Source organism: Lutimonas halocynthiae, assembly GCF_030409835.1.
Taxonomy (GTDB): domain Bacteria; phylum Bacteroidota; class Bacteroidia; order Flavobacteriales; family Flavobacteriaceae; genus Lutimonas; species Lutimonas halocynthiae.
The window spans coordinates 57,672-115,342 of sequence record NZ_JAUFQO010000002.1; the positions used below are offsets into that span (position 1 = coordinate 57,672).

51 protein-coding genes and 1 pseudogene (2 of these 52 cut by a window edge) are annotated in these 57,671 nt (G+C 35.9%); 36 read left to right on the forward strand and 16 right to left on the reverse strand.

The annotated features are described in order from the left end of the window. From QWY87_RS03205 to QWY87_RS03230, 6 genes are all read left to right on the forward strand, one after another. A protein-coding gene (locus QWY87_RS03205; RefSeq protein ID WP_290288118.1) for a cytochrome c oxidase subunit 3 crosses the window boundary here: on the forward strand, window positions 1-370 show its 3' portion. Its footprint begins 191 nt before the window's first position; the window shows 370 of its 561 coding nt (coding positions 192-561); its start codon lies off the left edge, out of view; the stop codon is at window positions 368-370. 123 nt (window positions 371-493) lie between these two features. Continuing rightward, window positions 494-1,471, forward strand: a complete 978-nt coding sequence (locus tag QWY87_RS03210; protein WP_290288119.1) for a cytochrome c oxidase subunit 3 — start codon at window positions 494-496, stop codon at window positions 1,469-1,471. Between the two features lie 16 nt (window positions 1,472-1,487). After that, window positions 1,488-1,835: a cytochrome C oxidase subunit IV family protein gene (locus QWY87_RS03215; protein WP_290288121.1), complete on the forward strand. Its 348-nt coding sequence runs from the start codon at window positions 1,488-1,490 to the stop codon at window positions 1,833-1,835. A gap of 66 nt (window positions 1,836-1,901) precedes the next feature. Then, window positions 1,902-2,558, forward strand: coding sequence for a thioredoxin domain-containing protein (locus tag QWY87_RS03220; RefSeq protein WP_290288122.1), 657 nt, complete (start codon window positions 1,902-1,904; stop codon window positions 2,556-2,558). Window positions 2,559-2,582: 24 nt separating this feature from the next. Further along, on the forward strand, window positions 2,583-3,221 hold the full coding sequence (locus tag QWY87_RS03225) for an SCO family protein (RefSeq protein ID WP_290288123.1): 639 nt from the start codon (window positions 2,583-2,585) through the stop codon (window positions 3,219-3,221). Between the two features lie 7 nt (window positions 3,222-3,228). Next, window positions 3,229-3,747 carry a DUF420 domain-containing protein gene (locus tag QWY87_RS03230; protein WP_290288125.1) on the forward strand — a complete coding sequence of 173 codons (519 nt, stop codon included), beginning with the start codon at window positions 3,229-3,231 and terminating at the stop codon, window positions 3,745-3,747. 37 nt (window positions 3,748-3,784) lie between these two features. Here the strand turns inward: QWY87_RS03230 and QWY87_RS03235 are convergent, their stop codons facing one another. Then, window positions 3,785-4,573, reverse strand: a complete 789-nt coding sequence (locus tag QWY87_RS03235) for a hypothetical protein (RefSeq protein ID WP_290288127.1) — start codon at window positions 4,571-4,573, stop codon at window positions 3,785-3,787. A gap of 160 nt (window positions 4,574-4,733) precedes the next feature. Between QWY87_RS03235 and QWY87_RS03240 the strand changes: the two genes are divergently transcribed. The 4 genes from QWY87_RS03240 (at window position 4,734) to tsaB (ending at window position 8,999) form a co-directional block, all read left to right on the forward strand. After that, the gene (locus QWY87_RS03240; RefSeq protein WP_290288129.1) at window positions 4,734-6,431 is read left to right on the forward strand and encodes a tetratricopeptide repeat protein; all 1,698 of its coding nucleotides are present in this window, start codon (window positions 4,734-4,736) and stop codon (window positions 6,429-6,431) included. A 127-nt stretch (window positions 6,432-6,558) separates the two neighbouring features. Next, the gene (locus tag QWY87_RS03245; RefSeq protein ID WP_290288131.1) at window positions 6,559-6,765 is read left to right on the forward strand and encodes a hypothetical protein; all 207 of its coding nucleotides are present in this window, start codon (window positions 6,559-6,561) and stop codon (window positions 6,763-6,765) included. Window positions 6,766-6,850: 85 nt separating this feature from the next. Further along, the gene (locus tag QWY87_RS03250) at window positions 6,851-8,299 is read left to right on the forward strand and encodes a TolC family protein (RefSeq protein ID WP_290288134.1); all 1,449 of its coding nucleotides are present in this window, start codon (window positions 6,851-6,853) and stop codon (window positions 8,297-8,299) included. 16 nt (window positions 8,300-8,315) lie between these two features. Continuing rightward, window positions 8,316-8,999, forward strand: a complete 684-nt coding sequence (tsaB, locus tag QWY87_RS03255; protein ID WP_290288137.1) for a tRNA (adenosine(37)-N6)-threonylcarbamoyltransferase complex dimerization subunit type 1 TsaB — start codon at window positions 8,316-8,318, stop codon at window positions 8,997-8,999. On the opposite strand, the gene QWY87_RS03260 is transcribed toward tsaB, so the two are convergent. Together QWY87_RS03260 and QWY87_RS03265 are read right to left on the reverse strand one after the other, a co-directional pair. Further along, a complete protein-coding gene (locus QWY87_RS03260; protein WP_290288142.1) occupies window positions 8,980-9,345 on the reverse strand; it encodes a DUF1304 domain-containing protein in 366 nt (121 codons plus the stop codon). The two genes, tsaB and QWY87_RS03260, sit on opposite strands and share 20 nt — an antisense overlap. Window positions 9,346-9,356: 11 nt before the next feature. Beyond that, the gene (locus QWY87_RS03265; protein ID WP_290288144.1) at window positions 9,357-11,405 is read right to left on the reverse strand and encodes a thioredoxin domain-containing protein; all 2,049 of its coding nucleotides are present in this window, start codon (window positions 11,403-11,405) and stop codon (window positions 9,357-9,359) included. Window positions 11,406-11,749: 344 nt separating this feature from the next. Between QWY87_RS03265 and QWY87_RS03270 the strand changes: the two genes are divergently transcribed. Continuing rightward, window positions 11,750-14,014 (forward strand): inorganic phosphate transporter, encoded by a 2,265-nt coding sequence (locus QWY87_RS03270; protein ID WP_290288146.1) that lies wholly within the window; start codon window positions 11,750-11,752, stop codon window positions 14,012-14,014. 223 nt (window positions 14,015-14,237) lie between these two features. After that, on the forward strand, window positions 14,238-14,597 hold the full coding sequence (trxA, locus tag QWY87_RS03275; RefSeq protein ID WP_290288149.1) for a thioredoxin: 360 nt from the start codon (window positions 14,238-14,240) through the stop codon (window positions 14,595-14,597). A gap of 70 nt (window positions 14,598-14,667) precedes the next feature. Here the strand turns inward: trxA and QWY87_RS03280 are convergent, their stop codons facing one another. Next, window positions 14,668-15,657, reverse strand: a complete 990-nt coding sequence (locus QWY87_RS03280; RefSeq protein ID WP_290288151.1) for an aspartate-semialdehyde dehydrogenase — start codon at window positions 15,655-15,657, stop codon at window positions 14,668-14,670. Between the two features lie 199 nt (window positions 15,658-15,856). On the opposite strand from QWY87_RS03280, the gene QWY87_RS03285 reads away from it, so the two are divergent. From QWY87_RS03285 to QWY87_RS03295, 3 genes are all read left to right on the forward strand, one after another. Next, on the forward strand, window positions 15,857-17,125 hold the full coding sequence (locus QWY87_RS03285; RefSeq protein WP_290288155.1) for a peptidase U32 family protein: 1,269 nt from the start codon (window positions 15,857-15,859) through the stop codon (window positions 17,123-17,125). A gap of 253 nt (window positions 17,126-17,378) precedes the next feature. Beyond that, window positions 17,379-18,101, forward strand: a complete 723-nt coding sequence (locus QWY87_RS03290; RefSeq protein ID WP_290288158.1) for an SDR family NAD(P)-dependent oxidoreductase — start codon at window positions 17,379-17,381, stop codon at window positions 18,099-18,101. 9 nt (window positions 18,102-18,110) lie between these two features. Then, on the forward strand, window positions 18,111-18,512 hold the full coding sequence (locus tag QWY87_RS03295; protein WP_290288162.1) for a pyrophosphohydrolase domain-containing protein: 402 nt from the start codon (window positions 18,111-18,113) through the stop codon (window positions 18,510-18,512). Between the two features lie 14 nt (window positions 18,513-18,526). Here the strand turns inward: QWY87_RS03295 and QWY87_RS03300 are convergent, their stop codons facing one another. Beyond that, window positions 18,527-19,597, reverse strand: coding sequence for a branched-chain amino acid aminotransferase (locus QWY87_RS03300; RefSeq protein WP_290288165.1), 1,071 nt, complete (start codon window positions 19,595-19,597; stop codon window positions 18,527-18,529). Between the two features lie 216 nt (window positions 19,598-19,813). On the opposite strand from QWY87_RS03300, the gene mnmC2 reads away from it, so the two are divergent. Together mnmC2 and QWY87_RS03310 are read left to right on the forward strand one after the other, a co-directional pair. Then, window positions 19,814-20,485: a tRNA (5-methylaminomethyl-2-thiouridine)(34)-methyltransferase MnmC2 gene (gene mnmC2 / locus QWY87_RS03305; RefSeq protein ID WP_290288167.1), complete on the forward strand. Its 672-nt coding sequence runs from the start codon at window positions 19,814-19,816 to the stop codon at window positions 20,483-20,485. Between the two features lie 175 nt (window positions 20,486-20,660). After that, the gene (locus QWY87_RS03310; RefSeq protein WP_290288170.1) at window positions 20,661-20,801 is read left to right on the forward strand and encodes a hypothetical protein; all 141 of its coding nucleotides are present in this window, start codon (window positions 20,661-20,663) and stop codon (window positions 20,799-20,801) included. A 68-nt stretch (window positions 20,802-20,869) separates the two neighbouring features. Here QWY87_RS03310 and obgE read toward each other — a convergent pair whose 3' ends face one another. The 3 genes and pseudogenes from obgE to secDF form a co-directional block, all read right to left on the reverse strand. After that, a complete protein-coding gene (obgE, locus tag QWY87_RS03315) occupies window positions 20,870-21,871 on the reverse strand; it encodes a GTPase ObgE (protein ID WP_290288172.1) in 1,002 nt (333 codons plus the stop codon). 42 nt (window positions 21,872-21,913) lie between these two features. Continuing rightward, a pseudogene (locus QWY87_RS03320) lies at window positions 21,914-23,067 on the reverse strand (adenylate kinase). A 151-nt stretch (window positions 23,068-23,218) separates the two neighbouring features. Next, complete coding sequence (gene secDF / locus QWY87_RS03325; protein ID WP_290288174.1) at window positions 23,219-26,191, reverse strand: protein translocase subunit SecDF; 2,973 nt, start codon at window positions 26,189-26,191, stop codon at window positions 23,219-23,221. 160 nt (window positions 26,192-26,351) lie between these two features. Here secDF and QWY87_RS03330 point away from each other — a divergent pair, with 160 nt between their 5' ends. After that, window positions 26,352-28,025 (forward strand): formate--tetrahydrofolate ligase, encoded by a 1,674-nt coding sequence (locus tag QWY87_RS03330; protein ID WP_290288176.1) that lies wholly within the window; start codon window positions 26,352-26,354, stop codon window positions 28,023-28,025. A gap of 92 nt (window positions 28,026-28,117) precedes the next feature. After that, a complete protein-coding gene (locus tag QWY87_RS03335) occupies window positions 28,118-30,001 on the forward strand; it encodes a M61 family metallopeptidase (protein WP_290288179.1) in 1,884 nt (627 codons plus the stop codon). Window positions 30,002-30,078: 77 nt separating this feature from the next. Here QWY87_RS03335 and QWY87_RS03340 read toward each other — a convergent pair whose 3' ends face one another. The 4 genes from QWY87_RS03340 to QWY87_RS03355 all read right to left on the reverse strand — a co-directional run bounded on the left by QWY87_RS03340 (window position 30,079) and on the right by QWY87_RS03355 (window position 35,763). Further along, the gene (locus QWY87_RS03340; RefSeq protein ID WP_290288181.1) at window positions 30,079-31,014 is read right to left on the reverse strand and encodes a malate dehydrogenase; all 936 of its coding nucleotides are present in this window, start codon (window positions 31,012-31,014) and stop codon (window positions 30,079-30,081) included. Between the two features lie 88 nt (window positions 31,015-31,102). Beyond that, window positions 31,103-33,040 (reverse strand): DNA topoisomerase (ATP-hydrolyzing) subunit B, encoded by a 1,938-nt coding sequence (gyrB, locus tag QWY87_RS03345; protein WP_290288183.1) that lies wholly within the window; start codon window positions 33,038-33,040, stop codon window positions 31,103-31,105. A gap of 728 nt (window positions 33,041-33,768) precedes the next feature. Then, window positions 33,769-35,016, reverse strand: coding sequence for a sensor histidine kinase (porY, locus tag QWY87_RS03350; RefSeq protein ID WP_290288185.1), 1,248 nt, complete (start codon window positions 35,014-35,016; stop codon window positions 33,769-33,771). A gap of 72 nt (window positions 35,017-35,088) precedes the next feature. Next, entirely contained in the window at window positions 35,089-35,763 is a 675-nt protein-coding gene (locus QWY87_RS03355) for a response regulator transcription factor (protein WP_290288188.1), read from the reverse strand. A gap of 209 nt (window positions 35,764-35,972) precedes the next feature. Here QWY87_RS03355 and QWY87_RS03360 point away from each other — a divergent pair, with 209 nt between their 5' ends. Together QWY87_RS03360 and QWY87_RS03365 are read left to right on the forward strand one after the other, a co-directional pair. Next, window positions 35,973-36,533, forward strand: a complete 561-nt coding sequence (locus QWY87_RS03360) for a DUF2911 domain-containing protein (protein ID WP_290288191.1) — start codon at window positions 35,973-35,975, stop codon at window positions 36,531-36,533. 5 nt (window positions 36,534-36,538) lie between these two features. Continuing rightward, complete coding sequence (locus QWY87_RS03365) at window positions 36,539-37,087, forward strand: DUF2911 domain-containing protein (protein WP_290288194.1); 549 nt, start codon at window positions 36,539-36,541, stop codon at window positions 37,085-37,087. Between the two features lies 1 nt (window position 37,088). On the opposite strand, the gene QWY87_RS03370 is transcribed toward QWY87_RS03365, so the two are convergent. After that, complete coding sequence (locus QWY87_RS03370) at window positions 37,089-38,711, reverse strand: amidohydrolase (protein WP_290288197.1); 1,623 nt, start codon at window positions 38,709-38,711, stop codon at window positions 37,089-37,091. Between the two features lie 232 nt (window positions 38,712-38,943). On the opposite strand from QWY87_RS03370, the gene leuS reads away from it, so the two are divergent. From leuS to QWY87_RS03445, 15 genes are all read left to right on the forward strand, one after another. Further along, window positions 38,944-41,760 carry a leucine--tRNA ligase gene (gene leuS / locus QWY87_RS03375; RefSeq protein ID WP_290288200.1) on the forward strand — a complete coding sequence of 939 codons (2,817 nt, stop codon included), beginning with the start codon at window positions 38,944-38,946 and terminating at the stop codon, window positions 41,758-41,760. Continuing rightward, window positions 41,760-42,029, forward strand: a complete 270-nt coding sequence (locus QWY87_RS03380; RefSeq protein ID WP_290288202.1) for a SemiSWEET family sugar transporter — start codon at window positions 41,760-41,762, stop codon at window positions 42,027-42,029. The genes leuS and QWY87_RS03380 overlap by 1 nt, the downstream gene beginning before the upstream one ends. Window positions 42,030-42,093: 64 nt before the next feature. Further along, the gene (locus tag QWY87_RS03385; RefSeq protein WP_290288205.1) at window positions 42,094-43,047 is read left to right on the forward strand and encodes a T9SS type A sorting domain-containing protein; all 954 of its coding nucleotides are present in this window, start codon (window positions 42,094-42,096) and stop codon (window positions 43,045-43,047) included. A 13-nt stretch (window positions 43,048-43,060) separates the two neighbouring features. After that, window positions 43,061-44,149 (forward strand): phage tail-like protein, encoded by a 1,089-nt coding sequence (locus tag QWY87_RS03390; RefSeq protein WP_290288208.1) that lies wholly within the window; start codon window positions 43,061-43,063, stop codon window positions 44,147-44,149. A gap of 332 nt (window positions 44,150-44,481) precedes the next feature. Beyond that, window positions 44,482-45,570 carry an alanine dehydrogenase gene (gene ald, locus QWY87_RS03395; RefSeq protein ID WP_290288211.1) on the forward strand — a complete coding sequence of 363 codons (1,089 nt, stop codon included), beginning with the start codon at window positions 44,482-44,484 and terminating at the stop codon, window positions 45,568-45,570. Window positions 45,571-45,830: 260 nt separating this feature from the next. Next, a complete protein-coding gene (locus tag QWY87_RS03400; protein WP_290288215.1) occupies window positions 45,831-47,228 on the forward strand; it encodes an anthranilate synthase component I family protein in 1,398 nt (465 codons plus the stop codon). Between the two features lie 3 nt (window positions 47,229-47,231). Then, a complete protein-coding gene (locus tag QWY87_RS03405; RefSeq protein ID WP_290288217.1) occupies window positions 47,232-47,798 on the forward strand; it encodes an anthranilate synthase component II in 567 nt (188 codons plus the stop codon). 24 nt (window positions 47,799-47,822) lie between these two features. Continuing rightward, entirely contained in the window at window positions 47,823-48,815 is a 993-nt protein-coding gene (trpD, locus tag QWY87_RS03410) for an anthranilate phosphoribosyltransferase (RefSeq protein WP_290288221.1), read from the forward strand. Between the two features lie 12 nt (window positions 48,816-48,827). Then, window positions 48,828-49,616, forward strand: a complete 789-nt coding sequence (trpC, locus tag QWY87_RS03415) for an indole-3-glycerol phosphate synthase TrpC (RefSeq protein WP_290288223.1) — start codon at window positions 48,828-48,830, stop codon at window positions 49,614-49,616. Further along, the gene (locus QWY87_RS03420) at window positions 49,606-50,241 is read left to right on the forward strand and encodes a phosphoribosylanthranilate isomerase (protein ID WP_290288225.1); all 636 of its coding nucleotides are present in this window, start codon (window positions 49,606-49,608) and stop codon (window positions 50,239-50,241) included. The genes trpC and QWY87_RS03420 overlap by 11 nt, the downstream gene beginning before the upstream one ends. Further along, a complete protein-coding gene (gene trpB, locus QWY87_RS03425) occupies window positions 50,242-51,429 on the forward strand; it encodes a tryptophan synthase subunit beta (protein WP_290288228.1) in 1,188 nt (395 codons plus the stop codon). It begins immediately after the preceding gene. 16 nt (window positions 51,430-51,445) lie between these two features. Next, a complete protein-coding gene (gene trpA, locus QWY87_RS03430) occupies window positions 51,446-52,231 on the forward strand; it encodes a tryptophan synthase subunit alpha (protein WP_290288231.1) in 786 nt (261 codons plus the stop codon). 111 nt (window positions 52,232-52,342) lie between these two features. Further along, window positions 52,343-54,115 carry a sensor histidine kinase gene (phoR, locus tag QWY87_RS03435; protein WP_290288233.1) on the forward strand — a complete coding sequence of 591 codons (1,773 nt, stop codon included), beginning with the start codon at window positions 52,343-52,345 and terminating at the stop codon, window positions 54,113-54,115. Between the two features lie 53 nt (window positions 54,116-54,168). Then, complete coding sequence (locus QWY87_RS03440) at window positions 54,169-55,629, forward strand: sensor histidine kinase (RefSeq protein ID WP_290288235.1); 1,461 nt, start codon at window positions 54,169-54,171, stop codon at window positions 55,627-55,629. A 19-nt stretch (window positions 55,630-55,648) separates the two neighbouring features. Next, window positions 55,649-56,422 carry an enoyl-CoA hydratase/isomerase family protein gene (locus QWY87_RS03445; protein ID WP_290288237.1) on the forward strand — a complete coding sequence of 258 codons (774 nt, stop codon included), beginning with the start codon at window positions 55,649-55,651 and terminating at the stop codon, window positions 56,420-56,422. Here QWY87_RS03445 and QWY87_RS03450 read toward each other — a convergent pair whose 3' ends face one another. From QWY87_RS03450 to QWY87_RS03460, 3 genes are all read right to left on the reverse strand, one after another. Then, window positions 56,423-57,085: an HD domain-containing protein gene (locus QWY87_RS03450; protein ID WP_290288240.1), complete on the reverse strand. Its 663-nt coding sequence runs from the start codon at window positions 57,083-57,085 to the stop codon at window positions 56,423-56,425. A gap of 64 nt (window positions 57,086-57,149) precedes the next feature. Beyond that, a complete protein-coding gene (locus tag QWY87_RS03455) occupies window positions 57,150-57,530 on the reverse strand; it encodes a hypothetical protein (RefSeq protein WP_290288242.1) in 381 nt (126 codons plus the stop codon). A gap of 9 nt (window positions 57,531-57,539) precedes the next feature. Continuing rightward, on the reverse strand, window positions 57,540-57,671 hold the 3' end of the coding sequence (locus QWY87_RS03460) for a BrxA/BrxB family bacilliredoxin (protein ID WP_290288244.1). Its footprint extends 279 nt past the window's final position; 132 of the gene's 411 nt are visible here — the last part of the coding sequence; the start codon falls outside the window, past its right edge; the stop codon is at window positions 57,540-57,542.

Here is a 57,671-nt window from a genome sequence, read left to right on the forward strand (position 1 = left end):
TTATATTGCCAAAAGAAACTTATTGGCTGGAGAGCAAACCAAAACAACGCTATGGTTAGTGGTAACATTGATTTTGGGATTGAGCTTTGTTTTTTATCAGTTCAACGGTTTTAACCAACTGATTGAGGCTGGTCTTTATACTACTGGAAAGCAAAGTAATGTAGCTTCATCTTTTCTTTATGTGATAACTGGAGCACACTTACTTCACATATTTGCAGGTATTATAGCTTTGATAACTGTCTTAGTCAGAAATATAACTGGGAAGTATTCAGTAGCAAGTCATTTGGGCTTTTCTTTAGGCTCGATTTTCTGGCATTTTGTTGATGCTTTGTGGATTTATCTTTTTGTCTTTTTCTATTTTATCGGTTAAACCCAACATTTTTGCCTTATTGATTCTATTTATCAATAATTTTTATATTTTTGCTGCTTAGTGTAAAACATGATAAAAGTCAGTTTTATATTATAAAAAAGATCAATTAAATAAACTTTTTATATGGAGGCAACTGTTGCTGATTCCCCAAAGGGAGGCGCTTGGAGCGGAGGAGAGAATAAACCTTTCGATTCGAGTTATGGTAAAATGATGATGTGGTTCTTTATCATGTCTGATGCCCTTACATTTTCAGGATTTTTAGGAGCCTATGGATTTATTCGCTTCAAATATCTTGATTCTTGGCCAATTGCTGATCAGGTATTTACGCATATTCCATTTATACATGGTGATTTTCCAATGTACTATGTGGCATTTATGACCTTTGTTTTGATCTTTTCTTCTGTAACGATGGTATTGGCTGTTGACGCAGGAAAGCATATGCAGAAAGGCAAAGTAATTGTTTATATGGGGCTCACGATTATCGGTGGTTTGATCTTCCTTGGTTCTCAGGCTTGGGAATGGAAGACATTTATCGCTGGTAGCTATGGTGCCGTTCAATTACAAGATGGAAAAATTGTTCAGTTTGTTGATGGTTCTGGCCATCAGATTAGCTTAGGGAGTTTTGCATCAGATACGCCAAGCGATAGAATACAACACAAAAAAGAAAACGGACTCTGGTTTGTTCAAGAATCTTCAATTCCTTCTGTCACGCTTGAACAGGTAAAAGCTGGTTTTGCAGCCAATCCTGACATAAGCATGCGTACAGAATTGATCAATCTTGAAACAAAAGAGAAGACGATAGTTTCCAGAGATGAAGCGAATAAGTTTCTTGAGAAAGCTACTATGGTAGTTGAAGGAGCTAATCTAACAGAAAATGAATACGGTAAAACTTTATTCGCCGATTTCTTTTTCTTTATTACTGGGTTTCACGGATTCCACGTTTTTTCTGGAATTTTGATCAATGTCATTATCTTTTTTAATGTGATCGTTGGTACCTATGAACGTAGAGGTCATTATGAAATGGTTGAAAAGGTTGGTCTTTACTGGCACTTTGTTGACCTTGTTTGGGTATTTGTATTCACATTCTTCTATTTGATATAAAAAATTTATTTATAAAATGTCACACGCTAAATCACACACAGCTTTAATTTGGAAAGTATTCGCTTTCCTTTCTTTGATCACTATTGTTGAAGTATTTCTTGGAATTGTAAAGCCGCCAGCTTTGAATTTGACTCAGGTTCTGGGGACAAGCATTTTAAATTGGATTTTCCTGATTCTTACATTGGTTAAAGCCTATGGGATCGCATGGTATTTCATGCATTTAAAGGATGAGAAAACATGGCTGAGAAGATCAATTGTTTGGCCGGTAGTATTCTTAATCGCTTATTTGGCTTTTTTCTTGCTTTACGAAGGAGATGCTGCTGGAATCATTGATCAGGAATGGACAAGATGGACTTATAACTAATCCACATTAAAACGAATCTATTAAGTGTTTTGAGTTTTCAAAACACTTTTTTTATACCTTTACTTTATGGCAAAACCAGGAAAAAATACAATTGTTCTATCTATCCTGTTTTTCGGGCCTTTATTGTTTTACTTGTTCCTGCTGACGGGTACAAACAATTTTGCAAAATTACCCGTTTTAACACCTAATGTTAGTGAAATTTCACACTTAACGGAAGAAGATTCTATCCAACTGAAGAACAATATAAGTGTCTTGTGTTTTTTGGGCTCAGATCTTTTAAAACATAAAACAAATGCCTTGAATTTAAACGAGAAGATCTACAAGCATTTTTATGGATTTAAAGGCTTTCAATTTATTGTCGTCTTACCTAAAGGGGCAGAGGCCGATGCGATGCAATTAAAAAAAGAACTTGGAGCAACTTACAATGTTGATAAATGGCGTTTTTTGTTTGGTAGTGAAGAGGAAGTCAAAGAAATATTTGGCAGCCTAAAAACTGCATATGAATTAGATGATCACATGTATACGCCTTATGCTTTCATCATTGACAGAGAACTGAATCTGAGAGGCAGAAATGATGAAGAAGCTGCCGAAGAAGGATTGTTATTTGGTTATAATGCTGAATCAGTGGCAACAGTTCATCAAGAAATGGTTGACGATGTAAAAGTCGTCATGGCCGAATACAGGCTTGCATTGAAAAAGAATAACAATAAGAGACAGATCTAAAAGGATCTTCTAAGACTCACTAGCATGAAAAAAAATTCTTACGTTGCAATCGCATTTATAGTTTTGGTTTTTGGTATTTATGCTGTACCTAAAATTGTGGAAAGGGTATTTGGCGGTACAGAATTACTGAAATTTGAAAAAGTACCTCCTTTTGAATTTACAAATCAGGACAATCAAATAGTATCAAATAGTAACTTTGAGAACAAGGTATATGTAGTAGAGTTTTTCTTTACTTCATGCCCTACGATTTGCCCTAAAATGAATGAGAACATGGTCAAGATTCAAAACGAGTTTTATGGAAATCCTGCCTTTGGGATTGTTTCTGTATCTATAGATCCGGAAAGAGATTCACCAGAAGTTTTAAAAGCCTATGCTGCAGAAAAAGGGGCTACCCTAAAGAACTGGCATTTCTTAACTGGAGATAAGGCGGATGTCTATTCATTTTCAAATGATGGTTTCAAATTATATGCCGGAGAAAATAAAGATGTCGAAGGAGGATTCGAGCACTCAGGATTGTTTGCCCTTATTGATAAAAATGGCTATATCAGGTCTCGGACCGTTGTAAACGGAGAGATAGAAAATCCAATTAAATTCTATGACGGGCTTGATGAAAAAGAAATTCAATGGCTGAAACAGGACATCAAACTGCTTTTAAAAGAATAGAAAACTGATGGAAGAATCAAAAAAATATAATCGAATCATTATTGTGTTATCCATTGCTATTCCATTGGTTGTGGCTGTGTTGTTTGGCGTAAAGCTGGATATTGAATTGCCTGTATTTCTGCCACCCATTTACGCAGGTACTAACGCCATCATGGCTGTCTTATTGATCGTTGCTTTATGGGCTGTAAAAATGAAGAATATTACGCTGCATAAACGTGTTATGAAAACAGCCATTATATTTTCTGCACTGTTTCTGATTATGTATGTATTGTATCATATGACATCAGACTCTACCTCCTATGGAGGACAAGGAGTTTTAAAATATGTATATTTTATAATTTTGATATCGCATATTTTACTGTCAATCATCGTTATCCCTTTTGTCTTAATTACCTATGTAAAGGCCATAACAAATGATATAGAAAAGCATAAGAAAATTGCCCGGATTACTTGGCCATTATGGTTTTATGTAACCATTAGTGGGGTAATTGTTTATTTTATGATTTTACCCTATTACCAAATATAAAACTGCCGAATTTAATAAACCCGGCAGTTTGACATTTCTATTTTTTGTGGGTCATGACCAAGGTAGCGAGGTACATAAAACGATGATCTCTAGATGCTATTCCTTCGTTGATCTGTTTCATTTGCGCTTCTGTCGGAGCAGGGTTTTCTGCTACTTCAGGCGGATTGAAAAACTGGTTGTAATCTTTATACATGTCAACCGTGATGTGCGTTGCGTAAGCATCGCTTCCATAAGGAGACATGAACCTTAAAAGACCCCAGCTTTCTCTAACTCCATTATCAACATCTCTCTGATGCATGGGTTTAAAGATTTCTGATTCCATTTTTTCATACTTACTCGCATTACCGGCTGCCACCTTCATCATATTAATGGCAGCAACAGTTCCTACTGGCATAGTGAAATCACCGGTTGTCACATCAATTTCTTCAAGATAAATACGCACTGCCAAGTCTCTTGACTTTGCGGTCATCTCCATTTTTTTATTGAGATCCTCTTCAGACATATCAGGATAGGCTGCTTTTAGAGCGGCATCAAAATCGCCGGCATTAGTCATCATTTTGACCGGATCATTATAAAGATTTACTGTAAGATATTGGAAATGCTGGTCTTCACCACCTGGTTGCAATTTCCAAAGATCCCATCCGATAATATCTCCATTCTTAACTCTTTGTTCATGAATTTTTGCCCAGAACTCTTCGGTTTCTCCATAAGCCGCTTCCTGCTTATTATCTACTTTCATAAACTCGAATACCAGATAAAGTTTTTCCTGTGCAGCCAGTTGAAATGTCATGAGCATTACAACCGCAATCATCAATAATTTTTTCATAATAGTTTGGTTTTAATTAGTACTGTTTTGCTTAAGTTACTAAATAATATTCGCAACCAGATAGAAAATTTTGTATATTTAGCTGATATTCAACGACAAAGGTATTTTTAATTGAAAAACTTCAATAATTTTAAAGGGCCTTTATTCTAATTTTTTACAAATGAAAACCAAACTGAGCCTATTTATTTTTGTATTATCGAGTTGTGTATTACTCGTCTTTTTATTCAAATCCGGAGCCATAAATGAGGTGCAAGCCAAAACAAAGGTGGGGATGAAGCCTATTAAATGTACATCGACTAATTTTCTATTAGATGAGATTGATTCAACAAAACAAGTTTCACCACTCTTTAAAAATCTTGGAGCTCATGAATTTAAAATAAATACAAGTTCATCACAAGCCCAGTTGTTTTTTAATCAAGGCTTAAACCTTGGCTTTGCATTTAACCATGCTGAATCACACCGTTCTTTTTTAGAAGCTTCAAGGCTAGACCCTGGATCGGCCATGACTTATTGGGGGCAGGCTTTGGTTTTAGGTCCTAATATTAATGACCAGACACCAACTATAGAAAGAAGACAAAAGGCCTATGAAGCGGTTCAGGAGGCTATGGATAAGAGCGTTAATACGAGTAAAAAAGAGAAGGCGCTTATCATTGCCTTGTCCTCTAGATATAGTCAAGACACGCTTGCAGATTTGAGTGACTTGAATATGGCCTATATGAATGCCATGAGTTCGGTTGCAGCTGATTTCCCAGAGGATGCAGATGTTTTAACTTTATATGCCGCTTCAATCATGAATACCGTACCATGGGATTATTGGGACGAAGATGGAAATCCTTCTCCAAATATTCCTGAAGCTAAAAAAGCCCTTGAGAAAGCAGTCACATTAAACCCTGAACATCCTGGGGCGCATCATTACTATATTCATATGGTTGAATTACCAAAACCTGATCTGGCCGTTCCAAGCGCCGAAAAATTGATGTACTTAATGCCAGGAGCAGGGCATATGGTTCATATGCCTGGTCATGTGTATATGAGGGTAGGCAGGTATAAAGAGGCAGTCGAGGTAAATCAAGCCGCTATTTTAGTCGATGAGGATTATATTTCACAATGTTATTCTCAGGGCATGTATCCTTTGGGCTATTATCCGCATAATATCCATTTTTTATGGTCAGCGGCAAGTATGCTGGGTAATGAGAAATTATCAATTGATGCTGCAAAAAAAACAGCTGAAAAGGTATCACCGAGTTTGCTCGAAGGTGACAAAGTATTTGAAAATTTGGCTTCCACTCCCTTATTAGCTTATATAAGGTTTGGTAAATGGAACGAAATTCTAACTACTCCAGATCCAGGAGATTCTTATACTTATCTCAAAATGATTTGGAATTATTCCAGAGGAATAGCTTTTATACGTAAAGGAAATTTGAAGGAAGCACAGGAAGAATTAACAGCACTCGAGAATAGAGATAAAGAATTGGGTCATGAAAATATTGCCATAGTGGCTTATGAGTCGCTAGCAGGTGAGTTTAAGGCCGCTTCTGGAGATCTCTCTGCAGGCATCACTCATTTACAAAATGCGGTAAAGTATGAGGATGAATTACCTTATAACGAACCCGCTGAATGGTATATTCCAACCAGGCAGCAATTAGGAGTCTTATTATTGAAAGATGGAAATTTTGTAGAAGCTGAAAAAATCTACAGAGAAGACCTTGACTATTATAGACAAAATGGATGGTCGTTAATGGGTCTTCATGAAAGTCTTATTGGTCAGCAAAAACTTGAGGAAGCTGCTCAGGTCAAGAAAGAGTTTGACATCGCCTGGCAACATGCGGATATTAAGATAAATAGTTCGGTTCTCTAGTCAGCCCATCTGTTTAAAGTTTTACTTAGTATTCATTGGTTAGATTTGGCCAGTTTTAACCTTATGTGTAATTTTGCATGGTCTTTTGAAACGATATTGTTTGGTTCAAAAGCTTTAATAACACTTCATGCAAAGAAAGTTTCTTTTACTAGCTGTTCTATTTATATCACTTGATTCATTCGGGCAATGCGCAATGTGCCGTGCCGTGGTGGAACAAGGCGGTGAAGAGGTGGCAGAAGGTATTAATTCAGGGATAGTATACTTGATGGCCTTCCCTTATTTGTTGATTACTGTGGCCTTGTTTCTATTCTATAGGAGTTGGAAGAAATCTTGAAAGAGATAATTTTTAAAAAATAGTGTAACAAATTTTTTAACACCTCGTCTTATATTCAAAATTCCATTATTGTAATTCCATATTTATGAAAGCACCACTAAGCCTGATTTTGTTATTCAGTTTTATATTTTCTGTTCAGTCTCAGGAAACCAACCCAGAAATAAAAAAATGGACTTTACGCGATTGCGTAGATTATGCCATTGAAAATAATATCAGTGTAAAGCAATCTGAAAATAACATTGCACTGGCAGAGGTTGATAAAAGAGCGGCGATAGGAAATTTTATTCCTAATTTGAATCTTAATAGTTCAGCTGCCTGGAACTCAGGTTTGACAACAGATGTTACAACTGGAGTATTAATCAACCAAACAACACAGACTACAAATGGAGGCATTTCTTCAGGGGTTGCCATTTACCGAGGTTTAAGAAATCAGAATGAGTTGCGAAGAGCTGAACTTAGCATTCTGTCTAGTCAATACCAACTGGATAAGATGAAGGATGATATTTCCTTATTTGTAATCAATGCCTATTTGGAAGTGCTTTTTGGGAAGGAAGCAGTAAATGTTGCTATTCCTCAAGTAGAGATTACCCAAGAACAGTTGGCAAGAACAAAGCAATTAGTAGAGGCAGGGACACTGCCTAGAGGAGATTTACTCGATGTTGAAGCCACTTTAGCCAGTGACGAACAGAATTTGATTCTAACTCAAAACAGGGTGCAATTAGCGTTGATATCCCTTGCTCAGTTATTACAACTAGAGGAATACGATAACTTTGATATCGCGAATGAGGAAATCGAGACATTACCACTTGTCAATTTACCTGAATATTCGGTAGATATGATTTATGAAAAAGCCTTAGAAACAAGAAATGAGATCAAAGTAGCTCAAACGAATATTGAAATTGCAGAAAGCGATGTGAAATTGGCTAAAGGAGCACTGCAGCCTACCTTATCAGGTTTTTTCAATTATAATTCAAGGACTTCAGATAGAAGCACAATTATCGGGTCAGAAATTGATCCAAATGATCCAACACGAGTTATTGGAGTAGTCGAAACAAGCGGGGATAATGTTATTTCGCCAAATTTCGTACCGATTTCTGGTCCAGCTGATAGTTTTTTCGATCAATTAGACCAGAATAAAGGAAGTTCTTTTGGAGTGTCATTGCAAATCCCAGTATTTAATGGGTTTAGCGCCTCAAATAATGTGAGAAGAGCGAAGATCAACTATGAACAGCAGAAATACCAACTAGAACAAGAAGAACTAGATCTTGAAAAAATAATCCATCAGGTATATCAAGATGCTGTTGGGGCTTTAAAATTATATGATGCGACCAAAAGATCGTTAGAAGCTCGTGAGGTTTCCTTTCAATATGCTCAAGAACGTTTTGACGTGGGTGTTTTAAACTCTTTTGATTATAGTCAAATAAAAAACAGATTGGTCACGGCAAATGCCGATTTTTTAACAGCCAAATATGATTTTATTTTTAGAGTAAAATTATTGGAGTACTATTACGGAATCCCTGTTGGTAATTTATAATTTTTAAATCTGAATATTGAGTATTATCCTGAACATTGAGACTGCAACTAAAAACTGCTCCGTAAGCATTAGCGATAAGGGCAATTTATTAGCGATAAGTGAGATAAATGAAGGTAAGTTTTCACACGCTGAAAAGTTGCATACTTTTATTCTCGAAGTCTTAAAAGAGTCTGGAATTGCTATGAAACAGCTGGACGCCATTGCTATCAGTAAAGGCCCTGGATCATATACAGGATTAAGAATAGGTGTCTCAGCGGCAAAAGGTCTTTGTTATGCCCTAGAGAAGCCATTAATTTCTATTTCGACTTTAGAAAGTATAGCAAGACAAGTGTCACTGGAAAAAGGAGCTCTTGTAGTGCCTATGTTAGATGCGCGAAGAATGGAAGTTTACAGTGCTATTTTTGATAATGAATACCAGCAGATCAGAGAGACGAAGGCTGAAATTATTGACGAAAATTCATTTCAGGATTTATTAAGGTCTGGAATCGTATATTTTGCAGGTGATGGAGTCGAAAAATGCAGTAATCTTATCAAACATGATAATGCAAGATTTTTAACTGATATCTATCCTTCTGCCAAAGAAATGGCAATGATGTCTGCACAAAAGTACACGGTATCAGAATTTGAAGACGTTGCCTATTTTGAGCCTTTCTATCTCAAGGATTTTGTAGCTGGAAAACCTAAAAAATATTTCCAGTAAGCCCTATCAATACCAGTGCTATCAGTGCAGGAACAGCCTGAACATAAAATAGTTTTATCTTCTTTGTTGAATAAGCCCCGTATATTCCGGCTATTACAACGCATATCAGAAAAAAAATGATGACATGGTTAAGTTGGGCGACTGCGCCCCAGATCAGACCGGCAGCTAAAAAACCATTATAAAGGCCTTGATTAGCAGCTAAAACTTTTGAACTTTCGGCTTGTTCTAGCTTCATTCCAAAGGCTTTTAATCCTTTAGGTTTTGTCCAGAAGAACATTTCTAAAATCATAAAATAGATGTGTTCAAAGGCAACTAAATAAACTAAAAAAAGGATCAGGTATTTCATAATACTAAAGGCTAATAAGAACTACTCAATTGCTTAAGTGCTTTTTCGGTTTCGGTTACGGGTAATTTACATGCCCCGTCTATACAAACATAGATAGTCGTTTCATTTTCATTGTATTTATAGGCCAATAACGGAAGGCTGCTTTCGGTTGTGCTGCCAACTATTAATTTATTAGGAATATAAATTTTATTTAACTCTTCTAATTTTTGTTTGGCGTCTGGTCCTGCAATGGCAACCTCATAATACTCTCCAAGATAGTTACTATAAAGGTTCAGCCAATTTGAAGCACCTGAGCCATAGCTAATCGCATTTTCTTTTACATTATTCAGCATGGCTTTGGCATTATCAGCATAATGCTTGTTTGAATAGTAATGTCCTAGTTTAAAGAGATTATTCGCCATTATAGAATTGGATGAAGGGATTACATTATCATCCGTTTCTACTTTTCTTGAAATCAGCCCGGTTTGGTTATTTGAAGTAAAAAAGAACATCTTACTCTCTTCATCGTAAAAATGATCAAAAGCATAATCTGTAAATTGTTTTGCATTTTTCAACCATTTTTCATCTAAAGTAACTTCATATAAAGAGATGAATGCATCTGACACGGCGGCATAGTCTTCTAAATAGGCTTCAATATTACTTTTACCATTCTTAAAATTGCGGAATAAGCCACCGTCCTCTTTTGTCATGTTATTCATAATGAACTGCGCATTCTTCAGAGCAACTTCCAGAAACTTTTGATCATTAAAAACGCGGTAGGCATCTACATACCCTTTTAGCATTAATGCGTTCCAGGAGGTGAGGGTCTTATCGTCAAGTCTGGGTCGATCCCTTTTGTTTCTTTCATCGAGTAATAAGGCCTGCCATTTTTCTATTTTTGAGTTCAGGTCTTCCTCAGATACGTTATTTTCTTTGCAGAATTCAGCTTTGGAAACAGATCGAATCAAGTGGTATTTATCTTCCTCCCATTTACCATAACCATTTACATTATAATAGTTGGCAAAAAGTGTAAAGTCATCTCCAATAAGCGCTGACAGTTGTTCTTTATTCCAAACATAATAGGCTCCTTCTTCTAATTCCCCTGCTTCATTTTCACTGTCTGCATCAAGTGAAGAATAAAAAGCACCAATATCTTCATATAGCTCAGCTTCAACAAATTTGATCGTTTCATAAACAACTTCTTTATAAAGTGGGTCTTTTGTCACTAAAAAAGCATTTGAATATAAAGAAACCATTTGGGCATTGTCATATAACATTTTCTCGAAATGAGGTACATGCCAATGGTCGTCAACAGAATATCTGGCAAATCCACCACCCACATGATCAAAAATTCCTCCATAGGCAATTTGAGTTAAGGATGTATTGACATAGTCCATCATTTCTTCGTTCTGACTTTGAACCGCATAACGAAGTAAAAATTGCAGATTTCCTGGCATCGGAAATTTTGGAGCTCCTTTTCTGCCTCCATTTTTAAGATCCATAGTGGGTAGCCACGCATCAAGTGCACTTTGAAGTTCTTCTTTGTCAAAAACTGCTTCGTCTTCGTTCAAGGTAATTAAGCCACTTTGTTGTATTCCTTCAGTAAGTTTAGCAGCATACTCTTCGGCCTTTTCTGGCTCGTTTTTGTAAAGATCAGCTAATTGAGTTAGTGCATTGGTCCAATTGTCTTTAGGGAAGTAGGTTCCTCCCCAAATAGGTCTACCATCAGGTAAAGCTACACAGTTTAATGGCCATCCTCCGCTACCTGTTAGCAGCTGAACGGCATTCATATAAACTTGATCTACGTCTGGTCTTTCTTCTCGGTCAACTTTAACGTTGATGAAATTTTTATTCATTATCGCTGCAACAGCTGAATCTTCAAAGCTTTCATGTTCCATAACATGGCACCAATGACAAGCGGCATATCCCACAGAAATCAAGAGTAGTTTATTTTCTTTTTTTGCAAGCTCTAGGGTCTCATCATTCCAAGCATGCCAATCTACCGGGTTATGCGCATGTTGTAAAAGGTAAGGACTTGTTTCGTTGATAAGCTTATTGGTAAATCGATGTTTATTTTCCATTGATTCGTTTTTATTTTTTTTGCAGCTTGTCAACAGTACTATTACTGATAGCAGCAGAAAGGTAATCCTATACATAGAGCAAATTTTCACAAATATAACACCATTTATGGGATTTCATTTGTTAAAATTAGCCCTGAGCCGTGAAGGAAAGCCGGTAGAATTATCTTTATTGAATTCATTCTTCGTTTAAAGAACGGCAAGAAGTAAACGCTTAAGTAATGCATGCAAAGAGGTAAAATTTAAGTTAAGTAAATGTTACTCAAATTTTAAAAAAGGTAACATTAACTTAACATACAAACCTGATTTGTATTATAGCTTTGCCACAAATTATTAAGCTTTAAATCATGGAGAATATCTATATTTTAATGTTGATTGCATTGGTGGCTTTAGCCGCTATTGACTTGGTTGTTGGCGTGAGTAATGATGCCGTTAACTTTCTTAATTCGGCCATTGGATCTAAGGTGGTTTCTATGCGAACGATAATGATCGTGGCGAGTTTAGGAATTGGAGTAGGAGCCATTTTTTCAAGCGGAATGATGGAGGTTGCAAGAAAAGGAATCTTTAACCCCGGCGAATTCTATTTTAATGAGATCATGATCATTTTTATGGCCGTGATGATTACTGACGTTTTGCTACTTGACTTCTTTAATACTTTAGGGATGCCTACCTCAACTACGGTATCTATTGTATTTGAATTACTTGGAGCTGCCGTAGCAATGGCTTTAATAAAAATTGCAGTGTCTGATACAGAAACAGTTGCTAATTTGTCACAATATATCAATACTGAAAAAGCGGTATTAATTATTTCCGGGATATTTCTCTCGGTCATAGTAGCCTTTTCCATAGGGGCGATAGTCCAGTATTTATCCAGATTATTTTTGACTTTTAATTTTGAGCAAAAACCTACAATATATGGAGCGCTGTTTAGCGGAATTGCTTTGACCTCTATTACCTATTTTATTTTTATGAAGGGTTTGAAAGGAACAGCATATTATAAGGATATAAAGGGCGTGTTAGAAGGGAATGAGTTAATGATTATTGTTATAGCCTTCTTCACCTGGACAGCCTTATCTTTTATCCTTACTAAGTTTTTGAAATTTAACTTATATAAAATTATCATAACCGTTGGTACTTTTGCCTTGGCGCTTGCTTTTGCCGGAAATGATCTGGTTAATTTTATTGGAGTGCCCATGGCTGCTTGGAACTCATATGAAGCATGGAGTGTTTCTGGAGTGCCTGCCGATGAGTTTAGTATGGGTGTCTTGGCAGGAAAAGTGCCAACACCACAAATATTTCTTTTTGTTGCCGGTATGATTATGGTGGTTACGCTTTGGTTCTCATCTAAGGCCAAAAAGGTTGCAGCTACCGAAGTGAATCTGGCAAGACAAAGTGAAGGACATGAAAGGTTTCAACCTAATTCATTATCCAGAGTTGTTGTAAGATCTACTATAGGGATGATTAATGGTATCAATTATGTGTTGCCTAAAAGTATGCAGCAAAGTATTGGCAAAAGGTTCGAAAAGCCGGTCGTAAATCTTCCTAAAAATAAGGTGTATGAATTGCCTGCTTTTGATGCGATAAGAGCCTCTACGAATCTAATGGTAGCCGGTGTTTTAATTTCTATAGCAACGTCGTATAAATTGCCATTATCAACAACCTATGTTACTTTTATGGTAGCCATGGGTACTTCTTTGGCTGATAGAGCCTGGGATAGAGAAAGTGCCGTATATAGAGTAGCAGGTGTTTTAAATGTAATCGGAGGATGGTTCTTCACAGCCTTTATTGCCTTTGTAACAGCTGGTATTTTTACTTATCTAATTCATTTAGGAAGTATTACTGCGGTTAGTTTATTGTTATTACTTGTTCTTTTTCTACTTGTTAGAAATTTTATCAAGCATAAAAAAGAAGAAAAAGAAACAGCTCAGAAAAGGGTAATTAAAAGAGCTGAGTTGATTACAGCTAAAGAAGTTATTGATGAGACTTCAGATCATATTTCTGAAGTAATCACAAGAGTAGATAAATTATATACCAATGTGGTAAATAATCTTTCTGTTCAGGATTTAAGCAAATTGAAAAAGATCGATAAGCATGTAGTGAAGTTAAATGCTGAAGTTGATACTTTAAAGGACGAAGCTTTTTATTTTATAAAATCTCTGGATGATTCTTCGGTAGAGGCCAGTAGATTCTATTTGATGGTTCTTGGGTATTTACAAGATATCTCACAGTCAATTAGCTATATTTCAAAAGCGAGTTATAAGCATGTCAACAATAATCATAAGCACTTAAAGAAAGGGCAAATAAAGGATCTTAAGATTATAGATAACCAATTATCAGGGATGTTAAAGGAAATTGCTGTAATTTTTCACAATAGAAAATTTTCTGATATCTCGAAAATTGTAGACGAAAAGCAAGAGCTGTTTGATCATGTTTCTAAGTCAATTGAAAAGCAAATTACCAGGATAAGATCTGAAGAATCAAGCGCCAAGAATACGACCTTGTATTTTGGAAATTTACTTGAAACAAAAGATTTGATCTCTGCGATAATGAACCTCTTGGAATTGTATCAGGAGTTTCATTTCAACATGAAAAAAGCAAATATTAAGATATAATGTTTTAAAAAAATCCGGTCAAATGATCGGATTTTTTTTATTCGGCAATTGACGAACAGGCCTGACTTTTATTCAAAAGGGCATTGCTATTCATCTTCTAATTTACTGTAACATAAGTAACCGACATAATGTCAAATTATACGTCACTTTGTACCTAGATTTAAATTGGTATATTATTTGCCATTAAATTGAAAAACAAGATATAACGTAAATTTTATTAATTATGACGGAGTTGTTAACCAAAGAAACGTTTTTAAAGAAAGTCTTTAATTTCGCTGATAATAAAGAATGGAAATTTGAAGGGGATAAGCCTTGCATCATTGACTTTTATGCCGATTGGTGTGGGCCTTGTAAAATGGTAGCTCCCATTTTAGAAGAGTTATCTGAAGAGTATAAAGGTAAAATAGATATTTATAAAGTCGATACAGAAGTTGAAACAGAATTAGCTGCAGCTTTTGGGATCAGAAGTATTCCATCTATGCTTTTCTGCCCTGAAGGAGAGCAGCCTCAAATGGCTCAGGGAGCCTTGCCAAAGCACAATCTAGAGGAGGTTATTAAGGATGTATTAAAAGTTGAAAAATAAACCATAAAAGGTCCATAAAAAAAGCTGTTTTCGTAAGAAAACAGCTTTTTTTTATTCTTTAATAAAAGTATTATACCAATTCTTTGGCGATAAGGTACTCAGCGATTTGAATGGTATTGGTAGCCGCCCCTTTTCGAAGGTTATCACTTACTACCCACATATTTAAGCTGTTCTTTTGAGATTCATCTCTTCTGATCCTACCAACAAAAACATCATCTTTTCCTTCAGCATATATTGGCATAGGATAGGTATTGGTTTCTAAATTATCCTTAACCACAACACCATCGGTATCATGAAGTAATTTTCTTAATTCATTTACATCAAAATCATTGTCGAATTCTATATTGATACTTTCAGAATGACCTCCTGCTACGGGGATTCTTACAGCCGTTGCAGTTACAGCGATACTATCATCGTTCAATATTTTTCTAGTTTCATTAACCAATTTCATTTCTTCCTTAGTGTAGCCATTCTCTTCAAATACATCACAATGAGGTAGTGCATTTCTGTGTATAGGATAAGGATAGGCCATTTCACCTTTAATACCTTTGTATTCATTCTCGAGCTGCTGAACGGCTTTTACACCTGTTCCCGAAATTGACTGATAAGTCGAAATGACAAGCCTTTTTATTCCGTATTTTTTATGAAGAGGAGCCAGTGCCACAACCATCTGAATGGTAGAACAGTTTGGATTGGCAATTATTTTATCATCTGTTGTGAGTTCTCCTGCATTGATTTCTGGTACAACAAGTTTTTTTGTTGGATCCATTCTCCAGGCCGATGAATTATCAACAACAGTCGTTCCTGCTGCTGCAAATTTTGGTGCCCATTCTGTTGAGGTTGCACCTCCGGCAGAAAATAAAGCGATATCTGGCTTCTGATCAATCGCGTCTTGAAGCCCTATAACGGTATACTCCGTTCCATTATAAGCAATTTTCTTTCCTACTGATCTTTCAGAGGCAACCAATAATAATTCTGTCACCGGGAAATTTCTTTCCGCAAGTACTTCTAACATGACATTTCCTACCATTCCGGTAGCTCCTACTACTGCAATTTTCATATTATCAAATTTAAATTCTTCATTTTGAAGCTGCAAATATGCTAAATTATTACCTATGTTATGGGCTAGATGTTTAGTAAAATAGCAATTTGTTTAATTTATATCAAATTTAAGGACAAGCACTTAATTTTTAACAGATAATTATTGATTAAATAATAAATCGTAATTTTGCGGCTCTTAAAAATTTAAGATAGACGATATGGTATTGAATGGAAAGAATAAAATTGAGTTGATGGCACCCGCCGGGAATTTTGAATCTCTGCAGGCTGCTTTGGATAATGGAGCGGATTCTGTTTATTTTGGTGTGGAACAATTAAATATGCGGGCGAGAGCTTCCATTAATTTTACGCTTGATGATCTTCCTGAGATTTCGATGAGGTGTAAGGCTATGAATGTAAGAAGCTACCTTACCTTAAATACCATCATTTATGACCATGATCTGACTATTGTTAAGACTTTATTGAAGCAGGCAAAAGCAGCTGATATTACAGCTGTCATTGCTATGGATCAAGCTGTAATTTCTATGGCCAGACAAGCTGATATGGAGGTTCATATCTCAACACAAATCAATATCACTAACATTGAAACGGCTAAATTTTATGCCATGTTCGCTGATACAGTTGTTTTGAGTCGTGAATTAAGTTTACGTCAGGTGAAGAAGATCACTGAACAAATTGAAAAAGAAGAGATCAAAGGTCCTGCCGGAAGACTCCTTGAAGTAGAGATATTTGGTCATGGCGCACTTTGTATGGCCGTATCTGGAAAGTGTTATATGAGTCTGCATTCTCATAATTCTTCGGCGAATAGAGGTGCGTGTAAGCAAAATTGCAGAAAGAAATATACGGTTATTGATCAGGAAACCGGATTCGAGATGGAATTGGATAATGAATATATCATGTCACCAAAAGATCTTTGTACTATAGACTTTTTAGATCAGGTGGCAGATGCCGGAATCAAAGTGCTAAAGATTGAAGGTAGGGGTAGAGCACCTGAATATGTTGCAAGTGTGATCAAATCTTACAGACAGGCTATTGACGCATTGGCAGAAGGTACTTATGATAAGGAAAAGGTTATCGGTTGGATGCTCGAGCTTGAAAAGGTGTATAATAGAGGATTCTGGAACGGTTATTATTTAGGGCAAAAACTTGGCGAATGGAGCAAGGGATCTGGTTCACATGCCACCCAGAAAAAAGTTTATGTAGGAAAAGGCACTCACTTTTTCCCTAAAGCAAATATTGGTGAATTTAAATTAGAGGCATTTGATCTTAAATTAGGTGATAAAATTTTGATCACAGGGCCAACTACTGGAGCTAAAGAGCTCGTTATTAATGAAATGTTCGTCAATGATGAAAAAGGTGAAATTGCCACAAAAGGTGATAGCATTACCTTGCCTTTGGAATTCAGAATTAGACCCAGCGATAAGTTGTACAAAATTGTTGTAGTAGAGAAACCTGTGGAAACAGCCTAGTTCAGTTCTTTATTATAAGGAGTTACAATAATTTAATGTAGCCAAAAAGTTAAGGTTGCAAAAAGCAAAATGGCTAGAAATATGCCCAGACCTACTACCCAGACGTTATTATAATAGAGTTTGTGAAGCTTTATGTCTTTTCTATAGCTCCAAATCATGAGCATAATAAAAACAAAAGCAAAAATTGCTCCGAAAATAAGTTGACCTCTACTAAACATTTTAGTTATATTTAAGGCTGCAAAGGTAAGATAATATGAGTAAAAAAGCCATCGTTTTTGGGGCAACATCGGGAATAGGAAGAGAGCTGGCCAGGCTACTTGTCAAGGATGGTTATGAAGTTATGATTACTGGCAGACGTAAGGAAAGATTAGACGAGCTCCAGACTGAGAACCCAGGGAAGTATATTGTTAGACGGCATGATATTACAGACCTAGCAGATAGTGAAACACTTTTCAAAGAGCTTCCTTCCAAAATGCAGCAAGTTGACCTCATTATTCATAACTCTGGAATTGGAGAGAATAATTTTTCTTTAGAATGGGAGAAAGACTTACCGACTATTGAGACCAATGTTTTGGGAGCAACAAAAATTTACCAATTATCATATAATTATTTCAAGAATCAGGGCTTCGGTCAGCTTGTAGGTGTCACTTCTATAGCCTCATTGGTAGGCAACAGAAACGTAGCGGCCTATCATGCTTCAAAAGCCTATCAGTCTAATTATCTTGAATCTTTATGGATGAAGGCCAGAAAAACAAAAAAGGCCGATATCAGTATCACCAATATTTTGCCAGGCTATGTTGACACAGATATTATTACAGGGCCAACCTTTTGGATGGCGCCTCTTGATAAGGCTGTCAAACAAATTTATGGCGCAATAAGAAAGAAAAAGAGAAAGGCATATATAACCAAGAGGTGGCGCTTAGTGGCCATTATGATGAGAATTCTTCCACCTCAGATTTTAGTTAAATTTTTTTAGAAAACAATAATGAAGAATAAAATAAAAGCAGTTCAGGAATTTCATGAAGCATTCGGACTTGGGGTTCAACAAAGTCCGGTGGCAAATCTATCTGTACAAAAGTTAAAGCTTAGATTTGACCTCATGGACGAGGAGAATCAAGAGTATCTGGAAGCAGCTGAGAACAATGATTTGGTTGAAGTAGCAGATGCGCTGGGAGATATGCTTTATATTTTATGTGGTACTATCTTAGAACACGGAATGCAACATAAAATAGAAGAAGTATTCAATGAAATTCAAAGAAGTAACATGAGTAAGCTTGGTGCCGATGGCAAGCCTATTTACCGAGAGGATGGAAAGGTTATGAAAGGTCCAAATTATTTTAAACCCAATATTGAAAGTATTTTAAATTCAGGGCCAGATTTGACATAAGGCCCTGAGATATTTTATTTTACAGCATGTCTCCAACCAAACTTGTCGTCTGCTCGGTTGTATTGAATGTCTGTTATCTGTTTTTTCAATTTCAAAGCAATTGGGCTTTCTAATTCAGGCAACATAAAGTCCTTTTCTTTATAACCAAATCCAGCGATAGGTGAAATTACAGCTGCAGTTCCTGCTCCAAACATTTCCTTAAGACTTCCGTTTTCAGATGCCTCAACAATCTCGTGTACTGAAATATTCCTGATTTCAACTGCAATGCCTTGATCTCTGGCAATTTCAATTATACTCTTTCTGGTAATACCATCAAGAATTCGATCACTTGTTGGTGCGGTGATCAATGTATCATCAATTCTGATGAATATGTTCATCGCTCCTGCTTCTTCGATAAATTCGTGACTTGTATCATCGGTCCAGATAACTTGTTGGTATCCTTTTTCAATGGCAAGATTTGTCGGGTAAAATTGACCTGCATAATTACCACCTGCTTTAGCAAATCCTACTCCACCGTTGGCCGATCTGGAATACTGTTGTTCGATCAAAACCTTGAGCTTTCCTCCAAAATAAGGGCCCGATGGAGAACATGCAATGATGAACTTATACTTATCTGCGGGAGAGGCATGAAAACCATTACCTGTGGCAAAAATAAATGGTCTAATGTAAAGTGAACTGTCTTTAGTAGTAGGGATCCAATCTTTCTCCAACAATAGCAACGCTTCTAATCCATCCATGAAATAAGATTCAGGAAGTTCAGGCATAGCAAGTCTTTTGGCCGAGATATTTAGTCTTTTTTGATTATCTCGTGGTCTGAAAAGCCAGATGGCATCCGATTCATCTTTATAAGCCTTCATACCTTCAAATATAGATTGACCATAATGAAAGATTTTAGCAGACGGATCAAGACTAATATTTTGATAAGGAATGATTTTTGGCGCTTGCCATTTGCCATTCTCATAGTCGCATACTAGCATATGATCTGAATAAACTTGTCCAAATGGAAGATTGTTAAAATCAACCTGGCCTATTTTTGAAATTTTTGATTTTTCAATGGTGATCTTTTGACTTACTTCTAAACTCATTACGCTGATATTTTTAGCAAAAATACTTAATATCGTTTAGAAAAAAATAAAATCATCGTTTTTTATACGCTGCAAACCCAAATTCAATGGCGAATAAGTGTCAAAGAAATTTTTTTGAAATGAGCTTTAAATTAATGGTTTGTCGATAGGTAAATCTCTGAAGCTGGATTTTGAAAATATTTTATTTCGGTTACCTTTGTCTTGATTTCAACTATAATGGAAAAAAAAATAATCAAGACGTCGGATGGTTCATCTAGTGTTTATATCCCGGAGTGGGATGAAAATTACCACTCAAAACACGGTGCTATTCAAGAAGCTTATCATGTTTTTATAAAAAGTGGATTGGATCTGTTTGAGGATGGGAGTAAAGTTAATATCCTTGAAATGGGTCTGGGTACCGGTCTCAATTGTATCATTAGTTATTTGGAAGGTAAAAACCGAGAATTACGAATTGAATACCTTGGTCTCGAAGGATATCCTTTGGATGTAAAAATGATACTTGAGCTAAATCATTTACAACAATTACATGCAGAGAATGAATCGACAGTGTACCAAAAGATGTTGAATTCAGATTGGAATTCAAAACAGAAAATCACCGATGATTTTTACTTGACCAAAAAGCAAGTTATGTTTGAAGACTTTGATCAACGCAATTTCGCTGACCTTATATATTTCGATGCCTTTGGTGCAAGAGTACAACCTGAGCTTTGGACCGAAGTTATTTTTAAAAAGATGTACGAGGCATTGAACGAGAATGGTGTCATCGTAACATACGCAGCTAAAGGTAGCGTTAGAAGAGCAATGCAGGCCGTTGGCCTTGAAGTTGAAAGATTACCTGGTCCTCCAGGTAAAAGAGAAATGTTGAGAGGCAGGAAACCGATTTCTTAAGAAGATTTGGAAAATTTAAAAGTTTCAAATACTGCTATGTAGGCCTTTTTTGAACAGACAAAACAGTTAATAAATTTCCTAAAAAGATCAAGAAAATCGATTGAATATGGTTTTGTTTATTTGCTTCAGAGCTATAAAAAAGCTAAATTAGAGGGTGATTTAAATGAATAGTCTGATGACAGATGCAAAATTTGTTAAACGTAAAAAACCAAATTATACAAGAGCTATTATTCTTTTGGTAGTATTGATTCTCATCATATTCTTGTTTTACAACATTGAAACCATACTTTCTGGTTTTTTTGAAATTCAAGAATAGTCGATAAGCAGTGCCTGAATAAAAGGGAACTGTCAAAAAAAAGAGGAATAGAACTCCTTTACAATTGCCTAATGAATAGTCTCATTTAGCATATTCCACAATTGGTCCTTTAGTTCAGTTAAGCCTGTTTGGTCTAATGATGATATGAAAATATGTGGTAAATCCTTTGGTATTTCGTCAGCTAACGCTGTCTTGAGTTCCTCATCTAGCATGTCAGATTTTGAAATAGCAAGAAGTCTGTCTTTGTCAAGTAGTTCAGGGTTGTGTTTTTTTAGCTCATTTAAAAGAATGTCATATTCTTTTTGAATGTTATCACTATCTGCAGGAATAAGAAACAGCAAACTTGAATTACGTTCAATATGACGTAAAAAACGATGTCCCAAGCCTTTTCCTTCAGCGGCACCTTCAATAATACCCGGAATATCTGCCATTACAAAACTTTTGAAATCTCGATACTCAACAATACCTAGATTCGGCTTTAAAGTAGTGAATTCATAATCTGCTATTTTTGGTTTTGCAGAGGTAATAACTGATAGCAATGTTGATTTGCCAGCATTTGGAAAGCCAACCAGCCCTACATCAGCTAAAAGCTTTAATTCTAGTTGGTACCAACCTTCAATCCCGTCAACACCTGGTTGCGCATATCTAGGAGTTTGATTTGTTGAAGACCTAAAATGCCAGTTTCCTCTTCCCCCCATTCCTCCTTCACAGAGTACAGTTTCTTCTCCGTTTTCAGTAATTTCAAAAAGCACTTCCTGAGTTTCCCCATCTCTGACAATAGTGCCTAACGGCACGTTCACTACGATATCGTCTCCATCCTTACCTGTACTTCGGTTTTTACTTCCTGCACCACCATGTTCGGCTTTAAAGTGCTTTTTAAATTTAAGATGAAACAAGGTCCACATGTTCTTATCTCCTTTTAGGATCACATGTCCACCTCGACCACCATCGCCACCGTCAGGTCCACCTTTTGTGATGTATTTCTCCCTGTGCAAATGCACAGAGCCTTTGCCTCCCTTACCTGAGGCAGCAAAGACTTTAATATAATCAACAAAATTCCCTTCGGTCATAGTAGTTTAAATATAATTCATAAAAGCACACGGATTAAACCGTTAAAGTGTATCTATTACCTCTTCTAATTTTGAAGTAATCTCATCTATCGATCCAACTCCATCAACACCAAAGTATTTATTTTGCTTTTGATAATAGTCTTTTAAAATGGCAGTTTTCGTTTCGTATTCATTGAAACGGTTTCTGATCTTACTTTCGTCCTGATCATCTGAACGACCACTTGTTTTACCTCGATTAAGCAGTCTTTCTACAAGTAGGTTCTCTGGCACCTCTAAGGCCACCATTCCGCTAATACCTGAATTTTTTTCTTGTAAAAATGTATCTAAAGAGGCAGCTTGAGATTCTGTTCTTGGAAATCCATCAAATATAAAGCCATTAGCTTCAGGATTATTGTTTACTTCCGCTTTCAACATGTCAATTGTCACCTGATCTGGAACCAAATCACCGTGGTCCATATATGATTTGGCCAACTTGCCTAATTCAGTTTCATTCTTGATATTATATCTAAAAACGTCACCAGTTGATATATGGATCAAATCGTATTTAACTTTTAACATTTCGGCTTGTGTACCTTTTCCTGCTCCCGGAGGTCCGAACAATACTATGTTTTTCATAATACTAATTTATATCTGGGTTAAATTATATGCTTGGTTTCTTATACTTTTAATTGATAAATATCTGATAGGTTACGGCCAAGACCATCATAGTCTAAACCATATCCTACAATAAATTTATCCTCAATTGATTTTCCAATATAATCAATAGGTAATTCTTTTCTAAATACATCTGGTTTAAAAAACAAGGTAGCTATTTTGAGCTGCTTTACTTTTTTATCTCTGAAGATTTCATAGATTTCAGCAAGTGTATTGCCTGTATCAATTATGTCTTCGAGGATGACAACAGTGCGGCCTTCAAGATCCTCATTTATACCTACTAAATGCTTTATTTTCCCTGTTGAATTGACGCCCTCGTAAGAAGCCATTTTGACAAAAGTGATATGACACTCATGTGGGTATTTTCTCACGAAATCTGCCGCAAACATAAAAGATCCGTTAAGGATACCAATAAAAATTGGAACCTCATTAGGACCAAGGTCTTGTGCGATTTGTTTAGCTATGAATTCAACATAACGTTCAATCTTATCTCGATTGATAAAAGGAACGAAATGTTTATCATGAATCTGAATGGTTTCCATTGTTAACTTACTGATTTTAATCGAATAAAATTGAGCTGCTTCAATCTTTATTCATAAGAAAGTGCAAAAATACTAAAAAGTAAAAACCTTTTAGGAGATATTTCCTAAAAGGTTTTTAATATGGTTTTAATCCCAAAAATGAGATTGAATACTAGTCTTTTTTATCCTTATCTAATTTCTTAGTCGTATCGTACATGATAGGAGAAGCAATGAATAAAGATGAATAGGTACCTACAATTACCCCAATGATTAAGGCAAACATAAATCCTTTAATCGAGTCCCCACCAAATAAAAATATGGCGAGTAACACTATTAATGTAGTCAAAGAAGTATTTACTGTTCTTCCTAAAGTACTGCTAAGCGCTGTATTGACAGTTCTTGAATACTTCCACATAGGATGCTTGTTATCAAATTCACGTATACGGTCAAATATAACCACAGTATCATTCAATGAGTATCCAACTACAGTAAGGATGGCAGCTATAAAAGATTGCCCTATTTCCATATCAAATGGTAAGATCTTATAGAATAATGAGAAAATTGATAATACGATCAATACATCATGGAAAACCGCAGCAACAGCACCTAAACTGTATTGCCATTTTCTAAATCGAAGCAGGATGTATAAAAACACTACGATCAAAGATCCAATGATAGCCCAAAATGCTGCTTGCTTGATATCATCTGCAATGGTGGGTCCAACCATATAGAATTCCATAATACCTACGTTCTGCTCATTTTCTGCACCTTTGAATTGTGCATAGCTGAGTCCTTCAGGTAAATAAGGAGTTACACCATTAAATAACAAATTTTGAATTTCATCTTCTACCTCAACACCATAGTCATCTATCTTATATTTGGTAGTGATTTTTAATTGATTTGCAGACCCAAATGTTTTTACTTCAGGAGAGCTTTCAAAAGCATCTTTTAATGCATTGGCAATTTCAGGTGGACTTACATTATCAGCAAACCTTACAGTATATGTTCTACCTCCTTTAAAATCAACACCATAATTTAATCCGTTGGTGAAAAGTGAGCCGATACCAATAACCAAAATGATTCCTGAGATCAGGTAAGACATTTTTCTTTTCTTAAGAAAATCAATGTTGATGTCTTTGAACCAGTTTTTAGTAATGTTTGTGTTAAAGGTTAATTTCTTTTCATTATTTACATACCATTCGATCAGTAATCTTGTAATAAAAATGGCTGAAAATAATGACGTTACAATACCAATCATTAAAGTAGTCGCAAATCCTTTAACTGGTCCTGTACCAAATATATAAAGTATAATACCTGTAAGCAGTGTTGTTATGTTGGCGTCAAGAATAGAAGAAAGTGCTCCTCCAAAACCATCATTAATAGCTTCTTTAAGGCCTTTGCCTTTATTCAGTTCTTCTTTTATTCTTTCATAGATCAGCACGTTCGCATCTACTGACATACCAATGGTCAGAACGATACCTGCAATACCAGGAAGCGTTAATACAGCTCCAAAAGAAGTCAGAACACCAAAAATAAACAGTATGTTTAATGCTAAGGCTATATCCGAAAAGATCCCAGCCTTACCATAATAGAATACCATCCATAATAACACGATGATCAGCGCTATAATAAAAGAGTATGTACCACTGTCAATAGCTTCCTGACCAAGAGATGGCCCTACTACGTCAGATTGGATTATTCTTGCTGCAGCCGGCAATTTACCAGATTTAAGCGCATTGGCTAAATCTTGTGCTTCTTCAATTGAAAATTGTCCTGAAATTGAAGTTCTTCCTGTGGTGATTGCATCATTAACTCTTGGTGCAGAGTATACGTAGTCATCAAGAACAACGGCAACAAATTTACCAACATTTGCAGTGGTCATTTTTGCCCATTGCTTTGTTCCTTTACTATTCATGGTCATGCTCACTTCAGGATTTGCACCCATCTGGTCAAATACCTGTTGCGCGTCAGAAATCACATCTCCTTGGATAGGAGCAGCGTCGTTTCTGTTTGATTTTAAAGCATAAAGATTGATGAAATCGTTATTGGCCTTATTTTCCCAAGCGAATTTTGCGTATTTCAATTCGTTTGGAAGCAGCGTTCTTACCTCTTTCATTGCAAGGTATTCATTGATAGACGCTGTGTCTTTTACATTCGCAGTAGCCAAAATTGAACTAATGTCATTTTGTGACTGTGGAAAACGAACAAACAATTTGCTGAACAACGGATTGGTAGATTCAAAATCTACTGAATCTTTTACTTCTCCTAACAGATCATCAATTTCATCATCCTTAACTATAGAAGTATCTTTTTCTACTTCAGTCTTCTCGACTACTAATATTTCAGCAAGTTTGTTGTTTGCTGATAAAAAGAACTGAGATAGATCCTGGTTTGTATACACTTCCCAAAATTGCAATTCTGCAGTACTTTGTAATAGTTTTCTAACACGATCAATATCTCTTGCACCTGGAAGTTCAATTAAGATTCTTCCTGATTCACCAACTCTTTGGATGTTTGGTTGTGTAACACCAAAGCGGTCAATTCTACTTCTTAAAACTTCAAAAGCTGTATTGATTGAACCTTTTACTTCTTCTTGCAAGATAGGAGTTACGTCCTCATCTGACATTTTGAAGTTAATTTTGTCCTTCAGAGATTTATTCCCAAAAATACTAGGATCACTTAGCTTAACTGTTCCTTTACTTACAGTGGCAAATGATTCGATGAACAGATCAAAATAGTCCTTATCACTATCCTTTTGCGCTTTTGTCGCAAGATTTAGTGCTTCATTGAAGGCTGGGTTTTTTGATTCGTTTGATAATCCGTAAAGAATATCTCTTACAGATACCTCTAAAATGGCATTGATCCCTCCTTTAAGGTCAAGACCTAAGTTGATTTCTTTTTCTTTTACTTCATCATATGTAAATTCGGTAAAACCTAAATTTACAACCGGTGTACCCGAAACAGAATCCAAATAATCTTGTTGCATTCTGCCTAACGCTTCCGCGTCAGAGGCATCAGCCTTTGATTCCGCGTAGATAACAGCATCATTCTCCACATTTTTTGCAAACCACGTAAATGAAAGTTGGTATAAACATACCAAACTTAAAATGATCGCAAATAACTTAATAAGTCCCTTGTTTTGCATTGCTTATCTAAATTTAAAAAATCTTAGTTTTTGATATAATCGGGCAAATATACTCAAAAGATTTAGCTTTGAAAGAAATAAGACTTAAATTTTGGGGCAATTGAGGTATTCAATTTAGTCGTTATTTTTAGTACTTTAGTAAAGTAAAACCTACAAGAAAATGGAACATCTCACTGATATTGACATTGCTCAAAACACAACACTTATTCATATTAAAGAAATCGCTTCAAAATTAAAAATTGAAGAAGATGATCTTGAACTTTATGGAAAGTTTAAAGCAAAATTGCCCCTTGATTTAATAGATGAAAAAGAGGTGGCAAAAAACAACCTAATTTTGGTTACTGCGATAACGCCTACTCCGGCAGGGGAAGGTAAGACAACCGTATCTATCGGCCTGACAGAAGGATTGAATAAAATTGGCGAGCAAGCCACAGTAGTCTTGAGAGAACCTTCTTTAGGACCTGTTTTTGGTATTAAAGGTGGTGCTGCGGGAGGTGGTTATTCTCAAGTGGTTCCAATGGAAGATATAAACTTGCACTTTACCGGTGATTTTAACGCCGTTGAAAAAGCCAATAATTTACTCTCAGCATTGGTTGATAATAATTTACAGGCAGCCAAGAATTTGAACCTTGATCCAAGGACCATATTTTGGAAAAGGGTCATTGATATGAATGACAGGTCGTTGAGAAATATAACTATTGGTCTTGGTGGAACGGCCAATGGAGTTCCGAGAGAAGATGGATTTAACATAACGCCGGCTTCTGAAGTGATGGCTATTTTATGTATGGCATCAGGTTTCGCGGATTTGAAAAAACGTCTTGGAGATATTTTTATAGGTTTCACTTTTGACAAAAAACCAGTTTTTGCCAGAGATCTTAAAGCAGAAAATGCCATGGCAATTTTGTTAAAGGATGCGATAAAACCGAATTTGGTTCAGACGCTGGAGAGGAATCCTGCCATCATTCATGGTGGCCCTTTTGCCAACATAGCGCAGGGTACCAATACCATCTTAGCAACTAAAATGGGCTTATCATTGTCTAAGTATGTTGTGACAGAGGCCGGGTTTGGAGCTGATCTTGGAGCAGAAAAATTCTTGAATATTAAATGTGCAGCCTCAGGATTGAGCCCCAAAGCAGTAGTTTTAGTGGCTACGATAAGGGCTTTGAGACATCATGGTGGCGCTGTAAAAGAAGCAGTGAATGAGCCCAGCACAAAATTTGTGGCAGCAGGAATGGCCAACCTTGAAAAGCATATTGAGAATATTAGAAAATTTAATATTGAACCTGTAGTTGCCATCAATTCTTTTACAAATGATACGCCTGAAGAATTTGATCTTGTTGTCGATGCCTGTAAAAAACTAGGTGTTGAGGCAGTGATCTCGGATGGATGGGCCAATGGCGGCAACGGGACTATAGAACTTGCCAACGCTGTTAAAAGAATAGTCGAACAAGGGCAATCTAATTTCAAACCTTTGTATGATTGGAAATCTCCGGTAAAAGAAAAAATAGAGATCATAGCTCGTGAAATTTATGGTGCCGTTTCGGTAGATTATGATAAAAAGGCGAAATTAAATTTGAGAAGAATAGATCGTCTGGGGTTTAGCGATTTTGCAATTTGTATGGCGAAAACACAGAAGTCATTTTCTGATAATGAAACTTTGGTTGGTCGTCCTGAAGATTTTGTCGTAACCGTAAGGGAGATAGAAATTGCGGCCGGAGCCGGATTTATCATTCCGATTTTAGGCAAGATGATGAGAATGCCAGGATTGCCAGCACATCCTGCATCAGAGAATATGAGTATTGATGACGATGGTGTTATTTCTGGATTATCTTGATCATTAAATTTCTTTTAACATTTTTTTAAGGATATATTTCGTAGCAAAAATTGATTTTTGGGGACTTATTTAAAGTACAAAAAACAATATTTATGAAACATATTTTACTTTATAGTTTATTTCTGGGATTACTCTTAGCAAGTTGTGGAACGACTAAGAATACTGCTAAAGATCTTGCTGCTGCAAATCCAATTGAAAGCAATATTGATATTACAAAAGTGGATAAAGATAAAATCCCGGTTCAAGTTGATCCGGGAAGGTTTTCAAAAGACACTATCGTTTTTAGGTTGCCAAGAGTAGTTCAGGGAACCTATGCTGTGAGTGATTTCGGAAGTTTTATCGATGATTTCAAAGCTTTAGATTATGAAGGCAATGAATTGCGGTTTGAAAAGAAAGATGTCAATACCTGGATCATTTATGAAGCCAAAAAACTCGATAAGATAACTTACTGGGTTAATGACACTTTTGATATTGAGGGAGGAGATCAGCCTACACCTTTTTCACCTTCAGGCACTAATATCGAAAGTGATAATTATGTTTTGAATCTGCACGGCTTTGTTGGTTATTTCGATTCACTTAAAGCAAATTCATATGTCATTAACGTCACAGCTCCTATTGAATTTGATAGGACTTCCGCTTTGTTGATGGTAGAAGAGAATATAAGTGATGATGGTAAATATGTGACTACAAGGTATAAAGCAGAAAGATATTTTGATGTTACTGACAATCCAATGATGTATGGTAAACTGGATGTTGAAGAGTTTCAAGTAGGTGATATCAAGATTGTTTTAAGTGTCTATTCTCCGAACAATGAACACAGCGTAAAGACCTTAAAGGAAACCATCTTCAAAATGATGCAGGCGCAGAAGGCTTATTTAGGAGAGACCAATAGCACCAAGCGCTATGATATTTATGTTTATTTAGCAGGACATTCTAATGGTTCACCAAAAGGTTTTGGTGCTTTGGAACATCATACTTCGACGGTTGTCGTTATGCCAGAATCAATGTCTCAGGAAAGTCTTGAAAGTAGTTTAATTGATATCGTTTCTCATGAATTCTTTCATATTTTAACACCATTATCAGTTCATTCAGAGGATGTCCATTATTTTGATTACGACCAACCAACTTTTTCAGAACACTTATGGATGTACGAGGGTTTGACTGAGTATTTTGCAACCCTGTTTCAGGTGAATCAAGGTCTTGTTTCTGAGGATCAGTTCTATACCAAGCTGCTGGAGAAAATCAATACAGCTTCAACCCTGGATGACACCATGAGTTTTACAGAAATGAGTAAAAATATATTGGATAAACCTTATGCCGACAATTACTTCAATGTATATCAAAAGGGGGCTTTAATAGGGATGTGCTTGGATATTATCATCAGAGAAGAGAGTCAAGGTCAGAGAGGAATTCTTTCTGTGATGAAAGAGTTAGCTGTTAAATATGGTGTTGACAAACCTTTTGAGGATGAGATGATAATCGACGAAATCGTCAAAATGACCTATCCATCAGTGGCCACCTTCTTTAAAGACCACGTTGTTGGTGGTACTCCGATTGACTATAATTTGTATTTCGCAAAAGTGGGACTTGGAATGAATGATGGAAAAGTTGAGACAAATTATGTTCAGAATGCTGGAAAAATGATTATTCGGGGAGACAGACAAACTGGTTCGATCATGTTTAATGATGAGGTTATCGACAATAGTTTTTGGAAGGAATCTGGAGCTCAAGCAAATGACAAGATTAAAGAAATTAACGGTGTGACCTTATCTCGAGAAAATGCAAATTCAGTTTTTGGAGAAGTATTTGGTTGGAAGCCTGGAACAGAAATCAATGTGTTATTAGAAAGGGGAGGGGAAGATATTCGTATAGAGAAGATTTTGACTCCAACATATACTACAGGGAAAAAGCTAAGTTTAAATCCAGATGCTACAACTGATCAGAAATCCTTATTAAATGCCTGGTTGAAGGGTTAGTGATTAAGAATTAATAGTATAAAAAAAGCCATGTATTAGCTTTAATACATGGCTTTTTATTTTTAAAGAAAACGCTCTTAGCTAACAGTTTCTTCTAGTAAACCATTTGTTTTTCTAACAGCTTCAGCGCTTGTTTGCAACTTTTCTGTTTCGGCTGCATTTAGATCGAGTTCAACGATTGACTCAATACCATTTTTCCCAATAATACAAGGAACGCCAATTGAAATGTCATTAAGACCGTATTCACCATCTAATAGTGCTGAACATGGGAACAATTTTTTATGATCACAAGCGATAGCTTGAACCATAGCTGACACAGCTGCTCCTGGAGCATACCAGGCACTTGTGCCTAACATTTTAGTCAAAGTTGCTCCACCAACCTTAGTTGCTTCAGCAACTTCGTTGATTTTATCTTCAGATAAGAATTTGCTTACAGGAACACTGTTTCTGGCAGCAAGACGCGTTAATGGAATCATTCCTGTATCACTATGACCACCAATTACGATTCCTTGAACGTCAGATGCAGGGCAACCTAAAGCTTCTGAAAGACGGTATTTAAATCTAGCACTATCAAGAGCACCACCCATACCGATAATACGGTTTCTAGGCAATCCAAGCGCTTTATGAGTAAGGTATGCCATGGTGTCCATTGGGTTACTTACTACTATAAAGATCACATTTGGAGAATGTTCCAATATGCTTCCTGCAACAGATTTAACGATTCCTGCATTAATGCCGATAAGCTCTTCTCTTGTCATTCCGGGCTTACGTGGAATTCCACTTGTGATAACAGCAACATCACTATTGGCAGTTTTTGAATAATCATTTGTACTTCCTGTAATTAAAGTGTCAAAACCGTTTAAGGAAGCTGTTTGCATAAGGTCCATAGCTTTTCCTTCGGCATAACTTTCTTTAATGTCAACAATGACAACCTCTGAGGCGAAATCTTTGATTGCGATGTATTCGGCACAACTGGCTCCTACCGCTCCTGCACCTACTATAGTTACTTTCATTTTACTAAAATTTTATAATTAATTAAATATGTTTGTTCTAATTGTAAAGACCCAAGGTCTTTTCAGAATCTTGGGTCTTTATAAATGTTTAAATATCAATATTCGCGTAAACCGCGTGTTTTTCGATAAATTCTCTTCTCGGTGGGACATCATCGCCCATCAGCATGGAGAAAACTCTGTCAGCTTCAGTACCGTTTTCAATTGATACCTGACGCATGGTTCTGAATTCAGGATTCATAGTTGTATCCCATAATTGTTCAGCATTCATTTCACCAAGACCTTTATAACGTTGAATAGTTCCACCTCCGAATTTTTCAACAATGTCGTCTCGATCAGCATCTGACCAGGCATATTCTTTCTTAGCACCCTTTTTTACAAGGTATAATGGAGGTGCAGCGATATAAATATTTCCATTTTCAACCAATTCACGCATATAGCGAAAGAAGAAAGTAAGGATTAAGGTTGCAATGTGACTACCATCTACATCGGCATCACACATAATTACGATCTTGTGGTATCTCAGTTTACTCAGATTGAGCGCACGTGGATCTTCTTCAGTTCCAATTGTAACTCCAAGTGCCGTATACATGCTTTTGATTTCTTCATTCTCAAAAACTTTATGTTGCATGGCTTTTTCAACATTCAAAATTTTCCCTCTTAAAGGAAGGATAGCTTGAAAATTTCTATCACGTCCTTGTTTGGCCGTTCCGCCTGCAGAATCACCCTCGACTAAATAGATTTCACATTTTTCTGGATCGTTCCAGGCACAATCTGATAATTTACCAGGAAGTCCACCACCCGACATTACTGTTTTTCTTTGTACCATTTCACGAGCCTTAGTGGCTGCATGTCTGGCTTGAGCGGCAAGAATTACTTTCTGAACAATAATTTTTGCATCATCAGGATTTTCTTCTAGATAATTAGTCAGCATTTCAGATACGCTCTGGCTAACAGCAGAACTGACTTCTCGGTTACCTAATTTAGTTTTGGTTTGCCCTTCAAATTGTGGTTCAGCAACTTTAACCGAAATAATGGCAGTAAGTCCTTCACGAAAGTCATCACCCGCAATATCGAATTTAAGTTTACTAAGCATTCCAGAAGATTCCGCATATTTTTTCAAAGTATGTGTCAGGCCTCTTCTAAAACCTGCTAAATGTGTACCACCTTCATGTGTATTTATATTGTTCACATAAGAATGAAGATTTTCGGTATAAGAAGTATTGTAAACCATGGCGACTTCAACAGGAATCCCATTTTTTTCACCTTCCATACTGATTACGTCAGATGTAAGCTGTTCTCTGGTCGCATCTAAGTATCTTACAAATTCTTTTAATCCATCTTCACTATAAAAAACTTCCTTAACAAAGTTCCCTTCTTCATCTGTATTGCGTTTGTCGGTAATTGTTACGGTAACACCCTGGTTCAAATAGGATAGCTCACGCATTCTAGCTGAAAGGATCTCATAACTGAAAACTATTTCGGTTTGAAATATTGTATCATCAGCCAAGAATGTCACTTCAGTTCCATTTCCATCAGAAGTACCAACTTGTTTTACCGGATAAAGGGCTTTACCTTTCGAATATTCTTGCTGCCAGGTTTTGCCATCTCTGAAAACTGTAGCTTTCAATTCATTTGAAAGCGCATTTACTACAGAAACACCAACACCGTGCAATCCACCAGAAACTTTATAGGAGTCTTTATCAAATTTCCCACCAGCTCCAATCTTCGTCATTACAACTTCAAGAGCTGAAACGCCTTCCTTTGCATGTTTGTCAACAGGAATCCCTCTACCGTTATCTCTTACGGTAACAGAGTTGTTCTCATTTATATAAACATCTATTTTATCACAATGTCCGGCCATGGCCTCATCGATAGAATTATCGACAACTTCATATACAAGATGATGAAGCCCTCTTGAACTCACATCTCCAATGTACATAGATGGTCTCATGCGAACATGTTCCATCCCTTCTAAAGCCTGAATGCTATCAGCAGAATATTGATTTTTGTTAGTTTCTTCACTCATATTTTTTAGTTCTCTTTTGTCCAAAAATTTATAACGTACAAATATAAGAAAACCCCTGCTTTATAGGTGTTTTTTTTACATTTTTAAAGCGTAGAAGTTATCAACATTATTAGAGGTGTGAACCTTTAGATTCTTTGATCTATTCAATGGTTTTTGGGCATAAAAAAAACCTGTTCAGATTAACTCTAAACAGGTTTTTTTTGTTCTGCAAATTAAAATAGCTTAATATTTGTATTATTTGCATTGTTGATCACATTCGAGATACTATTCCCCTCAGTCCAATATTCTTATGTTGATCAACTTTTATGATAAACTAAAAGTTTACTTTTTTACTAAGACCTAAACCCAAGACATGCTTGCAATTTAAATCTGTGACAAATGTAATTGCTAATTCTGAAGAAAATCTGAAGTTTTGTTCAGAATTAGATTTTTTTTTAAAAAAGCCTGTAAAAATATAATCTTTACAGGCTCTTTATTCAATTAAAACAGCTTAATGCTTCAAATGATTTGCCTGATTCTATTTGTTAGGTTCCATTCCCCTCAAAACTTTGCCGTTTAAATAGAATGAGCTTGTATCTTCTTTGTTATTTCAGTATTCATAGCATGAATTTTTGAACGTTCTGAAATAGTCATTTAAATAAATAACAATCAGATAACGGGACAAATGTAAGTGGCATTTCTAAAGGAAATCTGAAGAAAAATTCAGATTTTGTTAAAGTTTATTTTTTTTAAAAATAGATAGAGATATTGTGCTGATCCTCAGCATATGAGTGTGTTATTTTCCATTTATTGTTGTCACATATCTTTTTCACAATCGCCAAACCTAGTCCAAAAGAGTTACTTGCAGTACTTTCTTTTTTGAATCTTTCAAATAGGGCTTCAGATTCTATTTTAGGTGGAATGCCAGAATTCGAAACACTAACAAATAGGTTGGTGGTTAGAATTTCAATATGCCCGCCATCTACGTTGTGTTTAATGGCATTGCTGATAAGATTAGATATGATCATGTCAAACAGAAGTGGGTTCGCTTTCAATTCAACTTCCAGCGTTGACTTCATTTCTACTTTCAAATTTTTATTTTCAATAAAATCTTCAAAAATTTCTAAATGTCTTTCAATAACCTGGTTTACTTGGATCAATTCTACATCTTTAAACTGTCTGTTCTCTATTTTAGAGAGGAGTAGCAGGGTTTTATTAAGCTTAGAAAGTCTTTGTACAGATTGGTATATAACTCTTATTTGTGAAACCTGCCCCTCGTCTAAATTGTCTGACTGAAGCAAAAGCTCCGATTTAGATTGCATGATCGCCAATGGGGTCTGCATTTCATGTGATGCATTTTCAGTAAATTCTTTTAAATTATTGAAATCAGAATTGATCTTAGAGGTGAGTTTTGATAAAGAGTTATTTAGCTCCTGAAATTCATCAATGTCTGATTCACTTAATTGAATAGGGCGATTGTTTTCAACAGAAAAATTCTTTAATGTTTCCAGGTTACGATAAAATGGAAGCCAGACTTTTCTCATTACAAAGGAGTTCACAAAATAAACAGTGAGAATCATGATGAAAATGATGATCCCAACAGACAGTGTTACCCCTAAAATAAAATCTTGATTTCGCATAATCGAACTCCGCGTGATTATGCGATAGGTTTTTCCTTGCAAAGTTTCTACCGAGGTTAGTTGTCGATAGAGTTCATAGTTCTCAACATTATTGACAACCTGATACATTAACGTATCCTTGTAATATAAGGTGTCCTTTATAGGTGTTTTAGATTTAAAATCTTCAACGTCGAAAATAGGGAGGGGGTATTCATATTTGATCTTCCTGGCAATAAGTTCTTTATCCCATAACAGTTTTTCATCCTGTTTCTCACTTACGATATTCTTTAGTGTGAAATAAACTATAGAACCGGAAAGTATAAAAATAATAACCGAGTAAGTAATGTGTGTTTTACGTGTTTTTTCAAATAATTTCACAAATAGAACGAATTGATCAGGTTGTATTAATTAATCTTTCAAAGGTTGTAGTGTGTTATATCTTTAGCTATTTTATTCGCCAAATTTATATCCCAGACCATAGATGGTTTGAAGATAGTCATTTGCACCACTTTTTTTGAGTTTTTTTCTCAGGTTTCTCATATGGGTGTAGATGAAATCAAAATTATCCACCATATCTATATTGTCTCCCCACAAATGTTCCGCAATAGCCTCTTTAGTTAAAACCCTATTTTTATTGGTAATAAAATAAAGCAAGAGAAAATATTCCTTTTTAGTCAGGTCAAGTTTAACCCCATTTGCGACGGTTGTTTTTGCAACGGGATCAATTTCGATCTCCTGGTAAACAATATTGTTATTTCCTTCATATTTTCTTCTTCTGAGTAAAGAATTAACCCTGGAATTAAGCTCAGCTAAATGAAAGGGTTTTGTGATATAATCATCAGCTCCTAAATCCAGACCTTTCAATCTGTCGTCTAAAGAATCTTTCGCCGAAACAATTAGAACACCTGTTTCAGGACTCTTCTGCTTTATAAACTTTAATAAATCCAGGCCATTGCCATCAGGTAAGTTGATGTCAAGAATAACCACATCGTAATTATAGGAAATCAGTTTGTCCTCAGCCTCAAAAAAATTTGGAGCAGATTCGCAAACGAAATCTTCTTTTTCCAAATACCCACATGTTGCATTTAGCAACTCAATCTCATCCTCTACTATCAATAGTTTCATTTCTAATAATTTAAGGTTGTACAAAAATAGTATATAATTGATATACTATCTCATTTAAATCCGTTTTAACAGATAATTGACAATCTACCATGTTATAAATTGTCAGTTTTGATTTAACCTTATTTCTGTTAAAACTAGTCGGGATAAAATATAATTAGAAATTCACCGTTATTATTCATCGAATGATTACTCAATAATTGTTTGTTGCTATGAATAAGAAAATAATTACCACAATGCTTTTGTGTGCGTTGTTGTCAAGTGTTACGAGTTATGCTCAAAAATTTGACAATCTTGATAATGCACCCGTCGATATTAGTTATCTGACAACAAGAAAAATTCCAAAACCCCTTGTAAAGGTGGTTTATGGAAGACCTCAAAAAGAATCCAATAATGTTTTTGGTGATCAGGTGCCCTATGGGGAAATCTGGAGAACCGGTGCTAATGAAGCGACAGAAGTCAAGTTTTACACTGACATGTCGTTTGGCAGAAAACTTGTTAAGGCCGGAACGTATGTTTTACATACAATTCCAGGAGAACAAGAATGGACTATTATCCTAAATAGTAAGACAGATACTTGGGGTTCAAATTTTTATGATGAAACCAAAGATGTTGTTCGAATAAAAATTCCGGCAAGGCAAGATGCAGTGCTAGATGTTTTTTCAATCGGCTTTAAAGAAGACTTCAAAAGCACCTTTATGGTATTGGCATGGGATTCTACAAGAATTGATATTCCATTGGCTACACAAGATGCGATTTTAGCTAAAATTTAATGACTATGAAAAGAATAAATATAACCTTAGGAATAGCTTGTATTAGCGCCTTCCTTAGTATGACGAACATGAATGCTCAGGATTTCAGGGACCTTGATGCCAGTCCGCATGATATTGTTTATTTTAGAACGAATAAAATTTCACCACCGAAAATAAAGGTACTGTATGGCAGGCCAAAAAAGAATGGTAGAGAGATCTTTGGGAATGTAATTCCTTTTGGAAGAATATGGAGAGTTGGCGCCAATGAGGCAACTGAAGTAGTGTTTTACAATGACGTAGTCTTTGGGGAAGACGAAGTTAAAGCAGGAACTTATGTTCTTTATGCAATTCCTGGTCAGAATGAATGGACCTTAATATTAAGTTCAAATACTGATGTCTGGGGAACTTATGAATACGAAGCAAAATACGATGTCGCCAGAACCAAAGGGAAAGTGTCAAAAGCAGAATTTCTTGAAGCATTCTCAATAGGGTTCAAAGACAAAGGAAAGCATGTTAATATGGTGCTCGCCTGGGACACCACTAGGGTTACAGCACCGATTAAAATTCTTTTATAGATTAATATACTTTCTCCCCGTTAATATAAGTTCCATTTATCTTGATATTTGGAACTTCTTTTATTGGTATGGTCATGATGTCTTGATCTAAAATAACAAAATCAGCAAATTTGTTGACCTCAAGAGAACCTTTTTCTTTTTCCTCAAAATTAGAATAAGCTGCCCATATTGTCATTCCTTTAAGCGTTTCTTCTCTGCTCAATCCATTTTTTATTTGAAACCCATCTTCTGGATATCCTGAAAGGTCTTTTCTGGCAACCGCAGCATAGAAAGTTAACATAGGGTTTACTTTTTCTACAGGGAAATCAGTACCTAATGCAATTCTTCCGTTTATTTCTAACAAAGTTTTATAGGCATAGGCTCCATTAATTCTTTCCGGCCCTAATCGATCTTCTGCCCAATACATATCACTTGTGGCATGAGTGGGTTGAACAGAGGGAATAATCTCGGTGAAATAATCGAATTCGTCAGGGTCAATAATTTGAGCATGTTCCATTCTCCATCTACGATTGGTTTGACTTTTAAGCTCCTTGGCATATGTTTTTAATACATAGGAATTAGCAGAATCTCCAATGGCATGTGTGTTCATTTGAAACTTAGATTTTGCCAGCCTCTTTGCGATCATTGATAAATCGTCAAGGCTTGTTACCATGGCCCCATAATGGCCTTCTCTATCCGAATAAGGTTTTTTTAAAGTGGCGCCTCTTGATCCCAATGCTCCGTCTGCATAAACTTTAAAAGACCTTACATTGAGTCGATCTGTTTTTGAAATCCCTTTTTCTAAATAATAATCAAGATTTTCAGGACTCATACTAACCATTGCATATACCTTGATCTTAAGTTCTTCATTTTGCTGAAGGCTGTCAATCAATTCTATTGTTTTTCTGTCAAGACCCGCATCAGTTAAAGTTGTTAAACCTAATTCTAGACAATAGGACTCAGCATCCTTCAAAGCCTGAACTCTTTTTGAAAGACTCATTTCAGGAATGGTTTTTCTAACAAGATTCATGGCATTATCTACTAAAACGCCTGTTATTCTTCCATTTTTTTTGAAAATTTCCCCACCAGAAACAGCTGTCTTATTGTTGATGCCAGCAAGATCTAAGGCGGCTTGATTCACTAAAAGAGCATGCCCATCAATCCTCGTTAAGGCCACAGGAATTTTAGGATACAGTGCATCGAGTTCTTTTTTGGTAGGATATTCCTTTATCTCCCAATCATTTTGATCCCAGCCTCTTCCAATAATGAATTCTGCATTTTTATCTTTTTGAAAAGCAACAACTCTTTCAATCACTTCTTCAAAACTTGTTGTTCCGGAGAGATCTACAGTCTGCATGAAAAAAGCAAGATTCCGAAAATGACAATGCGCATCGATCAGGCCAGGCAGGATCGTTTTACCTTCTGCATCTAGAATGTTTTGCGATTGAAATTGCTCATTGATTTCTTTAGAAGTTCCAATTCCGATAATCAGATTGTCTTTTACAGCAAATGATTCTGCTTTTGGGGCCTTTTCATTGACCGTATAAATATTTGCATTGGTAATGATGAGGTCTGCAACTTGTTGTTCCAGTTTGCAGGAAATAAGCACAAAAGCGCTTATCAAGTATATGAGGGGCTTATACATGAAATAGTTTTAAGTGTAAAATAAAAACGTAAAGATATAAAAATTAAGATATAACAAGTGCTTTGCACTTTCCTTCTTTAAGTGTAACTTTGCCCACCTGAAAATAATTGATAAAAAACGCCTTGTCATATGATCTTAAGGATTTTGTTTTCAGGCGTTTGAAAGTTAAAAATCAATTGTGATAAATTGAGTTTTATGAATAGTAAAAGAGACTGATTTTAGAATATAAATAATGAAATATTACTTTAACGAGATAGAAGCCAAATGGCAGCAATATTGGAACGATAACCAAACATTTAGAGCTGAAAATACCAGTGATAAAGAAAAGTTCTATGTTCTTGATATGTTTCCCTACCCGAGTGGAGCGGGATTGCATGTAGGACACCCTTTAGGATATATTGCCTCAGATATTTACGCCAGATTTAAAAGACATAAAGGGTTTAATGTTCTTCACCCGCAGGGTTATGATTCTTTTGGATTACCAGCCGAACAATATGCCATTCAAACTGGGCAGCATCCTGCAAAGACCACGAAAGAAAATATTAAAACATACAGAAGGCAATTAGATCAAATTGGTTTTAGTTTTGATTGGAGTAGGGAGGTGAGAACGTCAGATCCGTCTTATTATAAATGGACCCAATGGATCTTTATACAGTTATTTGAATCTTATTATTGTCTTGATGATCATAAAGCAAAAGATATTTCTGTTTTAGAATCTATTTTTGAAAAGGAGGGAAATGCAGAGGTTAAAGCGGCTTGTGATGATGATATTGACATATTTTCTGCTGAAGAATGGAATTCTATGGGTGATGCAGCTAAAGAAGAGCTGCTTTCTAAGTACAGATTAACCTATCTCTCTGAAACGGAGGTGAACTGGTGCCCTGAATTGGGAACCGTATTGGCAAACGATGAGATTGTTAACGGTGTTTCTGAGCGCGGAGGATTTCCGGTTGTAAGAAAGAAGATGAAACAGTGGTCAATGAGGATTACGGCCTATGCGCAACGTTTGCTTGATGGTTTGAATACTATAGATTGGCCCCAACCTTTAAAAGATTCTCAAAAAAATTGGATTGGAAGGTCTGAAGGAGCAATGGTTAGTTTTCAAATTGATGGGCATAATGAGTCTTTTCAAGTATTTACTACAAGACCTGACACCATTTTCGGCGTGTCATTTATGACACTGGCTCCAGAACATGAACTTGTTGCTAAAATTTGTACTTCAGAACAAAAAGAAAAGGTTGAAGCCTATATTTTGGCCACTTCGAAAAGAAGTGAAAGAGACAGAATGGCCGATGTAAAATCAATTACGGGAGTATTTACTGGAGCTTATGCAATACATCCTTTTACTGGTAAGAACATTCCTATTTGGATAGGAGATTATGTCTTGGCCGGTTATGGAACCGGAGCAGTTATGGCAGTTCCTTGCGGAGATCAAAGAGACTATGATTTTGCCAAACACTTCAATTTAGAAATTCCGAATATATTTGATCAGCAAGACCTTTCTGAAGGAGCATGTGAAGATAAGAATGTGGTGATTGCTAATTCTGATTTTATCTCAGGAATGAAAGTGGGTAAGGCCATTAAAATGGTTATTTCAGAGTTAGAAAAAAGAAGAATTGGACTAGGTAAAATTAATTATAGATTAAGAGATGCTGTCTTTTCGAGACAACGATATTGGGGGGAGCCATTCCCGGTTTATTATGTGAAAGGATTACCTAAAATGATAGACAAGGAGCATTTACCAATAACCTTACCCGAAGTAGAGAAATACCTACCTACAGCTGATGGAAAACCGCCATTGGGTAATGCAACGGTTTGGGCCTGGAATACAAAAACAAATACTATTGTATCGAATGATTTGATTGATGAAAAATCAGTTTTCCCATTAGAATTAAACACAATGCCAGGCTGGGCCGGAAGTTCCTGGTATTTTAACAGGTATATGGACGCTTCCAATGAAAATGAATTCTGTGGTAAGGATGCACTGAATTATTGGAAAGATGTAGACTTATATATCGGGGGTAGTGAGCATGCTACAGGGCACTTGCTTTATTCAAGATTTTGGCAGAAATTTCTATTTGACAAAGGATTAGTGCCTGTAGACGAATATGCAAAAAAATTGATCAACCAAGGAATGATCCTTGGAACTTCAGCCTTTATTTATAGGAAGGAAGGAGAAAACACTTATGTGTCACATGGATTGATTGGCAATGAAAAGGTCCAACCTATTCACGTTGATGTATCTCTTGTCAATTCATCAAATGAACTGGATATCGAAGGGTTTAAAAATCATGCCTTCAACAAGGATTATGCACAGGCTTCATTTATTTTAGAGGAGGGTAAGTATATCGTTGGTCGCGAGGTTGAAAAAATGTCTAAATCAAAATACAATGTTGTCAATCCGGATGATATTTGCAAGGATTATGGGGCAGATACTCTAAGAATGTACGAAATGTTTTTAGGTCCTTTGGAACAGGCAAAGCCATGGAATACTGCGGGAATTTCTGGTGTTCATGGCTTCCTAAAAAGACTTTGGAAGTTGTTTTATGTCGATGGAAATTTTGTGGTTAGTGATGAAGTTGCCAGTCCGGAAGAATTGAAAATACTGCATAAAACCATAAAGAAGGTAGACGATGATATAGCCAATTTCTCTTTCAATACTTCAGTCAGTTCATTTATGATTGCCGTTAATGAATTAACTGCGCTTAAAACTTCTAAACGAAGTATTTTGGAACCATTGGTTGTTCTTATTTCTCCCTATGCGCCGCATATTGCGGAAGAGTTGTGGGAGAGACTAGGTCACAGCGGTTCAATATCGACTGTAGAGTTTCCTGTTTTTAATCCAAAGTTTTTAGTTGAGAGTACTAAAACTTATCCGATTTCATTTAATGGAAAAATGAGATTTACAAAAGAACTTTCCTTGGATCTGGATAAGGCTGCTGTTGAAAAAGCTGTTATGGATGATGAGAGAACAATAAAACAATTGGCAGGAAGAAGCCCTAAAAAAGTAATTGTTGTACCAGGTAAAATTGTCAATATTGTTGGTTAATGGAAAATAATATCGAATATATAGGCATTGTGGCAGCTATTTTAACAACCGCTGGATTTGCGCCTCAGGTGTATAAAAGCTTAAAGACAAAAGCTGTTGAAGGGGTTTCTCTTTTAATGTATTTAGTTCTTTTTATAGGTATGCTGTTTTGGCTTTATTATGGAGTAAGAATGAATAGTATTTCCATTATCATGGCAAATATTGTTTCTGGCTTATTGGTATTGATTCAAATTGTAGCTAAAATTATCTACTCCAATACTAAATCATAATAAATACGGGAAACCGGAAGGTAAATAAATTTATTTTTAATAATTTTGGCATAAACTGAAGTGTATGAAGACAACATTACGTTATTTAACTTTTTTCCGGAACACTGTAATTGTATTGATACTGGTTTTATCAAGTGTAGAGCTGTATTCTCAAGAATTATATGTGGGTCCAAATGCAGAATTTTTCCTTTCAGATGCTACGGTGTTTACGACGAGTAATACTGTGGTTCAGGTTGATGACAATGGTCTTTTTTCTATAGAATCTGGCAGCAGTTGGGGTTCAGATCAAGAATTTATTGATGGTCAGGTTAAGGCTTATGGAACCGGAAATACTTTATTTCCGACAGGCAACAAGGGTGTGTATGCACCTGTTGAGATGGAACATAGTGCAGATGCGCAAGCAAAATATGTAAATGAAGCTCCTGCAAATGGAAGTAACGGAACAGATGTTGATGCCGTGGGAACTGTTGAATATTGGGAGTTGTCAGGTAATGCGGTGGTAACGCTTCCCTGGAATGAAAATAGTGATATCACTAATTTGGTAAATAATAATGGCGGTGCCTTAAGTTCTGTCGCTATCGTTGGATTAAATAGTGGCGTATGGGATCTGATAAGTGCTTCCCATACGTATACAGTTACTGGGGATTTGTTGAATGGAGATGTTACCAGTGACCAAAATATTCCTGTGAACTTAGACGGATATGGCCAGTTTACATTTGGTATTGATCGCCAGGTGGTTTTATCCGTGGATGATCTTTTTCAAAATACTGGAATTAATTTATTATCAAATCCGGTTAAATCCTATGAAAATGAAATTAGGTTCATGGCATCTGATGAAATGTTGGGCGTTAAGGTCTCAATCTATGATATCAATGGGAGAATGGTAAAATCGTATGAGAATGTTGACCTATCCCAGGGAGAAGGAAATCTTCCAAAATCTAATTTAAAAAGCGGCTTGTATTTTCTCAAATTTGAACACGAAGGAAAACAAGGTGTTAAAAAACTATTAATCGAATAATACTCAATATATCATGAATAAATTTATTTCAAACTTAATACTCGTATTGTTATTTTCAACTTCGTTAACTGCTCAAGTGGGAATAGGAACGACTTCCCCTGATGCTTCATCAGCTTTAGAGGTAGCATCGACAGATAAAGGATTTTTAATGCCGAGAATGACAACAGTTCAAAGAGAAGCTATTGCTACTCCGGCAAATGGTTTAATGGTATTTGATACAGATACAAATTCTCAGTGGACCTATATAGGAGGAGCCTGGGGTGAGACTAAAGCAGGTGTAGGAAAATTTATTGATGGAGCCGCTGCAGACATTGCTTATTATGAAGGTAGGGTTGGAATTGGAAGATCTAGTTTTGTAGATTATCACAAATTATACGTTGAAAATAAAAGGGATGAAGATGGACAATTCTCAACAGGAGTATTTGAAGGTATTTTTGAAGGAACCGGGAACTCTGCATTTTCCTATGGCGTCGTATCAACAGTCAATAATACAAATACAGGCACCTCAGCTTATGGAATCGGTAGCCAAGGGATAATTAGAAATTCAAATGCGGGAGCATCATTTACTACAGCGGTTGGAATGTACCCTCAAATATATAATGACGGTACGATCAATTATGGATCAGGTATGATATCAGAAGTATATAGTAATGCTGGGACTATGAATACTGCACGTGGTATGGATGTAGGAGTGGTTAATGCTTCTGGAGCTACTTTAGGCACAACGTCTTTAGCGTCAATGTTTGCTACAAATAACGGATCTGTTACAACCGATGCCTATGGATTATTTATTGGAGGAACTGGGACTGGAACAGTTGGAGGCAATGCTTATGGCTTATATCTGTCAACTCCATATGCCAATGTTTCAGGAATTTCTTATGGATTATATGCTGATAATCCAGGGGTATCTTATATCGAAGGTAATTTAGGAGTCGGAACAAATGATCCACAGCAAAAAGTGCACGTTAGTGGTGTATTGAGGCTAGAACCGCAGGCAACGCCACCAACCAATGGAGGTGCCGGAGACCTTTATGCAGGGACAGACAATAAATTGTATTTCCATGATGGTACTTCCTGGAAGGAAATACAGCTGGTGCCATAATTAACAGCGTATTTTAAGTAGTGCATACTGTTCATGATATGGACAGGGTGAATAAAATATAAATCAAGCTTGTCTTTAAGACAAGCTTTTTTTTATCAAATAAGTTGGGATATCAATTTTTATGAATACTTCTCTGCCGGCTTCTAACAGAATTTCCCTATTGAATTTAAATGGAATTTACCTGACAAATGAATGAATTATGCCGAAGAAATTCATAGTAAGATAATTTTGCACAGGAAAGAGTTAAGATCATATAGTCTTGAAATTATTTATATCAATATGTTTTATATTAAAACCCTTTTGACCTACATTTAGAGATAAAAAAATGAATTATGAAAATTGGTCTTCCAAAAGAAATTAAGAATAACGAGAGTAGGGTGGCGCTGACACCAGCTGGTGCAATGGAATTAATCCGTAATAACCATATTGTATATGTGCAAAAAAACGCTGGATCCAACAGTGGATATGACGATGAAGAATACCAAAATGTAGGTGCGGTAATTTTACCTGATATTTATGAAGTTTACGAAAAAGCAGAGATGATTGTAAAGGTAAAAGAACCAATCGAACTTGAGTATGACTTGATCAAAGAAGGTCAGATCGTTTTTACTTATTTTCATTTTGCCTCATCAGAAAAACTAACACATGCCATGATTAATAATAAGTCGGTATGTATAGCATATGAAACAGTTGAGGATGTCAATGGTAATTTACCTTTGCTAACTCCGATGTCAGAGGTTGCCGGAAGAATGGCTGTCCAGCAAGGAGCAAAATATTTAGAAAAACCTGAAAAAGGAAAAGGTGTCTTGTTAGGAGGAGTTCCCGGAGTTCCACCCGGAAGAGTTTTAGTTTTAGGAGGAGGTATTGTTGGTATCCAGGCAGCAAAAATGGCAGCAGGTTTAGGAGCGATTGTTACCATACTCGATGTAAATATGGATCGCTTGCGTCATATAAACGATGTGATGCCAAACCATGTTATTACAGAATTTTCAAATGAATATAATATTAGGAAACATATCAAAACACATGATTTGATTATCGGAGGTGTTTTGTTAAAAGGTGCAAAGGCACCAAAATTAATAACTAGGGATATGTTAAAAGATATGCATGCCGGAACAGTAATTGTTGACGTAGCTGTTGATCAGGGAGGCTGCGTAGAAACTACAAGACCGACTACCCATGAAGACCCGGTTTTTATTATTGATGATATAGTGCATTACTGCGTTGCGAATATGCCTGGTGCTGTTCCCTATACTTCAACAAAAGCACTGACGAATGTAACTTTGCCATTCGTTCTTGAAATTGCTAACAAGGGATGGGAAAGAGCATGTGAAGAGAACAAATGCCTACATAAGGGTCTAAATATTGTCAAGGGTACTGTGGTATATGATGAAATAATTGAAACATTTGACCTTGTTTAGAAATGATGAATTTTTATTAGTCATCGGCAATACTTATTTAGCATAAATGTAGAGATGTGAATCAATTTTTATAAATAACACATATTTACTTTGATATTTAAAAAAAGTTTATAAATTTGTCAGTTCAAAATGAGAAATAATACAATTCATACATGGTGGTGGTCTTTACAAAGCGAAAAACTTGTGAAGTAATAATCTGTATGTAAAAATATCAATTAGGCTTGTCTTCACGACAAGCCTTTTTTTTTAAACTATTTTTAATGAAATATCATTTAAGCACACATTATAAGAAAATTCTAGCCGACACCATTACACCGGTTAGTATCTATCTTAAAATCAGGGATAAATTTCCAAACAGTATTCTGTTGGAGAGTTCAGATTATCATGGAAATGAAAATAGTTTTTCTTATGTCTGTTGTAACCCAATTGCCAGTATCACTGTAAAGGATAACCAGGTGACTGAATCTTTTCCTGATGGAAGTGCTTCAAATTGTCTTTGTGATACCCCAAGTGAGATTCCTAAAATGATCCATGCTTTTAGCCAGAAATTTGAAACTGAAAACCAAAAATTCAAATTTATTAATAATGGACTTTTTGGTTATATCGGGTATGACGCTGTAAAGTATTTTGAAGATATTGAGATAGAGAAGAAAGATGGAGATCTTGATATTCCAGATATTTATTACGCTGTTTATCAGAATATTATTGCTATTAATCATTTTAAGAATGAGGCCTATATATTTTGTCATTCAAATGATAATTCAAATAATACGGAGGAAATACATCAATTGATAGGAAACAGAAATTTCGCGTCTTATACTTTTCAAAACCTCAATGATGAAGCTTCTAATTTATCCGATGATGAATTTAAAGAGCATGTTGAATTAGCTAAAAAGCATTGTTTTCGAGGAGACGTGTTTCAATTGGTGCTCTCAAGGCGCTTTTCTCAAGGATTTAAAGGAGATGAATTCAACGTATATAGAGCCCTGAGATCAGTCAATCCTTCTCCTTATTTGTTTTATTTTGACTATGGAAATTTCAAAATATTTGGATCTTCACCAGAAGCCCAACTGGTGGTAAACGATGGAAAAGCTGAGATACACCCAATAGCCGGGACCTTTAAAAGGACAGGTGATGATGAGAAAGATTTACAGGCAGCGAAGTCACTCTCTAAGGATGAAAAAGAGAATGCTGAACATGTGATGCTGGTAGATCTTGCCAGAAATGATTTGAGCAGAAATGGTGAAGAGGTCAAGGTTGAAAAGTATAAGGAAATTCAATTTTTTTCTCATGTGATTCATTTGGTTTCGAAGGTTATAGGTAAAAAATTTAAGGATGCCATCACATTTCAAGTTGTGGCTGACACATTCCCTGCAGGTACTTTATCAGGAGCTCCAAAGCACAAAGCCATGCAGTTAATAGAGAAGTATGAAAAACAGAACCGGACGTTTTATGGAGGTGCCATAGGTTTCATGGACTTTGAAGGAAACTTTAACCATGCCATAATTATCAGGTCTTTTTTGAGTAAAAATCATCGTTTGCATTATCAGGCTGGAGCGGGAATCGTTTCGAAATCATCTGCTGAAGATGAACTGCAAGAAGTTTATCATAAATTAGGCGCCTTAAAAAAAGCAATGGAAGTTGCTGAAAACATATAAGAAATGAAGCACGTTTTAGTAATAGATAATTATGATTCATTCACCTATAACCTTGTACATTATTTACAAGACTTAGGCTGCGATGTGACCGTCAAGCGTAATGATAAATTGACCTTGGAGGAAGCGGGTAAATTTGATAAGATTCTTTTGTCGCCAGGCCCTGGAATTCCGGATGAAGCCGGTTTGCTAAAATCGATCATCAAGGAATATGGTAGTAGTAAAAGCATACTCGGAATATGTTTAGGTCAACAGGCGATTGCAGAAGTATACGGAGGAAGTATTGAAAATTTAAACAAGGTTTATCACGGAGTTTCCACCTCAATTAAACGGATTAATGAAGATGATGTTTTATACAAGGATATACCAACCGAATTGGAAGTAGGCAGGTATCATTCTTGGGTGGTTTCAAAGGAGTTACCAAAAGTACTTATCAGTACTTCAATAGATGAAAATGGAGAAATTATGTCTCTAAGACATATCGAACATGACGTGCGTGCTGTTCAATACCACCCTGAGTCTATCTTGACACCAGAGGGAAAAAAAATGTTAAAGAATTGGGTTGAAGCTTAATCGCTTTTAAAAATAATAGTGAATATGAAAGAAATACTAAATCGCCTGATCAATCAAGAAACGATTTCCAAAGAGGAAGCGAAAAAAGTGTTGGTTAATATTTCAAAAGGTGTTTATAATACCAGCCAAATTGCTTCTTTTTTAACGGTATATATGATGAGAAGTATTTCAGTTGAAGAACTGGATGGGTTCCGTGAAGCCTTACTTGATCTGTGTCTGGCTATTGATCTTTCAGATTTTAATGCAGTTGATCTTTGCGGTACAGGCGGTGATGGCAAGGATACTTTTAATATTTCAACACTGGCTTCTTTTGTGACAGCAGGAGCGGGAGTTAAAGTAGCAAAACACGGTAATTACGGGGTATCATCCTCTTGTGGGTCTTCCAATGTTTTAGAACACCTCGGAATTACATTTTCTAATGATGAGTCATTTTTACAGCGATCAATTGATAAGGCAGGTATCTGTGTTTTACATGCACCGTTGTTTCATCCAGCAATGAAGAATGTCGCTCCGATTAGAAAAGAGTTAGGTGTCAAGACTTTTTTTAATATGCTTGGCCCTATGGTAAACCCGTCCTTTCCAAAAAATCAGATGGTGGGTGTATTTAATTTGGAATTGGCCCGGATGTATGGGTATTTATATCAAACTACAGATAAGAATTATGCCATTTTACACGACCTAGCTGGTTATGATGAAATTTCGCTGACAGATAGAACCAAAATGATCACAAATCAGGAAGATAAAATGATACTTCCATCTGATTTAGGAATTCAAAGAATTAAGCAAAGCGATATATACGGCGGAAAATCAGTAAAAGAAAGTGCTGACATATTCTTAAAAGTTTTACAAGGAGAAGGAACCGAAGCACAGACCAATGTGGTTTGTGCAAACGCAGGGTTGGCTATTTCAGTAGTTAATCAAAAAAGTCATCAGGAGGGGTTTGAACTCGCAAGAGAATCACTACTTGGGAAAAAGGCATTAAATGCTTTTATAAAATTACGTGAATTCAGTAACTAAAATTATAGAAAGTTGAATATTTTAGATAGAATAGTTAAGGATAAGAAGCATGAAGTTGCCGCAAAAAAAGAAGGGTTGCCACTATCATTTCTGAAGCAATCACCTTTGTTTGAGCGAACGTGTTTTTCGATGTCTAAAAGTATACTTGAAGGCAGTGGAATTATAGCAGAATTTAAAAGAAGAAGCCCGTCTAAACAAGTAATCAATCATAAAGACAGTGTAATTGAAGTTGTTAAGGCCTATGAAAAAGCCGGAGCTTCTGCCATATCAGTTCTTACCGATACTAAGTATTTTGGCGGATCATTAGATGATCTTATTCAGGCTAGACAGCACCTTAGTATTCCGTTGCTCAGAAAAGAATTCATTATTGATTCTTACCAAATATATGAGGCCAAGGCGTTTGGGGCAGATGCAATTTTATTAATAGCTGCGATACTTGACCCAAAGGAGTTGACATCTTTTTCAGTTTTGGCACATAAACTCGGATTGGAAGTATTGCTTGAAGTTCATAATGAAGACGAGTTAAAAGCATCGAATCTTGATCATATAGACATGCTGGGAGTGAATAATAGAAATTTGAAAACCTTCGAAGTTAGTCTGGATATAAGTAAACAGCTAGCACCAATGATAGCAAAAGACAAGGTGAAAATATCCGAAAGCGGAATCAGTAATATTGAAGCTATTCACAGCTTAAAAGAATATGGCTATAAAGGTTTTCTAATTGGTGAAAATTTTATGAAGACAGAAGAACCCGGAGCTGCTGCAGTACAGTTTATAAATTCTCTAGGAGATGAAGATTAAGGTATGTGGCATGAAATATGAGGAGAATATAAAATCCGTCGCGGTTCTTGAGCCGGATTATCTTGGTTTTATTTTTTATGATAAATCAAAAAGGAATTTTGAAGGTCAAATTCCGGAAATAGCAGCTGATATTAAAAAAGCAGGTGTTTTTGTCAATGCATCGGAATCATTCATCAATGCAATGATAAAAGAACATAGTCTTGATATGGTGCAATTACATGGAGATGAAACGAACACATACTGTCTTAAACTAAGAGAAGCTAATCGACCAGACCTTGATATTATGAAAGCCTTTTCAATGTCAAAAGAGTTTGACTTTAAGATATTGGAGGATTACATGACCGCCTGTGATTATTTTTTGTTCGATACAAAGGGTAAAGAAAGAGGAGGTAACGGAACATTATTTGATTGGAAATTACTTAAGGACTATAAGCTTGATAAACCATTTTTTTTAAGTGGAGGAATAGGCCCGGATGAATTAGATCAAGTTGCTGCGTTTTTGAAAACGCCAATGGCGAAATATTGTTATGCCTTAGACGTAAACAGTAAGTTTGAAACTGAGCCAGGGATGAAAAAGGTGTTAGAGTTAAAGAAGTTTATTGAATTAAATGCAAAAGAAGAGTAAATGAAAAAATCGTATCACGCAGACGAAAAGGGTTATTATGGAGCTTTTGGAGGATCATTTGTTCCTGAAATGCTGCATCCGAATATGGAAATTTTACAAAACTCTTATTTGAAGATCATGAACGAACCTTCATTCAAGAAGGAGTTCGATTCGCTTTTAAAGGACTATGTCGGAAGACCTTCTCCCTTATACTTGGCGAAAAGGTTGTCAGAAAAATATGGAGCGAAAATTTATTTAAAAAGAGAGGACCTTAACCATACGGGTGCCCATAAAATCAATAATACCATAGGCCAGATTTTATTGGCTAAAAGACTAGGTAAGAAAAGAATTATTGCAGAAACAGGGGCAGGTCAACATGGAGTTGCTACAGCAACTGTATGTGCACTAGCAGGTCTGGAATGCACGGTTTACATGGGAGAAATTGATATAGCGAGGCAAGCGCCGAATGTTGCCAGAATGAAGATGTTAGGAGCAACTGTTGTGCCCGCTATTTCTGGGAGTAAAACCTTAAAAGACGCTACCAATGAGGCTATCAGAGCATGGATCAACGACCCGGTTGAAATACATTATATCATCGGATCAGTGGTGGGATTTCACCCTTATCCCGATATGGTAGCCAGATTTCAATCTGTGATTTCAGAAGAAATGAAATGGCAGTTAAAGGAAAAAGAAAATACGGATTCCCCTGATTATATTGTTGCCTGTGTGGGTGGTGGTAGTAATGCCGCAGGAGCATTCTATCACTATCTTGATCAGGAAGAAGTAAAATTAATTGCTGTTGAAGCTTCAGGTAAAGGAATTGATTCAGGCGAATCAGCCGCGACCAGTGTTTTGGGTAAAGAGGGAATTATTCATGGAAGTAAGACCTTGTTAATGCAAACAAAAGATGGTCAAATCATTGAGCCCTACTCGATTTCAGCAGGCTTAGATTACCCAGGTGTTGGCCCTCAGCATGCGCATTTATTCACTTCAGGAAGGGCTGAGTTTCTCGATGCGACCGATGATGAAGCCATGCAGGCGGGATTAGAGTTGTGTAAATTGGAAGGAATTATTCCTGCGATTGAAACCTCCCATGCTTTAGCCGCTTTGGCCAAAATTGACTTTAAAAAAGAAGATATAGTTATCGTGAATCTTTCAGGTAGAGGAGATAAAGATCTTGATACCTATATAAAATATTTCGATTTGTAATATTTAAAATGACGAAATGAACAGAATTGAACAGACTTTAGAGGCGCATAAGCCAAGTGGAAGTACACCAAAAAAATTACTTTCTATATATTTTACTGCAGGTTATCCAGACTTGGAAGATACCAGCAAGGTAATTAAGCAATTAGAGAATTCTGGTGTTGACATGATAGAGATTGGTTTGCCCTTCTCAGACCCATTGGCTGATGGTCCAACCATTCAGGAAAGCAGTACCCAGGCTTTAAAGAATGGGATGACAACCGAAAAGCTTTTTGATCAATTAGCAGGAATTCGAGAGGATGTAAACATTCCTTTATTGATTATGGGCTATTTTAATCCAATGCTTCAATACGGGATCGAGGCATTTTGTAAAAAGTGTTCAGAGATTGGTATTGATGGCTTAATTATACCTGACCTTCCTGTTGATGTTTTTCAGAATGAATATTTGGCCACATTTGAAAAATACGGCATATTTAATGTGTTCTTGATTACTCCACAAACTTCTAATGAAAGGATAGCCTATATTGACAAAATATCTAAAGGTTTTATCTATATGGTCAGTTCTGCCAGCACTACCGGAGCAAAAAACAGCTTTGATGAGGTGCAATTGAATTATTTTCAGCGCATCAATGATTTGAATCTTACTACGCCCAGAGTCATTGGATTCGGTATTTCAAATAATGAAACTTTAGTGCAAGCTACAGATTATGCAAGTGGAGCGATAATTGGGTCTGCTTTTGTAAAATTTTTGGACCAGAATTCAATTGATCAAATTCCCGAATTCATAGAAAATATCCAAAGTTAACAACGTTAACATTTAGATAATACATATTTAATTTTTCTTTAATCTAAATCGTTTTTTACAAAGGATAAATGCTACTAATTTCGCCAATGCTTTATTGAAAATATTGGGAGTTTGGTTTTATTAGGAAAATTGGAATATCGCAAGAAGATATTCATTTATTTGTCATCCATATTTATTGTTTTTACGATTCTCGTATTATTATTTCAATATAAACGAGAGAAGGATTTTAAGCGTGATCAAATTGAAATCAGCCTAAATAATATAGCAGAATTAACGTATAACTATATTGAAAGGAAAGGGCTTGACAAAGAAAAGGATCTCAGTTCTTTGGATTCCCTCTATCTTTATATTCCTGATGACAATATAAGGGTTACCGTTCTTGACAAATTAGGTAAAGTACTTTATGACTCAGAAGTGAAGCAGGTCATAAAAATGGAAAACCATTTGCATCGACCTGAAATTCAAAAAGCCATTAAAAACGGTCAAGGTTCAAACATAAGAGAATCTACAACCACCGGATTTGAATATTATTATTATGCTAAAAATTATTCCGATCTGTTCATAAGAACTGCAGCCCATTATAATTTAGAGGTAAAGAATTTTTTAGTGGTTGAGAAATTATTCTTGTTTTACCTGATCACCTTATTCCTTGTTACCTGGTTGTTTATCAGTTTAATTACCAAGAACCTATCAAGCGCTTTATTCAAGCTTAAGGATTTTGCAACGCGATTAAGTCATGGAGAAGAGGTTACAGAGAAAGTAGATTTCCCAAAAGGAGAATTTGGAGAAATCAGTAAGCAAATCGCCGATATTTACGACAAACTTACACTGGCAAAAAGCAAGATTGAAATTGAAAAAAATAAGCTATTCTCACATTTACATGCCTTAAATGAAGGAATTGCATTTTTTACACCTGATAAAAAAAAGATTCTTAGGAACAATCATTTTATACAGTATTTAAATATCATTTCAGACGAAACTAATATTTCTGAAGAGCAGATTTTTATCGTAAAGGAATTTGAAAATATCAATAAGTTTTTGGAAAAGCATTTAGGAAATGAGGGGGTTATGAAGCAGCATGAACTGCCCCATATGGAGGAGATTGTTTACAAGGACAAAAGAGCATTTAACATTCATGCCATTATTTTTGCTGATAGAAGTTTTGAAATTGTAATTAGGGACATAACTCAATTTGAGAGACAAAAGAAAATTAAAGAGGAAATAACTTCAAATATAGCGCATGAATTAAAAACGCCTATCATGATTATATTAGGTTACTTAGAACTCTTAAAAGAGAATAGTATCGACAAGAATGTTCAGACAAAATATATAGCAAATGCATATACACAATCAGAAAGACTTTCTGATCTGATTCAAGATATTTCAATACTTCACAAGATGTCAGAGGCTAGAGACAGATTTAAATTTGAGTTACTAAGCTTGAATGAGTTGATATATGAGGTAAAGGATTCTCTAAATCTGAGTTTAGAGGATAAGGGGATAAAAGTGAATATACGATTAGCGAAACCTGTTTTTGTTAAGGCAAACAAATCATTACTCATTTCTGTTTTTTATAATCTGTTTGACAATGCGATCAAATATGGTGGCGAAGGCATAGAAATCAGCCTTAACAATTATTTAGAGGATACTAATTTTTATTATTTTTCTTTTTCAAATACAGGGAATAGCATTGATAAAAATCATTTTCTACGGATATTTGAAAGGTTTTACAGAGTAGATGAAGACAGGTCAAGGCCAAAAGGGGGAACGGGTTTGGGTCTGTCAATCGTTAAAAATGCCATTCAATTACACGGAGGGGAAATAACTGTAGGTAATTTAAAAGAAGGAGGTGTTGAGTTTCTTTTCACAGTTTCTAAATCTTAATACTTTAGCCCTCTAAATGCTTTTTTGAATTTACTATCTTTACCAAAAACGGCATGACAACAATTAATAAATTTTCGCTGCGAACCCGCATCTTTATAGCAATGATATTCATTGTTGTTATCGCTTCTATCCTGATCGCTGCAGTTACGATTTATCAATTTAATGAACAGGCTGAAGAATATCATAACAGACGACTTGAAAGGAAGGAAGAAGCCATAAAATCTGCTATTACTTATGAGTTAGAGCGCGATACAATCAATGAGTTTGAAACGGTTTCATTGCCTATTATCCTTGATCAAAAGCTCAATGAAATTTCGGATATACACAACCTTGATATCAATATATATGATTTAAAGGGCGAGCTACTTGCAAGTTCTTTTGTTGATCATGAGACAGATACTACTGATGCGAATTTGTCAAAAAATATCATTCAACACCTGATTATTAATCCAGACCACCGACTTGTCTTGGGAAAATCTTCAAATGACGGGGCGAAATTTAAGTCATCTTATTCCTATTTAATAGGAACCTATGGATCAGCTGTTGGCATTATAGGAGTCCCTTATTTACAGGATAACACTTTTCAAGACAAAGAATTAAGGGAGTTTTTAGAGCGATTGTCTGTTGTTTATTTGTTGATACTTTTTATTGCCATTACGATGGCTTATTTCCTTTCAAAGTATATCACCAAATCTCTTGAGAATGTAAGTAGGAGAATGCGGCAAACTACTGTTGAAAGGACCAATGAGAAAATTGTACTTAATGATGCCAGTCAGGAAATCATCAACCTGGTAGATTCATATAATAGCATGATCGATCAGATCGAGGATTCAGCTGTTAAACTTGCTCAGAGTGAAAGAAAACATGCCTGGAGAGAAATGGCGCGTCAGGTTGCACATGAAATAAAGAACCCGCTGACGCCTATGCGATTGACTGTGCAGAGTTTAGATCATGAATTTGACCCTAAAGATCCTGACATAAAAGAGAAGATGCATGAATTTTGTGAATCAATGATACAGCAAATTGATATCATGAGTTCAATTGCATCGGCATTTTCGAATTTTGCTCAAATGCCTAATACCAATAAGGTAAAATTAAATATTGTTGAGGAAGTGAAAAAGTCACTTGATATTTTTCATGAGTCTTATATTAGCTACCATCCTCAGAAATCAGAGATCATCACTAAAATCGATAAAATTCAATTAACAAGAATTGTAACCAATTTAGTCACTAACGCGATTCATGCATTACAAAATACGGAGGACCCTTATATCAAGGTGGGTATTACTGAAAAAGGAAGAGAAGTTTTGATTAAAGTCGAAGATAATGGTATGGGAATTGAAAAAGCAGATGCCTCAAGAATATTTGAACCTAAATTCACTACAAAATCGAGTGGAATGGGCCTAGGACTGCCAATGGTAAAAAATATAGTTGAAGCCTATAACGGCAGTATTACCTTTGTGTCAACTGTCAATGAGAAGACCGTTTTTTCAGTATCTTTACCTAAAGAATAACCGCGCTAAATTTAATTTTATGTCTTACCAGAATATTGTTACAGAGTATGCTGATCATTTGGGTTTTATAACCATAGATCGTCCGAAAAAACTAAATGCTTTGAACAAAGCAACAATTAAGGAACTCCATGATGCATTTAAGGAGATGGATCTAGAAGAGCAGGTAAGGGTAATTATAATCACAGGAAGCGGTGAGAAGGCATTTGTGGCAGGGGCTGATATTTCTGAATTTGCAGATTTTGACAAATCACAAGGGAAGGAACTGGCAAGAAAAGGCCAGAAGAAACTTTTTGATTATGTTGCTACATTATCTACACCAGTAATTGCCGCAGTTAATGGTTTTGCTTTAGGAGGAGGTTTAGAATTGGCTATGGCCTGTCATATCAGAGTTGCCAGTGACAATGCCAGAATGGGATTACCCGAAGTGTCTTTAGGATTGATTCCTGGATATGGTGGTACACAAAGGCTTCCTCAATTAGTGGGTAAAGGCAAGGCTTTAGAGATGATTACAACAGGAGGGATGATAGGAGCTGATGATGCATTCTCACATGGATTGGTGAATCACGTTGTGGCTCAAGAAGAACTTATTTCATTCTGTGAAGCGATGGGTGATAAAATAGCAAGAAATTCCCCTTTAGCAATAGCTTCAGCGATTAAGGCAGTGAATGCGAATTTTGAAGATTCTGTAAATGGATTTGAAATCGAAATTGACGCCTTTGGTAAATGTTTTGGAACTGACGATTTTAATGAAGGGACCGCTGCGTTTTTAGAAAAGAGAAAGCCTAATTTTTAATCAGGCTTTTCCGTTCCATTCATTATAGAATTGATCTAAATACTGTTCCATAAAAAGATGCCTTTTTTCCGCAATTTTCAGAGCGGTTTCAGTATTCATTTTATCTTTTAAAAGCAATAGTTTTTCGTAAAAGTGATTAATAGTAGGAGCCTTACTGTTCTTATAAGTCTCTTTATCTTGATTGACTAAGGGAGCAATATCAGGATCGTATAGCGTTCTGTTTTTGAAGCCACCATAATTAAAAGTCCTGGCGATACCGATTGCACCGATGGCATCTAATCTGTCTGCATCCTGAATCACTTTAAGTTCGTTGGAATTGAATGTGCCGTTTTTATCAGTATCTAGACTTGATTTAAATGAAACATATCGAATTATGTTCTCAATATGAAGGATAACAGTCTCATCCACATCCATACTCCTTAAAAAATCAGCTGCTTTTTTGGGCCCTATGGATTCATCACCTTCATAAAATTTTGCATCGGCAATGTCATGCAGTAGCGAGCCTAATTCGACAATAAATAAGTCAACTTCTTCACCTTCGGCTATGAGCTTGGCATTTTTATAAACACGTTCAATATGAAACCAATCATGACCGCCCTCTGCGCCTTTAAGCGTTTTTTTTACAAAATCAATAGTAGACTTGACAACCTCTTTTTTATCCATATTGCAAAATAAAAAAACCTCTTAATTAAAAGAGGTTTTTAGTTGAATTTTTATTTCGATTTGCTTACTGAAAAGTTCCCACACATTTTCCATCTATGCATTCCAAAGTGCTTGGGGGCATTGCCATATAGCAATCAGACTGTATCATGTGTTTTTCATTATAGGTTTTTTCTAACTCATTAAGTGTTTCAATTTTCGCTAGAAAGCTCACTATATCAATGGAGTCTGAATAGGTTATATATTCCCAGAACCCACCACAAGGTTTTGATCCAATACCAACATAAAAGCATTTATTTTCATCAGAACAAACAGAAGTATCTGCTAAATTCTTGATTTCAATTTTAAGGTTGTCAATTACAACTTTCTCAGCTTCTTGCGTCATAATATCAACAGAATCATCACAATAATTGACTAGAAAGATTAATGTAAATAAAAACATTTTCATAATTCAAGCTTAGCAAAATTCGTCATAGGCACCAGCCAAATTAGCTGCAATCATGTCAGCTGACCTACCTTCAATGTGATGTCTTTCAAGCATGTGAACCAATTGACCATCTTTAAACAAGGCTATCGATGGTGATGAAGG

Bases quoted from the DNA above. Each gene is read 5' to 3' on its own strand.
- QWY87_RS03285 (WP_290288155.1), top strand. From the start codon at position 15,857: ATGGTATTGAATGGAAAGAATAAAATTGAGTTGATGGCACCCGCCGGG.
- QWY87_RS03445 (WP_290288237.1), top strand. From the start codon at position 55,649: ATGTCTTACCAGAATATTGTTACAGAGTATGCTGATCATTTGGGTTTT.
- QWY87_RS03250 (WP_290288134.1), top strand. From the start codon at position 6,851: ATGAAAGCACCACTAAGCCTGATTTTGTTATTCAGTTTTATATTTTCT.
- QWY87_RS03340 (WP_290288181.1), bottom strand. From the start codon at position 31,014: ATGAAAGTAACTATAGTAGGTGCAGGAGCGGTAGGAGCCAGTTGTGCC.
- QWY87_RS03295 (WP_290288162.1), top strand. From the start codon at position 18,111: ATGAAGAATAAAATAAAAGCAGTTCAGGAATTTCATGAAGCATTCGGA.
- QWY87_RS03355 (WP_290288188.1), bottom strand. From the start codon at position 35,763: ATGAAACTATTGATAGTAGAGGATGAGATTGAGTTGCTAAATGCAACA.
- QWY87_RS03210 (WP_290288119.1), top strand. From the start codon at position 494: ATGGAGGCAACTGTTGCTGATTCCCCAAAGGGAGGCGCTTGGAGCGGA.
- QWY87_RS03225 (WP_290288123.1), top strand. From the start codon at position 2,583: ATGAAAAAAAATTCTTACGTTGCAATCGCATTTATAGTTTTGGTTTTT.
- ald (WP_290288211.1), top strand. From the start codon at position 44,482: ATGAAAATTGGTCTTCCAAAAGAAATTAAGAATAACGAGAGTAGGGTG.
- QWY87_RS03385 (WP_290288205.1), top strand. From the start codon at position 42,094: ATGAAGACAACATTACGTTATTTAACTTTTTTCCGGAACACTGTAATT.
- QWY87_RS03450 (WP_290288240.1), bottom strand. From the start codon at position 57,085: ATGGATAAAAAAGAGGTTGTCAAGTCTACTATTGATTTTGTAAAAAAA.
- trpD (WP_290288221.1), top strand. From the start codon at position 47,823: ATGAAAGAAATACTAAATCGCCTGATCAATCAAGAAACGATTTCCAAA.
- QWY87_RS03330 (WP_290288176.1), top strand. From the start codon at position 26,352: ATGGAACATCTCACTGATATTGACATTGCTCAAAACACAACACTTATT.
- QWY87_RS03290 (WP_290288158.1), top strand. From the start codon at position 17,379: ATGAGTAAAAAAGCCATCGTTTTTGGGGCAACATCGGGAATAGGAAGA.
- QWY87_RS03455 (WP_290288242.1), bottom strand. From the start codon at position 57,530: ATGAAAATGTTTTTATTTACATTAATCTTTCTAGTCAATTATTGTGAT.
- QWY87_RS03310 (WP_290288170.1), top strand. From the start codon at position 20,661: ATGACAGATGCAAAATTTGTTAAACGTAAAAAACCAAATTATACAAGA.
- QWY87_RS03405 (WP_290288217.1), top strand. From the start codon at position 47,232: ATGAAGCACGTTTTAGTAATAGATAATTATGATTCATTCACCTATAAC.
- QWY87_RS03380 (WP_290288202.1), top strand. From the start codon at position 41,760: ATGGAAAATAATATCGAATATATAGGCATTGTGGCAGCTATTTTAACA.
- QWY87_RS03245 (WP_290288131.1), top strand. From the start codon at position 6,559: ATGCAAAGAAAGTTTCTTTTACTAGCTGTTCTATTTATATCACTTGAT.
- QWY87_RS03230 (WP_290288125.1), top strand. From the start codon at position 3,229: ATGGAAGAATCAAAAAAATATAATCGAATCATTATTGTGTTATCCATT.
- QWY87_RS03260 (WP_290288142.1), bottom strand. From the start codon at position 9,345: ATGAAATACCTGATCCTTTTTTTAGTTTATTTAGTTGCCTTTGAACAC.
- QWY87_RS03365 (WP_290288194.1), top strand. From the start codon at position 36,539: ATGAAAAGAATAAATATAACCTTAGGAATAGCTTGTATTAGCGCCTTC.
- obgE (WP_290288172.1), bottom strand. From the start codon at position 21,871: ATGACCGAAGGGAATTTTGTTGATTATATTAAAGTCTTTGCTGCCTCA.
- trpB (WP_290288228.1), top strand. From the start codon at position 50,242: ATGAAAAAATCGTATCACGCAGACGAAAAGGGTTATTATGGAGCTTTT.
- secDF (WP_290288174.1), bottom strand. From the start codon at position 26,191: ATGCAAAACAAGGGACTTATTAAGTTATTTGCGATCATTTTAAGTTTG.
- QWY87_RS03220 (WP_290288122.1), top strand. From the start codon at position 1,902: ATGGCAAAACCAGGAAAAAATACAATTGTTCTATCTATCCTGTTTTTC.
- gyrB (WP_290288183.1), bottom strand. From the start codon at position 33,040: ATGAGTGAAGAAACTAACAAAAATCAATATTCTGCTGATAGCATTCAG.
- QWY87_RS03335 (WP_290288179.1), top strand. From the start codon at position 28,118: ATGAAACATATTTTACTTTATAGTTTATTTCTGGGATTACTCTTAGCA.
- QWY87_RS03390 (WP_290288208.1), top strand. From the start codon at position 43,061: ATGAATAAATTTATTTCAAACTTAATACTCGTATTGTTATTTTCAACT.
- QWY87_RS03270 (WP_290288146.1), top strand. From the start codon at position 11,750: ATGGAGAATATCTATATTTTAATGTTGATTGCATTGGTGGCTTTAGCC.
- QWY87_RS03300 (WP_290288165.1), bottom strand. From the start codon at position 19,597: ATGAGTTTAGAAGTAAGTCAAAAGATCACCATTGAAAAATCAAAAATT.
- QWY87_RS03370 (WP_290288197.1), bottom strand. From the start codon at position 38,711: ATGTATAAGCCCCTCATATACTTGATAAGCGCTTTTGTGCTTATTTCC.
- QWY87_RS03240 (WP_290288129.1), top strand. From the start codon at position 4,734: ATGAAAACCAAACTGAGCCTATTTATTTTTGTATTATCGAGTTGTGTA.
- leuS (WP_290288200.1), top strand. From the start codon at position 38,944: ATGAAATATTACTTTAACGAGATAGAAGCCAAATGGCAGCAATATTGG.
- QWY87_RS03360 (WP_290288191.1), top strand. From the start codon at position 35,973: ATGAATAAGAAAATAATTACCACAATGCTTTTGTGTGCGTTGTTGTCA.
- QWY87_RS03440 (WP_290288235.1), top strand. From the start codon at position 54,169: ATGACAACAATTAATAAATTTTCGCTGCGAACCCGCATCTTTATAGCA.
- mnmC2 (WP_290288167.1), top strand. From the start codon at position 19,814: ATGGAAAAAAAAATAATCAAGACGTCGGATGGTTCATCTAGTGTTTAT.
- QWY87_RS03420 (WP_290288225.1), top strand. From the start codon at position 49,606: ATGAAGATTAAGGTATGTGGCATGAAATATGAGGAGAATATAAAATCC.
- trxA (WP_290288149.1), top strand. From the start codon at position 14,238: ATGACGGAGTTGTTAACCAAAGAAACGTTTTTAAAGAAAGTCTTTAAT.
- QWY87_RS03215 (WP_290288121.1), top strand. From the start codon at position 1,488: ATGTCACACGCTAAATCACACACAGCTTTAATTTGGAAAGTATTCGCT.
- QWY87_RS03235 (WP_290288127.1), bottom strand. From the start codon at position 4,573: ATGAAAAAATTATTGATGATTGCGGTTGTAATGCTCATGACATTTCAA.
- QWY87_RS03265 (WP_290288144.1), bottom strand. From the start codon at position 11,405: ATGGAAAATAAACATCGATTTACCAATAAGCTTATCAACGAAACAAGT.
- QWY87_RS03400 (WP_290288215.1), top strand. From the start codon at position 45,831: ATGAAATATCATTTAAGCACACATTATAAGAAAATTCTAGCCGACACC.
- QWY87_RS03280 (WP_290288151.1), bottom strand. From the start codon at position 15,657: ATGAAAATTGCAGTAGTAGGAGCTACCGGAATGGTAGGAAATGTCATG.
- trpA (WP_290288231.1), top strand. From the start codon at position 51,446: ATGAACAGAATTGAACAGACTTTAGAGGCGCATAAGCCAAGTGGAAGT.